This is a genomic window from Curtobacterium sp. 8I-2 (genome assembly GCF_902506155.1).
Lineage (GTDB): Bacteria > Actinomycetota > Actinomycetes > Actinomycetales > Microbacteriaceae > Curtobacterium > Curtobacterium poinsettiae.
Window position 1 is genome coordinate 1,709,943 of the sequence record NZ_LR732827.1, and the last position, 56,307, is coordinate 1,766,249.

Annotated in this window: 49 protein-coding genes and 1 pseudogene (1 of these 50 cut by a window edge); 28 read left to right on the plus strand and 22 right to left on the minus strand. The window is 71.9% G+C overall.

Annotation, left to right across the window (positions count from 1 at the left end; translation table 11 throughout):
- Nucleotides 1-471: the 5' end (the start) of a phosphoribosylamine--glycine ligase gene (purD, locus tag BOSE127_RS11935; RefSeq protein WP_159557340.1), read on the minus strand. 798 nt of this gene lie to the left of the window's left edge; 471 of the gene's 1,269 nt are visible here — the first part of the coding sequence; its start codon is at nt 469-471; its stop codon lies off the left edge, out of view.
- A gap of 57 nt (nt 472-528) precedes the next feature.
- Between purD and BOSE127_RS11940 the strand changes: the two genes are divergently transcribed.
- Entirely contained in the window at nt 529-900 is a 372-nt protein-coding gene (locus BOSE127_RS11940) for a sterol carrier family protein (protein WP_031259311.1), read from the plus strand.
- A 387-nt stretch (nt 901-1,287) separates the two neighbouring features.
- Here the strand turns inward: BOSE127_RS11940 and BOSE127_RS11945 are convergent, their stop codons facing one another.
- The gene (locus BOSE127_RS11945; RefSeq protein WP_140448324.1) at nt 1,288-3,876 is read right to left on the minus strand and encodes a helix-turn-helix transcriptional regulator; all 2,589 of its coding nucleotides are present in this window, start codon (nt 3,874-3,876) and stop codon (nt 1,288-1,290) included.
- Between the two features lie 108 nt (nt 3,877-3,984).
- Here BOSE127_RS11945 and BOSE127_RS11950 point away from each other — a divergent pair, with 108 nt between their 5' ends.
- Nucleotides 3,985-4,386, plus strand: coding sequence for a hypothetical protein (locus BOSE127_RS11950; RefSeq protein ID WP_017886252.1), 402 nt, complete (start codon nt 3,985-3,987; stop codon nt 4,384-4,386).
- 84 nt (nt 4,387-4,470) lie between these two features.
- Here BOSE127_RS11950 and purF read toward each other — a convergent pair whose 3' ends face one another.
- Entirely contained in the window at nt 4,471-5,928 is a 1,458-nt protein-coding gene (gene purF / locus BOSE127_RS11955; RefSeq protein ID WP_159557342.1) for an amidophosphoribosyltransferase, read from the minus strand.
- A gap of 74 nt (nt 5,929-6,002) precedes the next feature.
- Here purF and purM point away from each other — a divergent pair, with 74 nt between their 5' ends.
- Nucleotides 6,003-7,118 carry a phosphoribosylformylglycinamidine cyclo-ligase gene (gene purM, locus BOSE127_RS11960; RefSeq protein WP_056069361.1) on the plus strand — a complete coding sequence of 372 codons (1,116 nt, stop codon included), beginning with the start codon at nt 6,003-6,005 and terminating at the stop codon, nt 7,116-7,118.
- Between the two features lie 304 nt (nt 7,119-7,422).
- Here purM and BOSE127_RS11965 read toward each other — a convergent pair whose 3' ends face one another.
- Entirely contained in the window at nt 7,423-7,641 is a 219-nt protein-coding gene (locus BOSE127_RS11965) for a DUF3073 domain-containing protein (protein ID WP_017886249.1), read from the minus strand.
- Nucleotides 7,642-7,799: 158 nt separating this feature from the next.
- On the opposite strand from BOSE127_RS11965, the gene BOSE127_RS11970 reads away from it, so the two are divergent.
- Nucleotides 7,800-8,927 (plus strand): NAD(P)-binding domain-containing protein, encoded by a 1,128-nt coding sequence (locus BOSE127_RS11970; RefSeq protein ID WP_159557344.1) that lies wholly within the window; start codon nt 7,800-7,802, stop codon nt 8,925-8,927.
- Between the two features lie 22 nt (nt 8,928-8,949).
- On the opposite strand, the gene BOSE127_RS11975 is transcribed toward BOSE127_RS11970, so the two are convergent.
- From BOSE127_RS11975 to BOSE127_RS11990, 4 genes are all read right to left on the minus strand, one after another.
- Nucleotides 8,950-9,390 carry a DoxX family protein gene (locus BOSE127_RS11975; protein ID WP_017886247.1) on the minus strand — a complete coding sequence of 147 codons (441 nt, stop codon included), beginning with the start codon at nt 9,388-9,390 and terminating at the stop codon, nt 8,950-8,952.
- 120 nt (nt 9,391-9,510) lie between these two features.
- Nucleotides 9,511-9,786, minus strand: a complete 276-nt coding sequence (locus BOSE127_RS11980; protein WP_017886246.1) for a DUF3072 domain-containing protein — start codon at nt 9,784-9,786, stop codon at nt 9,511-9,513.
- 61 nt (nt 9,787-9,847) lie between these two features.
- A complete protein-coding gene (locus BOSE127_RS11985; protein WP_017886245.1) occupies nt 9,848-10,603 on the minus strand; it encodes a hypothetical protein in 756 nt (251 codons plus the stop codon).
- Nucleotides 10,604-10,614: 11 nt separating this feature from the next.
- Nucleotides 10,615-12,840 (minus strand): APC family permease, encoded by a 2,226-nt coding sequence (locus tag BOSE127_RS11990; protein WP_159557346.1) that lies wholly within the window; start codon nt 12,838-12,840, stop codon nt 10,615-10,617.
- 130 nt (nt 12,841-12,970) lie between these two features.
- Here BOSE127_RS11990 and BOSE127_RS11995 point away from each other — a divergent pair, with 130 nt between their 5' ends.
- A complete protein-coding gene (locus BOSE127_RS11995; RefSeq protein WP_159557348.1) occupies nt 12,971-13,423 on the plus strand; it encodes a MerR family transcriptional regulator in 453 nt (150 codons plus the stop codon).
- An 83-nt stretch (nt 13,424-13,506) separates the two neighbouring features.
- Here the strand turns inward: BOSE127_RS11995 and BOSE127_RS12000 are convergent, their stop codons facing one another.
- The 3 genes from BOSE127_RS12000 to yczE all read right to left on the minus strand — a co-directional run bounded on the left by BOSE127_RS12000 (nt 13,507) and on the right by yczE (nt 15,766).
- Nucleotides 13,507-14,088 (minus strand): PadR family transcriptional regulator, encoded by a 582-nt coding sequence (locus BOSE127_RS12000; RefSeq protein ID WP_071251512.1) that lies wholly within the window; start codon nt 14,086-14,088, stop codon nt 13,507-13,509.
- Nucleotides 14,085-14,978, minus strand: a complete 894-nt coding sequence (locus BOSE127_RS12005) for a DUF4097 family beta strand repeat-containing protein (protein WP_017886241.1) — start codon at nt 14,976-14,978, stop codon at nt 14,085-14,087. Before BOSE127_RS12005 ends, BOSE127_RS12000 begins: the two co-directional genes overlap by 4 nt.
- Before the next feature lie 134 nt (nt 14,979-15,112).
- Nucleotides 15,113-15,766 (minus strand): membrane protein YczE, encoded by a 654-nt coding sequence (gene yczE, locus BOSE127_RS12010; RefSeq protein WP_071251513.1) that lies wholly within the window; start codon nt 15,764-15,766, stop codon nt 15,113-15,115.
- Nucleotides 15,767-15,827: 61 nt separating this feature from the next.
- Between yczE and yczR the strand changes: the two genes are divergently transcribed.
- The 3 genes from yczR (at nt 15,828) to BOSE127_RS12025 (ending at nt 21,680) form a co-directional block, all read left to right on the plus strand.
- Nucleotides 15,828-17,279 carry a MocR-like transcription factor YczR gene (yczR, locus tag BOSE127_RS12015; protein WP_236559541.1) on the plus strand — a complete coding sequence of 484 codons (1,452 nt, stop codon included), beginning with the start codon at nt 15,828-15,830 and terminating at the stop codon, nt 17,277-17,279.
- A gap of 138 nt (nt 17,280-17,417) precedes the next feature.
- The gene (locus BOSE127_RS12020; RefSeq protein WP_140448330.1) at nt 17,418-18,092 is read left to right on the plus strand and encodes a DUF6518 family protein; all 675 of its coding nucleotides are present in this window, start codon (nt 17,418-17,420) and stop codon (nt 18,090-18,092) included.
- 81 nt (nt 18,093-18,173) lie between these two features.
- Nucleotides 18,174-21,680 carry an efflux RND transporter permease subunit gene (locus BOSE127_RS12025; RefSeq protein WP_159557352.1) on the plus strand — a complete coding sequence of 1,169 codons (3,507 nt, stop codon included), beginning with the start codon at nt 18,174-18,176 and terminating at the stop codon, nt 21,678-21,680.
- Here the strand turns inward: BOSE127_RS12025 and BOSE127_RS12030 are convergent.
- Both BOSE127_RS12030 and BOSE127_RS12035 read right to left on the minus strand, forming a co-directional pair.
- A complete protein-coding gene (locus BOSE127_RS12030; RefSeq protein WP_042539069.1) occupies nt 21,677-21,973 on the minus strand; it encodes a hypothetical protein in 297 nt (98 codons plus the stop codon). The genes BOSE127_RS12025 and BOSE127_RS12030 overlap by 4 nt on opposite strands.
- 84 nt (nt 21,974-22,057) lie before the next feature.
- Entirely contained in the window at nt 22,058-23,068 is a 1,011-nt protein-coding gene (locus BOSE127_RS12035) for an alpha/beta hydrolase (protein WP_082046918.1), read from the minus strand.
- A 196-nt stretch (nt 23,069-23,264) separates the two neighbouring features.
- On the opposite strand from BOSE127_RS12035, the gene BOSE127_RS12040 reads away from it, so the two are divergent.
- Entirely contained in the window at nt 23,265-24,119 is an 855-nt protein-coding gene (locus BOSE127_RS12040) for a PPK2 family polyphosphate kinase (RefSeq protein WP_201300448.1), read from the plus strand.
- A 9-nt stretch (nt 24,120-24,128) separates the two neighbouring features.
- Here the strand turns inward: BOSE127_RS12040 and BOSE127_RS12045 are convergent, their stop codons facing one another.
- The gene (locus BOSE127_RS12045) at nt 24,129-25,289 is read right to left on the minus strand and encodes a mannosyltransferase family protein (protein WP_071251516.1); all 1,161 of its coding nucleotides are present in this window, start codon (nt 25,287-25,289) and stop codon (nt 24,129-24,131) included.
- A gap of 74 nt (nt 25,290-25,363) precedes the next feature.
- Between BOSE127_RS12045 and BOSE127_RS12050 the strand changes: the two genes are divergently transcribed.
- The 4 genes from BOSE127_RS12050 (at nt 25,364) to BOSE127_RS12065 (ending at nt 32,033) form a co-directional block, all read left to right on the plus strand.
- Nucleotides 25,364-26,107 (plus strand): polyprenol monophosphomannose synthase, encoded by a 744-nt coding sequence (locus tag BOSE127_RS12050; protein ID WP_017886232.1) that lies wholly within the window; start codon nt 25,364-25,366, stop codon nt 26,105-26,107.
- Nucleotides 26,108-26,381: 274 nt separating this feature from the next.
- Entirely contained in the window at nt 26,382-28,511 is a 2,130-nt protein-coding gene (locus BOSE127_RS12055; RefSeq protein ID WP_159557354.1) for a DEAD/DEAH box helicase, read from the plus strand.
- Between the two features lie 211 nt (nt 28,512-28,722).
- Nucleotides 28,723-30,756, plus strand: coding sequence for a bifunctional lysylphosphatidylglycerol flippase/synthetase MprF (locus BOSE127_RS12060; RefSeq protein ID WP_159557356.1), 2,034 nt, complete (start codon nt 28,723-28,725; stop codon nt 30,754-30,756).
- Nucleotides 30,753-32,033 carry an alpha/beta hydrolase gene (locus BOSE127_RS12065; RefSeq protein ID WP_159557358.1) on the plus strand — a complete coding sequence of 427 codons (1,281 nt, stop codon included), beginning with the start codon at nt 30,753-30,755 and terminating at the stop codon, nt 32,031-32,033. The genes BOSE127_RS12060 and BOSE127_RS12065 overlap by 4 nt, the downstream gene beginning before the upstream one ends.
- 81 nt (nt 32,034-32,114) lie before the next feature.
- Here BOSE127_RS12065 and BOSE127_RS12070 read toward each other — a convergent pair whose 3' ends face one another.
- The gene (locus tag BOSE127_RS12070; protein WP_159557360.1) at nt 32,115-33,587 is read right to left on the minus strand and encodes a PepSY-associated TM helix domain-containing protein; all 1,473 of its coding nucleotides are present in this window, start codon (nt 33,585-33,587) and stop codon (nt 32,115-32,117) included.
- A 13-nt stretch (nt 33,588-33,600) separates the two neighbouring features.
- Nucleotides 33,601-34,221, minus strand: a complete 621-nt coding sequence (locus BOSE127_RS12075) for a DUF5134 domain-containing protein (RefSeq protein WP_056069318.1) — start codon at nt 34,219-34,221, stop codon at nt 33,601-33,603.
- A gap of 111 nt (nt 34,222-34,332) precedes the next feature.
- Here BOSE127_RS12075 and BOSE127_RS12080 point away from each other — a divergent pair, with 111 nt between their 5' ends.
- The 5 genes from BOSE127_RS12080 to BOSE127_RS12100 are packed head-to-tail and all read left to right on the plus strand — an operon-like array spanning nt 34,333 to nt 40,149.
- Nucleotides 34,333-34,710: a BlaI/MecI/CopY family transcriptional regulator gene (locus BOSE127_RS12080; protein WP_159557362.1), complete on the plus strand. Its 378-nt coding sequence runs from the start codon at nt 34,333-34,335 to the stop codon at nt 34,708-34,710.
- Nucleotides 34,711-34,726: 16 nt separating this feature from the next.
- Nucleotides 34,727-35,539 carry a M56 family metallopeptidase gene (locus BOSE127_RS12085; RefSeq protein ID WP_159557364.1) on the plus strand — a complete coding sequence of 271 codons (813 nt, stop codon included), beginning with the start codon at nt 34,727-34,729 and terminating at the stop codon, nt 35,537-35,539.
- Nucleotides 35,540-35,580: 41 nt separating this feature from the next.
- Complete coding sequence (locus BOSE127_RS12090) at nt 35,581-35,790, plus strand: heavy-metal-associated domain-containing protein (RefSeq protein ID WP_017886224.1); 210 nt, start codon at nt 35,581-35,583, stop codon at nt 35,788-35,790.
- A complete protein-coding gene (locus tag BOSE127_RS12095) occupies nt 35,783-37,897 on the plus strand; it encodes a cytochrome c oxidase assembly protein (RefSeq protein WP_159557366.1) in 2,115 nt (704 codons plus the stop codon). Before BOSE127_RS12090 ends, BOSE127_RS12095 begins: the two co-directional genes overlap by 8 nt.
- Complete coding sequence (locus BOSE127_RS12100) at nt 37,894-40,149, plus strand: heavy metal translocating P-type ATPase (protein ID WP_159557368.1); 2,256 nt, start codon at nt 37,894-37,896, stop codon at nt 40,147-40,149. The genes BOSE127_RS12095 and BOSE127_RS12100 overlap by 4 nt, the downstream gene beginning before the upstream one ends.
- 63 nt (nt 40,150-40,212) lie before the next feature.
- Here BOSE127_RS12100 and BOSE127_RS12105 read toward each other — a convergent pair whose 3' ends face one another.
- Together BOSE127_RS12105 and BOSE127_RS12110 are read right to left on the minus strand one after the other, a co-directional pair.
- On the minus strand, nt 40,213-41,355 hold the full coding sequence (locus tag BOSE127_RS12105; RefSeq protein ID WP_042539057.1) for a sensor histidine kinase: 1,143 nt from the start codon (nt 41,353-41,355) through the stop codon (nt 40,213-40,215).
- Nucleotides 41,352-41,981, minus strand: coding sequence for a response regulator (locus BOSE127_RS12110; RefSeq protein WP_231564072.1), 630 nt, complete (start codon nt 41,979-41,981; stop codon nt 41,352-41,354). The genes BOSE127_RS12105 and BOSE127_RS12110 overlap by 4 nt, the downstream gene beginning before the upstream one ends.
- Nucleotides 41,982-42,192: 211 nt before the next feature.
- Between BOSE127_RS12110 and BOSE127_RS17470 the strand changes: the two are divergent.
- The 5 genes and pseudogenes from BOSE127_RS17470 to BOSE127_RS12135 form a co-directional block, all read left to right on the plus strand.
- Nucleotides 42,193-42,603, plus strand: a pseudogene (locus tag BOSE127_RS17470) (BPL-N domain-containing protein); the annotation flags it as partial.
- Between the two features lie 565 nt (nt 42,604-43,168).
- Nucleotides 43,169-44,413 carry a glycosyltransferase 87 family protein gene (locus BOSE127_RS12120; protein WP_082046917.1) on the plus strand — a complete coding sequence of 415 codons (1,245 nt, stop codon included), beginning with the start codon at nt 43,169-43,171 and terminating at the stop codon, nt 44,411-44,413.
- The gene (locus BOSE127_RS12125) at nt 44,410-45,075 is read left to right on the plus strand and encodes a hypothetical protein (RefSeq protein ID WP_159557370.1); all 666 of its coding nucleotides are present in this window, start codon (nt 44,410-44,412) and stop codon (nt 45,073-45,075) included. Before BOSE127_RS12120 ends, BOSE127_RS12125 begins: the two co-directional genes overlap by 4 nt.
- A complete protein-coding gene (locus BOSE127_RS12130) occupies nt 45,069-46,274 on the plus strand; it encodes a sensor histidine kinase (protein ID WP_159557372.1) in 1,206 nt (401 codons plus the stop codon). Before BOSE127_RS12125 ends, BOSE127_RS12130 begins: the two co-directional genes overlap by 7 nt.
- Nucleotides 46,271-46,987, plus strand: coding sequence for a response regulator (locus BOSE127_RS12135; RefSeq protein WP_042537842.1), 717 nt, complete (start codon nt 46,271-46,273; stop codon nt 46,985-46,987). Before BOSE127_RS12130 ends, BOSE127_RS12135 begins: the two co-directional genes overlap by 4 nt.
- Before the next feature lie 177 nt (nt 46,988-47,164).
- Here the strand turns inward: BOSE127_RS12135 and BOSE127_RS12140 are convergent, their stop codons facing one another.
- Both BOSE127_RS12140 and BOSE127_RS12145 read right to left on the minus strand, forming a co-directional pair.
- Nucleotides 47,165-47,674 carry a mycothiol transferase gene (locus BOSE127_RS12140; protein ID WP_071251564.1) on the minus strand — a complete coding sequence of 170 codons (510 nt, stop codon included), beginning with the start codon at nt 47,672-47,674 and terminating at the stop codon, nt 47,165-47,167.
- 36 nt (nt 47,675-47,710) lie between these two features.
- The gene (locus BOSE127_RS12145; RefSeq protein ID WP_201300449.1) at nt 47,711-48,277 is read right to left on the minus strand and encodes a MarR family winged helix-turn-helix transcriptional regulator; all 567 of its coding nucleotides are present in this window, start codon (nt 48,275-48,277) and stop codon (nt 47,711-47,713) included.
- Between the two features lie 208 nt (nt 48,278-48,485).
- Here BOSE127_RS12145 and BOSE127_RS12150 point away from each other — a divergent pair, with 208 nt between their 5' ends.
- From BOSE127_RS12150 to BOSE127_RS12165, 4 genes are all read left to right on the plus strand, one after another.
- Nucleotides 48,486-49,085: a hypothetical protein gene (locus BOSE127_RS12150; RefSeq protein ID WP_017886212.1), complete on the plus strand. Its 600-nt coding sequence runs from the start codon at nt 48,486-48,488 to the stop codon at nt 49,083-49,085.
- A gap of 68 nt (nt 49,086-49,153) precedes the next feature.
- Nucleotides 49,154-50,356 carry a S24/S26 family peptidase gene (locus tag BOSE127_RS12155; RefSeq protein WP_159557374.1) on the plus strand — a complete coding sequence of 401 codons (1,203 nt, stop codon included), beginning with the start codon at nt 49,154-49,156 and terminating at the stop codon, nt 50,354-50,356.
- Between the two features lie 61 nt (nt 50,357-50,417).
- On the plus strand, nt 50,418-51,581 hold the full coding sequence (locus BOSE127_RS12160; RefSeq protein ID WP_017886210.1) for a metallophosphoesterase family protein: 1,164 nt from the start codon (nt 50,418-50,420) through the stop codon (nt 51,579-51,581).
- Nucleotides 51,581-54,595 (plus strand): AAA family ATPase, encoded by a 3,015-nt coding sequence (locus BOSE127_RS12165; protein ID WP_159557376.1) that lies wholly within the window; start codon nt 51,581-51,583, stop codon nt 54,593-54,595. Before BOSE127_RS12160 ends, BOSE127_RS12165 begins: the two co-directional genes overlap by 1 nt.
- Nucleotides 54,596-54,638: 43 nt before the next feature.
- Here BOSE127_RS12165 and BOSE127_RS12170 read toward each other — a convergent pair whose 3' ends face one another.
- On the minus strand, nt 54,639-54,815 hold the full coding sequence (locus tag BOSE127_RS12170; RefSeq protein ID WP_156463787.1) for a hypothetical protein: 177 nt from the start codon (nt 54,813-54,815) through the stop codon (nt 54,639-54,641).
- Nucleotides 54,812-55,528 carry a class E sortase gene (locus tag BOSE127_RS12175; protein ID WP_017886208.1) on the minus strand — a complete coding sequence of 239 codons (717 nt, stop codon included), beginning with the start codon at nt 55,526-55,528 and terminating at the stop codon, nt 54,812-54,814. Before BOSE127_RS12175 ends, BOSE127_RS12170 begins: the two co-directional genes overlap by 4 nt.
- A gap of 188 nt (nt 55,529-55,716) precedes the next feature.
- Between BOSE127_RS12175 and BOSE127_RS12180 the strand changes: the two genes are divergently transcribed.
- Complete coding sequence (locus BOSE127_RS12180; RefSeq protein WP_159557378.1) at nt 55,717-56,160, plus strand: GNAT family acetyltransferase; 444 nt, start codon at nt 55,717-55,719, stop codon at nt 56,158-56,160.
- Nucleotides 56,161-56,307 lie beyond the last annotated feature (147 nt).

The window sequence follows — 56,307 nt, forward strand, 5'->3', positions numbered from 1 at the left end:
GTCGGTGACGAGCACGCCCTTGCCGGCGGCGAGCCCGTCGGCCTTGACCACGTACGGTGCGCCGAGCTCGTCGATGGCGCCGACGGCTTCGTCCACCGTGCCGGCGTAGACCGGACGCCCGGTGGGCACACCGGCCTCGCCCATGATCCGCTTGGCGAACGCCTTGGAGCCCTCGAGCTGGGCCGCGGCCTTGCCCGGGCCGAACACCGGGATGCCGCGGGTGCGCACCGGGTCGGCCACGCCGGCGATGAGCGGGGCCTCGGGGCCCACGACGACGAGCTCGACGTCGTTCTCGATCGCGTACTCGGCGACGAGCGCACCGTTGGTGGGGTCGAGGGAGACGGTCTCGACGTCGGCCGCGATGCCGGCGTTGCCGGGCGCTGCCGTGATGACGTGACCGGCATGCTCAGCGAGCAGGGCCGTGATGATCGCGTGCTCGCGGGCACCGGAACCGAGGACGAGGATTCGCACCCGATCACCCTACCCAGCCCGACTCGCCGCCCGCGATGCGAGGGCTAGCCTGTGGAGATGCCACCCAGGAGGATCGAGGACGCCGACGGCCGCGCGGCACTGGCTGCGGTGCGCGGTGGGGAGACGGCTCGACCCGCCGTGGCGACCGCGGTGCGGTGGACCTTGCAGTGCTTGGCGGACGAGGTCCCGGGGAACAGCGTCGAGGTGCGGGTACCGCCGTTCGCTGCGATCCAGGCAGTCCCCGGCCCCCGGCACACCCGTGGCACGCCGCCGAACGTGGTCGAGACCGACGCCACCACGTGGCTGGCACTCGCGTCCGGCGAGCTGACCTGGGCCGAGGCGGTCGCGCAGTCACGCGTCAGCGCATCGGGATCACGCGCCGACCTGACGGCGTTCCTGCCGGTCCGGCTGCCCGCTCCCGGCGCCTGACACCGCTCGGACCCGGCATCGGCGGCGACGCCCGATCCGGCATCGGCGACGGACACCCGACCCGGGCGTCCGTGACGCCGCGCGGAGTCCGGCGCGAATTAGGTAGTGCCTACCGATGCGCTCGCATCGATCGCGTTCCTAAGCTTGAAGTCGCCGGGATTCGGACCCGACCCGAACGGGTCCGAACCCGGCGACAGGGACAAAGGTACGCGATGTTCCGCACGTCGTGTCAATCGCGGCGGCGTGTTGTGCTGCAATCCGCAACGTTCTTGCGTGCGCGACACGTGATGTCGAACGCGAAGCAGCCCCTCGCGGGGCGCCGAGCGCCCCCTGCCGGGTGCCGAACAGCCCACGCCGGGCGCCGAGCAGCACCGGCCGGCCGTCCGCTCAGAGCAGCTCGGTGAGTTCCGACCGCGCGTGCAGGTCCCACTTCGCGAAGACCCGGGACAGGTGCGCGTCGATCGTCCGCGTCGAGAGCCCGAGGGACTCCGCAATCCGCCGGTTGCTCAGGCCCTGTGCGGCGAGCTCGGCGACCTCGTACTCGCGCTTCGTCAGCGGTGGCTTGGACCGTCCGGCAGCCACCGACATGCCGTGGACCGCCAGCACGCCCTGCGCCGCGATCACCCGGGTCCGGTCGTCCGCCTGCACCGCGTCCGCGTACTGCACGATCGCGGCGGCGAGCGGCCCGTCGACGCGCGAGGCGGCGTCGCGCATCCGGTCGAGCGTGCCGGGGCTCTCGCGCCCGGTGAGCATGCCGACCGAGTAGTGCAGGGCGTACCCGTACATCACGTGCGTCCAGGACCCGTTCGCGGTGCTGCGTTCGATGATCTCGTCGGCGTGCTGCAGACCGGCGGGGTTGCCGAGCACGGACTCGGTCCAGGCGATGGTCACGGCGACCTGTTCACCGGTGATCCGCATCGCCCGCTGCGGCGTGGTCTTCGCACGTTCGAGCGCCCGGGCCGCGTCCTCAGGGTGCCCGGCATACGCGTGTGACATCGCCAAGCGGGCCCACGGGTACGCGGCGAACCCACCGTGGTCGGCGATGTCGTACCGCTCGCACGCCGCGGTGAAGGCCGCGATCGCGTCGTCCCATCGGCGCTGTCCGATGGCCAGGTTGCCCTGGCCGATGAGCTCGAGGGTGAAGTCGTACTTCAGGTAGGGGCTGGAGCGTCCGGCTGGCACCTCGGTGATCAGGTCGTCGAGGTCGCCGCGCCACATCTGTACCTGGTGCAGGACGGAGGAGTTCTCGCCCACGCTCCACGGGGCCGCCTCGACGTGTGCCGCCGCGGTGGCCAGTGCCCGGCGGCCCAGGGCTGCGGCGTCGTCGAGCCGGCCGGCTGTCGCCAACGCCATCACGGCGCACGGTGCGACGGCCAGGAACGACATCGGCATCGTCGGTGCCTGCACGATGCCGCTGCGCTCGATCTCGGCACGGACCTCGGCGAAGTCGCCGCCCCAGCCCTGGTGCGCCATCCGCAGCAACCGCAGACGCTCGACCGCTTCGTCGGACACCACCAGATGCACGGCGGCGTCGGTGAGTGCGACCGCGGCCGCGACGTCGTCGTCGTGGAACTGGCGGATGTTCGCCAGGATCTCGCACGCTTCGGTGACGGCCTCGTCGGTGACGTCGCCGACGTGCCGCTTCGCGATGCCCCACGCCGCTTCGGCGTCGGCACGGCCGGCTTCGCGGCCGTCCGAGTACGAGTGCGCCAGCGAGCGGAGGCAGTGCGCCGTGACCTGCTCGGTCGGGGTGAGGGTCGTGCGGAGTGCTGCCGAGGCCAGGGCGATCCCGCTCTCGTGCTCCTGCAACCGCACGGCGACCTGTGCCGCGTCGAGCAGCTGGTCGACCGACGGCAGGACCCCGCACTCGAGCGACCACAGTGCGGCGCGCAGCCGTGCGGCGGGCGGAGCGCCCTCGGGCCGGTCGGTGCGGAAGGCGTTGGCACGGGCGAAGAGCGCCGTGCGTCGGGCCACCGGCACCAGGGTCCGGATGACCTCGCCGACGAGCGGGTGCGACGGCCGGACGACCGCGGCACCGTCGTCGAGCGAGTCGATCCGGACGAGGCCGAGCGCGACGACCCGGTCGACGTCTCCGCCGGTGACCAGTCCGAGCAGACGGGCGAGCGGGATCGGGTCGGCGAGGGCCACGATGTCGACGACGTCACGCAGGTCCTCCGGCAGCGTCCCGAGCTCCGTGCGGTACATGTCCGCCAGGCTGTCCGACGCGGTCACCCGCCCACGCCAGTACCAGCCGCTCGCGGTGTGGTCGAGCGCACCGGAGGCCCGTGCTGCGCGCACCACCTCGCGCAGGTACAGCGGGTTGCCGGCGGTGGCCCGGTGCACGCGCTCCGCCGAGGCGTTCTCGAGCGGTGAGCCCAGCGCCTCGGCGACGAGCGCGGCGGTCTCGTGCAACGCCAGCGGCTGCAGGTCGATGCGTTCGAGCAGGTCGTCCTGCCACAGCGCGCGGAGCGGTTCGGGGAGCGCCGTGAAGTCGCGGCAGGTCAGGACGAGTCGCGCGCCCTGCCGACGGACCAGCCAGGCGACGTACCGCGCCGAGATCGCGTCCAGGTGGTCGGCGTCGTCGACACGGAGTAGCACGTCACGGTCGACCAGGTCCTCGATCGCCCGGAAGCGCTGCTCGGCACTCGCGTCGTCGGACAGCTCGGAGATCGAGGCGGGGAGTTCGCCGAAGCGCTCGACGACGGCGCCGAAGGGCATCGACCGACTCGCGGCGACCGCGGTGATCGGCACGACCACGGTGCGGCCGGTGCCGTCACGACCGGCGACCCGGTCGGTCACGCGAGCCGCGGCGGTGCTCTTGCCGAGACCGGGGGCCCCGACGATCGCGACGCTCCAGCGGTGCTCGGCCACGACGGCGACTGCGCGGTCCTCCTCGACGCGCTGCGCGACGGGCCAGGCGACGCGAGCGGGCGAGGTGGGTCGGCGACCGCGGGCGGGTGCCGTTGGTTCACGCACGCGACGCACCTCTTCCGCTTGGGATACCGACCAGTAGCGACCATCCTCTCCCGGATCGGTCGCAGCGCACAGGCCGCGGGACGTCCCACAGTGGGGGACAATGGACGGGTGAGCAACACCGATCAACCCGACGAGCAGCCGCTCCCCGCGCCGGCCCCGGCTCCCAGCGCGGTCGCCAGCCCCGACGAGGTCACCATCCGCCGTGCCCCGAAGTTCGGCGTGTTCATCGTCGGCGGTGCCGTGCTCGGCTTCCTCGCGACCCTCGTCGTGGTCGCCCTCACCATGAACCTCGGTGGACAGCGGGACCAGACCAGCTTCGGCAGCCTGGTCGGCTACTTCAGCCTGTGGGGCGTCACGATCGGCGCCTTCGTCGGCGCGGTCGTCGCCGTCGTGTTCGACCGGGTCTACGCCCGGCGGTCGGCCCGCCTGACTGCGGAGCGCGTCGAGGTCGAACTCCCGCCCGAGACGGTCGACGGCGAGCTCGACGACCACGGTGACCAGCGGCCGTAGCCGCCCCCGATCAACGGACGGGAGGCCCGGTGCCAGCTGGCACCGGGCCTCCCGTCTGTCGTCTGGTCGCGTCTCGGACGCGACCTAGCTGAGCTGGTTGGCCTCGACCCAGGACAGGTACTCCGGGCTCACGGTGCCCGTGACGTACTCGCCCGTGAAGCAGCTCATCTCGAGGTCGGTCACGTCGGAGCCCTCGATGATGGCGTCGCGCATGTCCCCGACCTCCTGGTAGATCAGGTGGTCGCTGCCGAGCACGCGGTTGATGTCCGGGATCTTCCTGTCGTGCGCGATGAGCTCGGCGCGCGTCGGCATGTTGATGCCGTAGACGTGCGGGAACCGGACAGGGGGAGCCGCGCTCGTGAACGTGACCTCGTTCGCGCCGGCGGCCCGGGCCATCTCGACGATCTCGCGGCTCGTCGTGCCACGCACGATCGAGTCGTCGACGATCAGGATGTTCTTGCCCTTGAACTCGGACGACATCGCGTTGAGCTTCTGACGCACCGAACGCTTGCGCTCCGCCTGGCCCGGCATGATGAAGGTGCGGCCGACGTAGCGGTTCTTGTAGAAGCCCTCGCGGTACTCGATGCCGAGCTTCCGAGCGACCTGCATGGCAGCCGGACGGCTGGAGTCCGGGATCGGCATGACGACGTCGATGTCACCGGTCGGCGCGTACTGCTCGATGGTGTCCGCCAGCCGGTTGCCGAGGCGCAGACGTGCGTCGTAGACCGAGATGCCGTTCATCACCGAGTCGGGACGGGCCAGGTAGACGTACTCGAACGAGCACGGCACCAGGCGCGGGTTCTTCGCGCACTGGCGGGCGTGCATCTGACCGTTCATCTCGATGAAGACGGCTTCGCCCGGAGCGATGTCGCGGACGATCTCGTAGCCGCCGGACTCGAGCACGAGCGACTCGCTCGCGACGACCCACTCCGGCTGCCCGGCCTCGTCGAGCTTGTGGCCGAGGATCAGCGGGCGGATGCCGAACGGGTCGCGGAAGGCCAGCAGCCCGTGCCCGGCGATGGTCGCGATCGTGGCGTAGGAGCCCTCGACCCGCTCGTGCACGCGCTCGACGGCGTCGAAGACCTGTCCTGGGTCGAGGTTCGCGCCGCGGACCTGGCCCTGCAGCTCGTGGGCCAGCACGTTGACCAGGAGCTCGGTGTCGCTCGTGGTGTTCAGGTGTCGACGGTCGATGTCGAACAGCTCACGCGTGAGTTCCCGCGTGTTGGTGAGGTTGCCGTTGTGCACGAGGACGATGCCGTACGGCGCGTTCACGTAGAACGGCTGGGCTTCTTCTTCGTTCGTCGCGGCGCCCTTGGTGGCGTACCGGACGTGCCCGAGCCCCATGGTGCCGAGGAGGGCACGCATGTCGCGGGTCCGGAACGCCTCGCGCACGTGCCCGCGGGTCTTGTGCATGTGGTGCACGTGACCCTCGACCGTGGCGATGCCCGTCGAGTCCTGCCCGCGGTGCTGCAGGAGGAGCAGTGCGTCGTAGATGGATTGGTTGGCGGGGCCCTGCGCAACAAGGCCGACGATGCCGCACATTCGCGGGTGTGCTCCAGATCAGTAGAATCGGGGGGTACCGCACAAGTCTGCCATGTCACCGCGAAGGACTCCGCATGCCCAACCCGTACGCCGAAGCCGGAGTGGACACCGCTGCCGGTGACCTGGCCGTCGAACTGATGAAGTCCGCGGTCGCGGCCACCCACAACTCCTCGGTCCTCGGGGGCGTCGGTGGGTTCGCCGGGCTCTACGACGTCTCGTTCCTGAAGGACTTCTCACACCCGTTGCTCGCGACCTCGACCGACGGCGTCGGCACCAAGGTCGCCATCGCGCAGGCGATCGACAAGCACGACACCATCGGGCAGGACCTGGTCGGCATGGTCGTCGACGACATCGTCGTGGTCGGCGCGAAGCCGCTGTTCATGACCGACTACATCGCCTGCGGCCGCGTGGTGCCTGGCCGCATCGCCGACATCGTCGCCGGCATCGCCCGCGGGTGCTCAGAGACCGGCACCGCCCTGGTCGGTGGCGAGACCGCGGAGCACCCCGGTCTGCTCGGCCCGGACGACTACGACGTGGCCGGTGCGGCGACGGGCGTCGTCGAGGCCGATGCCCAGCTCGGCGCGCACCTGGTGCAGGACGGCGACGTGGTCCTGGCGATCGAGTCGTCGGGTCTGCACTCGAACGGCTACTCGCTCGTGCGGCACATCCTGTCGACGCGGGGCGTCGGGTTCACGGACCAGCTGCCCGAGCTGAGCGGCGCCGGGTTCGGGGGCGCCGTCTCCGTCGGTGAAGCCCTGCTCGAGCCCACCCGCCTGTACACCGCACCGCTCCTGGCGCTCCTCGAGCAGCACCCGGGCGCGGTGCACTCGCTCTCGCACGTGACCGGTGGTGGCATCGCCGCGAACCTGGCGCGCGTGCTGCCCGTCGGCTCCTGGGTCGAGGTCGACCGCTCCACCTGGCAGCCGCTCCCCGTCTTCCGGGTCCTTGCGGACATGGCCGGCACCCCGATCGAGGACACCGAGGGCACCTGGAACCTGGGCATCGGCATGTTCGCCGTCGTCTCGGCCGGTGCCGCTGCCGAGGTCATCGCGTCGCTCGGTGCCGCCGGCATGCCGACGTGGCCCGTGGGCACGATCGCCACGTCCGCCCGTGACCTGACCGGCTTCGAGCAGGGCGCCAAGGGCGTCGACGGTGGCGCGGTCCGGCTCGTCGGGAGCTACGCGGGCTGACCTGCCGTGCGGTGCGGTGCGGTGCCGTGCCGGTGGCCGGTTCCGCCGCGCCGTGGTGCGTGCGGCGAGTGGTCACGAGCCGTCGCCTGGCGGGCCTGCAACCGACGGTTCTTGACCGCTCGGCATCGTGTGCGCGGGGAGTCGTGACCACTCGAAGCCGGGGCCCGGGCGCGCCGACCGGTGCACGGGCGGACCCGGTGTCCGGGCGCACAGTGTCCGGCCACGCAGTGTCCGGCCACGCAGTGTCCGGGCACGCAGAAACGCCGCGCTGCCCGAGGGCTGCGCGGCGCGACTACAAGAGATGTCAGGCGGACTTGTTCTGGTCTGCCTGGGTCTCGAACTCGTCTTCGTCTTCCGCCGGTTCCGGACCGTACTGGTCCGCCCAACGGTCGACGTAGTTCTCGTCGGAGTGTTGTCCGGCGGAGAGCTCCTGCTCGAGCGCACCGTAGTTCGTCTGCGGGCTGAAGTACTTCAGCTCACGGGCGACCTTGGTGTGCTTCGCCTTCTGACGGCCGCGCCCCATGCGTGACCCCCTCGTTCGGCTCTGGTCCGGTCCTGGCGAATGACGGAGGATCACTCGGGGAACCAGACGGTTCGTGGTTTGAAATCTGCCGATCACTCTACCATGTACCTCGATCTGGACGTCGCGCGACGGCTGGCCCGCACAGCAGAATCGAAGTGATGACGGAACTCCTCGAGACCCCGGTCGACCAGCACGCCCGCGTGGTGGTGATCGGTGCGGGGCAGGCGGGACTCTCGGTGGGATACCACCTGCGGCGCCTGGGGCTCGTCCCCGGCACCGACCTGGTGATCCTCGACCGCGCGCCGAGCACCGGAGGAGCGTGGCAGTTCCGGTGGGAGGCCCTACGGCTCGGGGCGGCGCACCGGGTGCACGACCTGCCCGGGATGCGCGCGATGGGCCTGGAGTTCGACGACGCCGACCGGTCACGACCCGCGCGGGACGTCGTCGGCGAGTACTACCGCCGGTTCGAACAGCACTACGACCTGCGGGTGCGGCGGCCCGTGTCGGTGACGTCCGTCTCGCGCATCGGCGCAGTCGGCGAGGTGGACGCTGGGCTGTGCGTCACGACCCGGGGCGCCGACGGTACCGTCACGCGCATCGGCGCCGACGTGGTGGTGAACGCCTCGGGCACGTGGGGCACGCCCTTCGTGCCGTGGTACCCGGGGCGCGACGTGTTCCGCGGCCGCCAGGTGGACACGACCGAGTACCGCAGCGCCACCGACTTCGCCCGGCAGGACGTCGTGGTGGTGGGCGGTGGGACGAGCGCGATCGGGTTCCTGCTCGAGCTCGACGGCGTCGCCCGTTCGACGCGGTGGTTCACGCGGCGCCCGATGGTCTGGGCCGGGACCGCCTCGCTCGACGTCGAGTCCGCGGTGGCCGCCGTCGACGAACAGGACCGCGCCGCCCGCGCCGGCGAGGTCCTGCCGAGCATCGTCAGTGGTACCGGGGTCCCCGTGTCGCGACGGATCCGGGCCGGGATCGACCGTGGCGTGCTGCGCGACGAGCCGATGTTCGCGCGGATGGACGAGAGCGGCGTGGTGACCAGTGACGGTACCCACGTGCACGCCGACGCGGTGATCTGGGCGACGGGGTTCCGGGCTGACCTGCGGCACCTCGCGCCCTTGCACCTGCGGACCACGGCGGGCGGTGTGGTGGTCGAGGACGGTCGGTCGGCGGAGGAGCCGCGGCTGTTCCTGGCCGGGTACGGCCCACAGGCGTCGACCATCGGGGCGAACCGGGCCGGACGCCTGATCGCCCGCCAGGTCATGGACACGCTGGCGGCCTGAAGACGCAACCGGGACGCGCGGCTCAGGCGGGGAGGGGCTCCTCGACGCCACGACGACGTCGCGACGACTTGAGCACCAGGGCGTCGAGCGAGAACCGCCCGGGCCCGGTCAGCGCCACGGCGAGCGAGGCTACCGCGAGCACGAGCACGTACTCGAACCCGCCGTCCTGCGAGTAGAAGCCGGCCGAGCCGTGGGCCAGGACGCCGGCCACCACCATGTCGACGGCCAGCAGCACGCCGACGACGCGGGTCGCGACACCGAGCACGAGCAGGACGCCGCCGACGAGCTCGAGGCCGGCGACGAGGGGTGCCGCGACCTCGGCCAGGGGGACACCCATGCCCGAGAAGCCCTGCACCACGTTCGGGATGCCCTGGGCGAACTTCTGGGCACCGTGGGCGATGAACACCACCCCGAGGACGATGCGGAGCGCGGTCAGGCCGATGGAGGTCGATGTCGTTCGCATGGCCACGAAGGTAGCCGTTGACGCGTCATCGATCATCCTCGGACAGGGCACTGACCGCGCTTCGCCAGAACATGCCCAGAGCATGCACAGACAGCGGTCCGCCGAAGGGCGGACTGCTTCTCAGGAATCGGCGCCGCGGCCCGTCTGCTGCTGGAGGCGGTCGATGTGCTCCGACGCCTGGGCCTTGGTGAGGTCGGCGGGGAGTTCCTCGCCGGCTTCACGGGCCAGGGTGTCGAGGTAGCTGCGCTGCGGTCCGGTCATCGGCTCGTCGCCGGTGACCCACTGCTCGGGGTCCTTGCTCGCGTCGGTGGAGGGGTCGGGTCGGGGGCCACCGAGGGTCTCGCCCTGGATCGGTGCGTCCGGGGTCTGCTGCTGGTCGCGGTCTGCGTCACTCATGTCCGCGAACGTACGCCGCACCCCCGGCACGACACGCAGCAGCGGCGTCCCCCGATCGGCCTCAGACCGCGGTGGCCGCGTACCGCACCAGGTCGGGCCCGACGGCACTCGTGGCGATCGGCACGACGCGGTCGTCGCGCCGGATCCAGATCGTCGCGGCACGTTCGTCGATCCGGTCGACCTCGTGCAGCTCGCCGTCGAGCAGCACCGACGCCGTGACCCGGACCAGGCCGCTCGCCGGACGTGGCGGCAACCCGACCACGTCGTCGCCGTACGCCGGGTGCTCACCGGGCTGCAGGAACGGTGACACCGGCGCGGTGACGACCTCGAGCCCCTCGGCGACGTCGGTCACCGCCACCAGGCGGACGGCCTGGTCGGTCGGTAGCGGCACGTCGACGACGGGCTCGGCGGTGGGCCCGGCCAGCGCGCGGAAGGCGGGCCGACCGTCGGGGGCGAGGTGGGCCTCCAGGCCGTCGATCCGGACGCGACCGCGCCCACGGGAGTCGGCGTAGACGCCGGGCTCGATGCCGGACCGCCGCGCCTCGAGCCGGGTCAGGACCACGCGGTCGGGGCGGTACCAGTCGCGGAGCGCGGCGGGGTCGACCCACCCGACGCTCGGGACCCCGCGGGAGAGCGCGGCGGACTCGTCGGCGGCGCGCTCGTCGACCGCACCGAGCGGGTGCTCGCCGCGCACGGCGACGAGTCCTTCGAGCGGGCTGCCGGCCGGCGGTTCGTGGTCGAGCACCTCGACGCGCTTCGAGACCTTGCCGCCGTGTCCGTCGAACGTGGCGAACGTCCGCAGGTCACTGATGGTCATGGGGCCACATGCTACGACTCGTCGGCTCCCCGTCGCGGCGGCGAGGGGACGAGGGCGTGGATCTCGCCCGTGCAGAGCGCGGGGTCGACGCCCTCGGCGGGGCCGGCCGGACGGGTCGCGCGGCGCGGCTGGATGCTGTTGCGCTCGGCGGACCGGAGCAGGCGGTCCTCGGCTGCGCCCTCGGCCGACGACCCGGGCTGCGCTGGCCGGCGGAGCGGGGGCCGGACGGGTTCACCGCGGCGCTCCTGGCCGGGCAGCGGGCGGGAGCGGCGGCCGTACAGCAGCTCGGACGAGTCGAGCAGCCACGGCACCAGGGCCACGGTGACGCCGTGCACGAGCAGCAGCTTCTTGCGGATGCGGCGGCCGCGGTGGTTGTGGAGCAGCCCCTCCCACCAGTGGCCGACGATGAAGATCGGCGTGTAGACGGTGACGACCTCGGAGCCGTGCTCGGCCCGGTGCGCCTTGATGTACTTGATCAGGGGCATCGAGATGTCGCGGTACGGGCTCGGCACGATCGTCAGCGGCACCTGGATGCCGTACTCCGCCCACTGGTCGCGCAGACGCTGTGACTCGGCGTCGTCGATGGCGACGTGCACGGCTTCGATGCTCGCGTGCTCGGCGGCGACCGCGTAGTCGAGCGCCTTGAGCACGGGCTTCTGCAGCTTGTTCACCAGGACGATGGCGTGGTCGCCGGTGGCGCCGAACTTCGTCTCGACGTCGGCCTCGATCTCGTGCGAGACGTCGCGGTAGTAGCGGTTCACGCCGAGCATGAGCACGTACAGCACCGGCATGATCAGGAACACGAGCCAGGCACCGTGGGTGAACTTCGTGATCGTGACGATGACGAGCACCACGAAGGTGAAGGTGGCACCGATCGCGTTGATGGTGCGGGACCGGACGACCTGCCCTCGGTTCACGGCAGGGTCGCCGTCGGGCACCGTTCCGTCGCGGTCCGCCCGCAGCAGCCGCGTCCAGTGCACGACCATGCCCGTCTGCCCGAGCGTGAACGACACGAAGACACCGATGATGTAGAGCTGGATCAGGCTGGTGACGTTCGCCCGGTAGACCACGAGCAGGGCCGCGGCGACCAGGGCCAGGACGATGACGCCGTTCGAGTAGATGAGGCGGTCGCCGCGGGTCGACAGCGCCTTCGGGGCGTACGAGTCGCGCGCCAGGATCGAGCCGAGCAGCGGGAACCCGTTGAAGGCCGTGTTCGCGGCGAGGAGCAGGACCGCCGCGGTCGTCGCCTGGATCACGAAGAACAGCACCGAGTTGTTGCCGAACGTCGCCGCCGCGATCTGCGCGATCAGGGAGCGCTGCGGCGTGGTCGCGCAGTTCGCGAATCCCTGCAGGTCGCAGGCGCGCTCGGCGTAGTGCACGTGCGACACGAGTGCCAGGGTGATGAGGCCGATGAACAGGACGATCGCGATGCCGCCCATCGCGACCAGGGTGGCCTGCGCGTTCTTGATCTTCGGGCGACGGAACGCCTGCACGCCGTTCGCGATGGCCTCGACGCCGGTCAGGGCCGAGCAGCCCGAGGCGAAGGCACGCAGGAGCAGCAGGATGAACGCCGCCTGCGTCGTGTGCTCCACGTTCTGCACGGTGTACGCCGCGGACTCGGCGACCGGGGCGTTGCCGGCTGCGACCCGGACGAGCCCGGTGATGACCATCACGAACACGCTCGCCACGAACAGGTAGGTCGGGATCGCGAAGGCCTTGCTCGACTCGCGCACGCCGCGCAGGTTGGCGGCGGCGAGCAGCACGACGAACAGCAGGGCGAGCTCGACGCGGAAGTGGTCGAGCATCGGGAGCGCCGAGATGATGTTGTCGACGCCGGAAGCGACCGACACCGCCACCGTCATCACGTAGTCGACGAGCAGTGCGCTGGCGACGACCAGCCCGGCCTTCTCGCCCAGGTTCCGGTGCGCCACCTCGTAGTCGCCACCACCGGACGGGTAGGCCTTGATGAGCTGCCGGTACGAGGCGACGACCACGACGAGCAGCAGCACGACGAGCGCGGCGACCCACGGCGCGAACGTCAGGAAGGCCATGCCACCGAGCAGCAGGATCATCAGGAGTTCCTGCGGCGCGTACGCGACAGAGGACAGCGGGTCACTCGCGAAGATCGGCAGGGCCAGGTGCTTCGGGAGGAGCTGTCCTTCGAGCTTCTCGGAGGGGAGGGGATCCCCGATCAGTCGCGCTTTCAACGACCGGATCTCGTTCGTCACGAGCGGCAAACCTACTCAGTTCCGGGCGCGAGTCAACACGGTTCCCCCGCCGCACATTCCCGGTCGGCCGCGGGCGCTCGGCGGCGGCTGCTCGGTGCCCACTGCGGTTGACGCAGCGTCAAGCAGTACAGTCGCGAGCATGAGCGCATCGACAGGCACCGACGACGCAGCTGCGAAAGCACCCCACGCCATCGCCGAGGTGGCGCGTTCCGCCGGTGTCTCGAGCCGGACCCTGCGGCACTACGAGGCGGTCGGACTGCTGCCGGCCACCGCCGTCGGAGCGGGTGGACTCCGGCGCTACGACGACCACGCACTGGTCCGGCTGCAGCGGATCCTGCTGCTGCGCGGGCTCGGCTTCGCCCTGCCCGACATCGCGCGACGACTCGACGACGAGGGCGACGACGTCGCGGCACTCACGGTGCACCTGAGATGGCTGGAGCACGAGCGGGACCGGCTGGCCCGGCAGCTCGCGGCGGTGCGCACCACCGTCGCGCGCGTCTCGCACGGGGAACCCCTGACGGCGTCCGACGCGTTCGCCGGCTTCGCGCCGACGCGGCCGTCGGCAGACGACCCACCGGTTGCGGGGCGGTGAGCTTCCGTGGATGCGTCGGTCGCGACCGCGGGCGGACGACGGCCGGGAGGCCCTGGTCGCCACCGCCTGTCGGCCGCGGGCCGTCAGAGCGACTTGCGCAGGGCCTCCAGGCCGTCACGCAGACGCGTCACGGTGTCCGAACCGAGCGTGCCGCGGGTCGCGCGACGACGCAGGTCCGCGCGCACCTGCTGCCGGAACGACGACAGTGCCATCTCGAGCTCGCGCATGGCGCGGGCGCTGTCCGACGGGACGGACACGGGCTCCTCGGTGGAACCGGTCGCCGGGCTCTCGGCCGCGGCGGCCAGGTCGGCACGGAGCGAGCGCATGGCCTCGCCCACCGAGGCGCGCACGCCGTCGGCCAACGACTTCACCGAGTCGCTCAGGCCGGACTCGACCGCGGCGATCTCGTCGGCACGCGCCGCGAGTTCGGCGCGACCGGCGTCCGTGATCGCGTAGACGGTCTTGCGGCCGTCGGCGGTCTTGGTGACCAGGCCGTCGTCCTCGAGCTTCGCGAGCCGGGGGTAGACGGTGCCGGCGCTCGGCACGTAGGTGCCGCCGAAGCGGTCGCCGAGTGCCTGGATGAGCTCGTAGCCGTGCATGGGGTGGTCTGCGAGCAGGACGAGCAGGTAGAGACGCAGGTGGCCGTGGGCGAAGACGGGACTCATTCGGGCACCTCGCTGTCGTTCGTCGGGGTGGTCGGAGCCGTCGGCGTGCTCGGCGCAGTCGTCGGCGGCGTCGGTGCGGCCGGCGCCTCGGCGACCGGCGGGGCGTGCAGCACCGCGATGTCGCCGGACACGGAGTTCACCCGCAGGTCGAGCCACTGGCCGGACAGCTCGCCGCCCTGCTTGACGTACGAGCCGCGCACGCCGCGGATCTCGGCGTCGTCGAACTGCAGCTTGCCGGTCGCGGTGTTGACCGTGCAGTTGTAGGCGACGCCGTCCTCGAGCCGGACGCTCACCGCGCCGGACACCGTGTTGATGCGGGCGGACTCGGGGATCCCGTGCAGGTCCAGCACGACGTCGGCGGAGACGCCATCGGCCTGGAACCGGGGGATCTCACCGGTGGCCACGACGTCGCCGGAGACGGTGTGCACCGTGAGGGCGCCGTCGAGGTCGCGGATCGTGGTGGCGCCCGAGACGGCGTTGACCGTGACGTCACCCGCGACGCCGTCGACCACCAGGTCGCCGGACACCGTGTTGAGGGTCGCGCCGCGGTTCGTGCCGGAGAGCAGCGCACCGGCCGAGACGACACCGAGCGTGATGCCGGCGTCGCGGGGGACCAGGATGCTGACGTCGGCGTGGGCCTTGCCGCGGAAGGACTTCAGGAACCCGATGGGGTCGTCCCACCGGACCTGGGGGTGGTCGACGGTGAGCGTGTCGCCGTCGACCTCGACGAGCATCTGCTTGCCGGACACGCTGTGGATCTCGACCCGTGCGGTCGGCTCGTCGTGCGCGACGACGTCCACCTGTCCGCCGACGAGACCGACGCGCACGGTGCGCACGATGCCGGTGTCGATGACCTTGGGCTCGTCAACGAGCCACTTCTCCTGCGCCATGGTGCCTCCTGGAACTCGCGATGTATCGCGTCTGTCGAGGTCACGTTATATCGCGACTCGGCGCTCCGCAAGGGTGCCGGGCGGATGGTGAGCAGAAGTGGTCGGGTGGGGCCGTGCGACCCGACCGTTCCTGCTCACGAAGCGTGCGTGACGGGGGTGGGGCGCGCCTCCTGGACGATCCGGCGCTCCGGGCTCCACGGGAACCGGCGGAAGTGCGGCATGAGCGGCTGGACCATCGGCCCGATCGCGAACGCCGCGATGACGGTGCCGGCGCCGACGTCCCCGCCGAGCACCCACCCGACGATCACCACGGTGACCTCGACCAGGGTCCGGGCGAGCCAGATCGGCCAGCCGAGCCGCTGGTGCAGGCCGACCATCAGGCCGTCCCGTGCCCCGGTGCCGAACCCCGCACCGATGTAGAACGCCGTCGCGACCGCGAGCAGCACGAGCCCCGCCGCGAACAGCCCGATCCGGGCGACGATCCCCGACGGCTCCGGCACGAGCCAGAGCACCAGGTCGGCACTCGGTCCGATCGCCAGGGCGTTCAGCAGCGTCCCGATGCCCGGCTTCTGGCGGAGCGGGATCCAGAGCAGGAGGATGACCCCGCTCGACACGACCGTGATGACGCCGAACGACCACGGGACGACGTTCTCGAGCCCCTGGGTCAGCACGGTCCACGAGCTCACACCGACCACCGCGCGGACCTGCAGTGCGGTCGAGGCGCCGTAGAGGAACAGCCCGACGAAGAGCTGGACGAAGCGCAGGGTGAGGGCGGTGCGGCGGGGCATGGTCCCATCGTCGCGATGGATTGGCCTGCTGGTCGAGAGCCAATCGCGCTACCGTGGACCCGTGCCCCCGGTTCTCATCAGTGCTCGCGCCGCCGCCCACCTGCTGACCGACTGGCGCGCCGGCACCACCGCCCCCGCCTACGAGGCGCTCGCCGACGCCCTCCGGGTCCTGGTCATCGACGGTCGCGTCGCCCAGGGGGTCCGGCTGCCGGCCGAGCGCGGACTGGCCGCAGCCCTCGGCGTCTCGCGCACCACCGTGGCGAACGCCTACGCCCGACTGCGCTCGGACGGGTTCCTGGTGTCCGTCCGTGGCTCCGGCAGCGTGGTCCACCTGCCCCGGGACCTGGTCGGCCGGCCCGACCCCGAACGCCTCGGCGGGGTCGTCGAGGGGGACGTGCTCGACCTCCGCAAGGCTGCCCTGCACGCGGCCCCCGGCATCGACGAGGCCGTCGAGCGAGCGGTCCGACACGTGCCGGCGGCGCTCGCCGGCATCGGCTACGACACCGTCGGCGACCCCGGCCTGCGGGCCGCGATCGCCGCCCGCTACACCGAGCGCGGGCTGCCCACCGATCCCGCCCAGGTCATCGTGACGATCGGCGCGCAGCACGCCATCGCGCTGCTCGCACGCGTGCTCGTCCGCCGCGGCGACGCCGTGCTCGTCGAGTCGCCGACCTACCCGCACGCGCACGAGGCCTTCCGCGAGGCCGGCGGCCGCCTGGTCGGCGTCCCCGTCGACGCGCGGACCGGGTGGGACGCCGCCGCGCTCGAGACGACGCTCCGCCGGACCGCGCCCTCGGTCGCGTACGTCATGCCCGAGCTCCACAACCCGACCGGTGCGACCATGTCCGCATCGACCCGCCAGCTCCTGCTGTCGACCGCGGCCTCGGTCGGCACGACCGTCATCGCCGACGAGACGATGGGGGAGCTCCGGATCGACGGTTCGCCGTCGCCGCCGTTGGCAGCGGCGGACCCGACGGGGGCGTCGGTCGTGATGATCGGTTCCGCCGCCAAGGTCTTCTGGGGTGGGCTGCGGATCGGCTGGATCCGCGCCGACCCGGCGCTGCTGCAGCGGCTGCTGCTCGCCCGCCCGACCGGCGACCTCGGTACCCCCGTGCTCGACCAGCTGGTCGTGCGCGAGCTGGTCCCGCGCACGGCTGCCGTCCTGGAGGCGCGGCGTGCGTCCCTGCGCGAAGGTCGCGACGCCGTCGTGGGCGCGCTCCGGGCGCGGCTGCCGGAGTGGGACGTCCCGGCACCGGCGGGCGGGTTGACGACGTGGGTGGGGCTCGGCAGACCCGTGTCGAGCGCGCTCGTGCTCGCCGCGCGGACCGAGGGTGTGGTGCTCGCCTCCGGCGGGGTGTTCGGGCCGGACGGCGGGTTCGAGCGGTTCCTGCGGGTGCCGTTCACGATGGCCCCGGCGGATCGGGGGCGGTTGGTGGAAGTGCTGTCGCGGTCGTGGGAACGGGTGGGCGGCGAGTCGACCGGGGTGCGGGGGTCGTTGGCGGCGGTGGTCTGAGACTGGGGCTCGGGGTCGTCCGCCGGGGCTCGGCGTCATCCGCCGGGGCTCGGCGTCATCCTCTGGGGTGAGGTCGGGTCGGGGGTTCTCGCTCCCCGGGGTGATGCGGCTTCAGCGGGGTCCGGCGAGGCTGGTGCCATGAACGCGACCCTGTCCGCCGGAACCCGCTCCGCTGTGCCGACGTCGGTCGAGCCGCCCGCGGCGGTCCCCGCCGTGGTGCGGGTCACCATCGCGCTGAGCGGGGCGTTCCTGGCGGGGGTCCTGACCGCGTTCGGGCAGGCCGTGCCCGCGCTCGCCTCCGTGTCGAACTCGGCCGGGCCGTGGTTCGTGGTTGCCGCGCTGCTGTGCCTGGTGGCCGGAGCCCGAGCGGGCCGGATCGCCCTGCCGCTGGCGACGGTGCTCGGCGTCGTGCTCCTCGAACTCATGCACGTCGGGTACTGGGCCACGACGGTCCTGCGCGGGTTCCCGGACGTGTTGTCGATCACGAACCCGTGGGTGCTGCTCGGGGTCCCGGCCGGACTGCTGGCCGGAGCGGTCGCCGTGGCCGTGCGCTCCGATGACGCCCGGTGGCGGGCGGCGGCGTTCGGTGTGACCGCCGCGGTGCTCCTCGGCGAGGGCGTCCGCGGACTCCTGCAGGTCGCGGCGACGACCGGCCACGGCACGTGGATCGTCGAGATCGTGGTCGGGGTGGTGCTCCTCGGCATCGGGGTCGTCGGCGCGCGGTCGCCGGTCGGGCGCGTGGTGGCGCTGGGGGCCGGGGTGGTCGGCACCGTCGCGGTGCTCGGGGCGTACCTGTTGCTCGGCGGGTCCTGATCGTCCGGCGGGTCCCGATCCGTCGGCGGGTCCTGGCCCGGAACTGAACGTTCGTCGGTCGCTCCTGCGAGGATCGATGTCGTGCACCTCCTCTCGGTCTTCAGCCTGCGCAACCGGGCCCTCATCGCGCTCGTCACGATCGTCGTCGCGGTCTTCGGCGGCATCGCGCTCTCCAGCCTCAAGCAGGAGCTGATCCCGAGCGTCGAGTTCCCGCAGGTCGCGATCGTCAGCGCCTACCCCGGCGCCACGCCAGAGGTCGTGTCGAACGACGTCTCGACCAAGATCGAACAGGCGATCCAGGTCGTCCCGGACCTCGAGTCCACCAGTGCGACCTCGTCCACGGGGCAGAGCGTGGTGTCGGCGTCGTTCCAGTACGGCTCGAACCTGGCCAGCGCCGAGGACAAGATCCAGACCGCGGTGAACGCCCTGTCGCTGCCGGACTCGGTGCAGACGCAGATCGTCACGGGGTCCTTCGACGACCTGCCGGTGCTGCAGGTCGCGGTCTCGGCGTCCGGCAACCAGGAGCAGCTCGTCGACCGGCTGCAGGCCTCGGCGATCCCCGACCTCGAGAAGCTCGACGGTGTGCGACAGGCGGACGTCTTCGGCAACCCCGGCCGTCGTGTCGTCATCACGCCCGACCAGGACGAGCTCGCCGCGCGCGGCCTCAGCCAGACGGCCATCTCGGACGCGCTCGACGACAACGGCACCCTGATCCCCGGCGGAACCATCACCGAGGACGGCTCGACGCTGTCGGTGCAGACGGGTGAGCGGATCGCTTCGCTCAAGGACATCCGGGCCCTGCCACTGACCAGCTCGTCGAGCTCGTCGGGTTCTTCCGGTTCTTCCGGTTCGGGCGCGGCCGGGGCAGGGGCCGCAGGTGCCGACGGCGCGGCGTCGTCCGGTGACGGCACGGCCGCGGGCGCGACCGGCACGGGGACGACGGGGACCGGCACGGATGCGACCGGTGCTGCGCCGACGGGATCCGCGGCGACGGACACGTCGACGACCGCGGCCACCCCGACCGACACCACGTTGGGCGACGTCGCGAAGGTCGCCATCACGCAGTCCCCGCGCACCTCGATCAGTCGTGTGGACGGACAGCAGGCCCTGACGATCTCGATCACGAAGACGCAGGAAGCCAACACCGTCGACGTCTCGAACACCGTGCGTGCGGCCCTGCCCGGCATCGAGGACAAGATCGAGGGCGACCCCCGCTTCACCGTCGTCTTCGACCAGGCGCCCTACATCCAACAGTCCATCGACTCCCTGGCCGAGGAAGGCCTGCTCGGCCTGGCCTTCGCGGTGCTCGTCATCCTGGTGTTCCTGCTGTCCTGGCGCTCCACGCTCGTCACCGCGATCTCGATCCCGACGTCGGTGCTCCTCGCCGCGATCGGCATGCGCGCGGCCGGGTACACGCTCAACATCATCACGCTCGCCGCGCTCACGATCGCGATCGGCCGCGTGGTCGACGACTCCATCGTCGTCATCGAGAACATCAAGCGGCACTTGCTCCCCGGCGTCGACCGCGGCCAGGCCGTGCGCGACGCCGTGCGCGAGGTCGCCGGTGCGGTCACCGCCTCGACCCTGACGACCGTCGCGGTGTTCCTGCCGGTGGCCTTCGTCGCCGAACTCGTCGGGGAGCTGTTCCGGCCGTTCGCCGTGACGGTCACCCTGGCGCTCGTCGCCTCGCTGTTCGTCTCGCTCACGATCGTCCCGGTGCTCGCGTACTGGTGGCTCCGCCCGCCGAAGGCGAAGCCGGGCGACGCGCCGACGGCCGCGGACGCGGACGCGGACGCAGACGCAGGCGAAGGCGCAGACACAGCAGCGGCAGCAGCACCGTCGGCGGTTGATGCCGATCGTGACCGTGACCGTGACCGCGACCGCGACCGTTCGGAAGGCGCGCTCGCCTCCGCCGCGGACCTGCACGACGCCGGCCGGGTCGACCGCCCGCGCCGCGTCTACCTGCCGGTGCTCCGGTGGGTCGTCCGGAAGCCGGTCGTCGTCATCCTGCTCGCCGTGATCGTCCTCGGTGGCACGGCCGCCACGCTGCCGTTCGTCACCACGAACTACCTCGGCGACTCGGGCCAGAACACGTTCACGGTCACGCAGGACCTGAAGGCCGGTTCCAGCCTCGCCGTCCAGTCCGAGTCCGCGCGCAAGGTCGAGCGGGCGCTGCAGGACGTCGACGGCGTCGAGACCGTGCAGACCACCATCGGCACGAGCGGCCAGTCGATCCAGGCCGCGTTCGGCGGTGGCGGCAGCGCCTCGGTGCAGTACGCCGTGACGACCGACGCCGAGGCCGACCAGCCGACGATCCAGGCTGACGCCCGCAAGGCGATCGGGTCGATCAAGGACGTCGGCGAGGTCACCATCGCGTCCTCCGGCGGCGGGTTCGGCGGCAGCAGCGACATCGAGGTCGACGTCACCGCGCCGACCCAGTCGCAGCTCGAGACGGCATCGCGCCAGGTGCTGAAGACCATGCAGTCGGTGCCGGACACCACGGCCGCCACCAGCAACCTTTCCGCCGCGGAACCGTTCCTCGCCGTCCGGGTCGACCGTGCCAAGGCCGCGTCGCTCGGTGTCACCGAGACCCAGGTGGGCGGCCTCGTCGCCGCCGCGGTCTCACCGCGGGACACCGGCAGCATCGAGATCGACGACGCGACGCTCGACGTCTACATCGCCGACCCGGAGCCGCCGACCACCATCGCCGCGCTCCGTGCCCTCGACGTCCCGACGAGCACCGGCACCGTCCCGCTGTCCGACGTCGCCACGGTCGAGGAGTCCGAGGGCCCCACCACCGTCACCACGACGAACGCCGCCCGCACCGCCACGATCACCGTGACGCCGGACGCCACCAACCTGGGTGCGGCCGTGCAGTCCGTCACGACCGCGGTCGACGAACTCGACCTGCCGAAGGGTGCGACCGCCTCCATCGGTGGCGTCGCCGCCAGCCAGTCGTCGGCGTTCTCGCAGCTCGGGCTCGCGGTCCTGGTCGCCGTGCTGATCGTCTACGTGATCATGGTCGCGACGTTCCGGAGCCTGCTCCAGCCGCTGCTGCTGCTCGTGTCGGTGCCGTTCGCTGCGACGGGCGCGATCCTGCTGCAGATCGCATCCGGTGTCCCGATCGGCGTCGCGTCGCTCATCGGTCTGCTCATGCTCGTCGGCATCGTCGTGACGAACGCCATCGTGCTCATCGACCTCGTCAACCAGTACCGACGACGCGGGCTGCGGGTGCGTGAGGCCCTGATCGAGGGCGCGACACGACGCCTCCGTCCGATCCTCATGACGGCGATGGCGACGATCTTCGCGCTGCTGCCGATGGCGATCGGACTGACCGGCAAGTCCGGCTTCATCTCGCAGCCGCTGGCGCTGGTCGTGATCGGTGGTCTGGTGTCCTCGACACTGCTGACGCTCGTGGTGCTGCCGGCGCTGTACTTCGTGGTCGAGCGGGCCCGCGAACGCAACACGGACCGGATCGCCGCGGGAAAGACCCGGAAGCAGGCGCGTGCCGAGCGACGGCAGGAACGTGCGGAGCGTCGGGCGGAACGACAGCGGCGGCGAGCGGAGCGTTCCGGCAGCGCTGCCTAGCGGCGGTACTCGGCGTCGACCGCGGCGAGGGGCGAGACGACGACCGGCTCGGCTCGTTCCTCGCGCTCGACGCCCCGGAACCACGACACCAGCACCAGGGTCAGCGTCACGAGGAACACCACGGCGGCGCCCTGCGACACGACGGCCAGCTGCCCGGTGACCGAGGCGTAGCCGCCGAAGGCCACCGCGGTGACGAACGACAGCCCGAGCAGCAGCTCCGCGAACGTCTGCAGCGCAGGGCGGTCCCAGCGCGTCGCAGCGGCGCGGGCAGGGCGGGTCGAGGTGTCGGTCACCACCGAAGTCTGCGGCCACGGGCTCCGCAGCGGCAGTCCCGACTCCGGGTGCCACCCACCCGGGGCACGCGGTCGGTCGTCCGGTCAGCCGAGCTGGGTCCGCAGGAAGGTGACCACCCGGCGGCTCATCGCCTCGTCGAGCTGCGCGATCGAGTGCGCCGTGCCCTCGACCGCCACGAACGTCACCGGGACGTCGTGGGATCGGAGTGTCGCGGCGAACTCCTGCGACTCCCACAACGGGATGAACTCGTCGGTGGAGTGCCCGATGAAGAACGGCGCCGTGTCCGAGGTGACGTGGAACTCCGGCGACGCCCGGGTGGCCGCCGGGCACCTGGCGTAGGACCGGCACCCCAGGTAGAGCAGCTGCTTGCGCTGGAAGGCCGCGGACACCCCGTCGGGCTCGGTGGACCGGGTGGTCAGGTTCGTCGGCCCGCTCAGGTCGACCACGGCGCGGATCCGGTCGCCGTCGGCGTACGCGGCGGAGTCGTGGTCGGTGACGGCGAGCATCGCGGCGAGGTTGCCGCCGGCGCTCCCACCGAACACGCCCACGCGCTGGGAGTCGACGTCGTAGGTCTCGAGCGTCGCCGGGCGGAACACGTAGTCGAGCGCACGTCGGACGTCGTCGAGCCCGGCAGGGAACGGATCCGTCGGCGCCAGCCGGTAGTCGACGTTGAACGTCACGAAGCCCTCGGACGCCAGGTACTTGCACACGGACCGGTACGCGGCCGTCGCCTTGTCGCCGTGCGACCAGCTGCCGCCGTGGATCATCAGGACCGCGGGGCGTCCGGTCGTGGCCTCGACCGCCTCCGGGTCGGCGGTGGCCGACGCGGACGGTGTCGCGGTGGGGGTCGCCGTCGTCGCGGGCTCGCTGTCGGCCGGCAGACACACGTCGAGGCGCTGCAGCGGGTCAGTGCCGTAGGGCACGTCGGCCACCACATCGATGCCGTGGTACCGGAGCGACAGCGGGTAGATGACGCTGTCCGCGGTGACGGTGGCGTTCTCGTCGCCGACCGGATCCGTGCTGCAGGACGCCATCGCGCCGAGCGCCACCACCGCGGCGACGAGCGCGAGCACTGAGCGGCGGCCGGACTTCATCACGTCCACGCTAGCCGCACCGGCGACCGCCCACGTCACCCCAACGGAGGAACCCGAGCGGACGACCCCCGAGCGGGCGACCCCCGAGCGGGCGACCCCCGGACTGCGCTCCCGGTGCAGACCGGCCGCACCGACGTCACCCGGCAGTGCGAGGATGAGCACGGCAGTCGCCGACCGGAGCACCGCAGGAGGACCCGTGAGCAGTCGCAAGGCCTGGAACGCCGATCCCGAACCGCTGCTGCGTGTCGAACCCGGGTTCCGCCTCGACCAGGTCGACCCCAACGGCACGCCGGGCTTCCCCGGTCGCAAGATCGACGGCCTCGAAGCGCTCGCCGCGGGCGCCTCGCGGCTCGCTGCCCTGCAGGAGCGCCTGTACGCGGCGTCGACCGCGGGGGACGAGCGCCGGGTGCTGCTCGTGTTGCAGGCGATGGACACCGCGGGCAAGGGCGGCATCGTCTCGCACGTCGTCGGCGCGGTCGACCCGAACGGCGTGCACTACGCCGGCTTCAAGGCCCCGACGGCCGAGGAACGCGAGCACGACTTCCTGTGGCGCATCGAGAAGCAGCTGCCGGCAGCCGGACAGCTCGGCGTGTTCGACCGCTCCCACTACGAGGACGTGCTCGCCCAGCGCGTCCGCGGCATCGCCGCTCCGGACGAGATCGAGCGGCGGTACGGCGCGATCACCGCCTTCGAGGACGGCCTCGCCGCCGATGGCACGACCATCGTCAAGGTGATGCTGCACATCTCGAAGGACGAGCAGCGCGAGCGTCTCGGTGACCGGCTCGACCGTCCGGACAAGCACTGGAAGTTCAACCCGAGCGACATCGACGACCGTCTGCTCTGGGACCGCTACCAGCAGGCGTACCAGATCGCCCTCGATCGCACGTCGACCCCGCAGGCGCCCTGGTACGTCGTGCCGGCGAACCGCAAGTGGTACGCACGCCTCGCCGTGCAGCAGCTCCTGCTTCGGGCGCTGGAGGACATGCACCTGTCGTGGCCGAAGGCCGACTTCGACGTCGCCGAGCAGCGTCGTCGGCTCGCCGAGTCCTGACCCACCGGCTCAGGGATTGTGGGTGAGGAACAGCACCCACACCGCTGCGGGCTGCGCGAGCACGCAGCCACCGAGCACGATGCCCCGTCGCAGCGCGGTGCGGTGCAGGAGCGGCGCACCGAGCAGCGGGGCCGCCGGCAGCAGCAGCCGCGGCAAGCTCTGTTGGGGCAAGAACGTCGCGAACAGGGAGAGCAGGTACGAGGCCGAGCCGAGCAGCGGCACCGAGCCGATCCGGCGCGTCGAGCGCGACGACAGCCACCATCCCGTCGCGCCGACCGCGACGAGCACAGCGACCACACCGAGCGTGCCCGCGAACCGGTCGGCCTGCAGGAACCACGGTGTCAGCGGCGCGAAGTGGTGCACGTCGAGGTGGAGCCGCCACCACGCGAGTTCGGTCTGCAAGTAGGCGTCGGGAACCCCGGTGACGAGCGCCGCCACGACCGGCCACGCCAGGCCCGCCGCTGCCGTGACCAGGCCGGTGACGACGATCGCGACACGCTCCCGCACGGGCACGGCGTCGCGCTGCACGAGCCGGAGCACGGCGTGCAGCGCGAGCGCCAACGGGATCGCGAGCGCCCCGGGCCGGGTGAACGCGAGAACCGTGACGATCGGCAGGACCGTCCAGTAGTGCCGGCGCTGCATCGAGACGAGTGCGGCGAACGTGAGCAGCAGGCCGAGCGACTCGGCGTAGGCGATCTGCAAGACGAACGACACCGGCCCGAACGCGAAGAACACGCCCGACCACAGCGCGGTGGTCCGGCCGACGTGGGGACGCAGCAGGGACACGAGTGCGACGGACGCCGCGCCGCCGAACACCGTCGCCAGCAGCACCGCGACGACCGCGGGGTCGGCGCCGGTCGTGCTGACCGCCCGCACGAGCGCCGGGAACACCGGGAGGAACGCCCAGGCGTTCTGCTGGACGGCGCCGGTGTCGTCGACGGGCAGTGTGCTCGGGTAGCCCTGCCGCGCGATCTCGAGGAAGTACTGGCCGTCCCAGGCGGTCGAGCGTTCGAAGAACCCCTTCGGGTCGGCCGTGTCGCCGAACCCGACCGGATCGGTGAACGCGAAGCCGACGGTGAGCGTGGCGGTCGTCACCACCCGCGCGAGTGCGTAGAGCGCGAGGGTGATGAGGCAGTCGGGCAGTGTGCGGGTCACCGTGCGCGCTCGCATGCTGGCCTCCGTCGTGGTGTTGCGTATACGTTGTGCTGATATCCAAGCCAACTCAGACACCAACGGGGTAATCCTTGACATTTCGCAGTGCCCGTGGAGGGACGCTCGTCGTCATCCCCACGTACGACGAGCGCGAGAACATCGAGTCGGTCGTCGCCCGCGTCCTCGCGGCACGTCCCGAGGTCGCCGTCCTGGTCGTCGACGACGGCAGCCCCGACGGCACCGGCGCGATCGCGGACGCCCTCGCCCGGGACGACGAGCGTGTGCACGTCCTGCACCGCACCGAGAAGGCCGGCCTCGGTGCCGCCTACCTGGCGGGGTTCGCCTGGGGGCTCGAGCGCCACCACGACGTCCTGGTCGAGATGGACGCCGACGGCTCGCACCGGCCCGAAGAACTCGGCAGGCTGCTCGAACGCTGTGCGGCGGGTGCCGACCTGGTCATCGGCTCGCGCTGGGTGCGCGGTGGCTCGGTCGTGAACTGGCCGTGGCACCGGATCGCCCTGTCGCGCGGCGGCTCCTTCTACAGTCGGATCGCGCTCGGTGTCCGGGTCCGCGACCTCACCGGGGGCTACCGCGCGATCCGCGCGGACCTCCTCCGTTCGCTCGTCGCCGAGGACATCGCCTCGGCCGGCTACTGCTTCCAGGTCGACCTCGCCCGACGTGCGGTCCGGGCCGGTGCCGTCGTCGCCGAGGTCCCCATCACCTTCGTGGAGCGCGAGCGGGGCGAGTCGAAGATGAGCGGTGGGATCGTGGTCGAGGCGCTCGTCCGCGTCACCGGGTGGGGGCTGCAGCGGCTGTTCCGGCTGGGCTCGCCGTGACGCGTCGTGTCCGGTGCGGCCAGGAGGCACGGATCACCCCGCCCGACCGGCCTGCGTTCGCATCGGGGCTGGCGTCAGGGCAGCGGCTCGCGTAGACTCGATCGGTCGGCCTTCGACGTCGTGACATTGTGATCACGGAAATTCTGCTGGGTGTGTGTTGCTCGAGGGCTGGAATCACGTCGACTCGCGACGGGATGAACCCCCTCTCCGCAAGCAGCCCCCGCCGATGTCGCTGTCGGGCGCTGCGGTACGTTGCGCACCCGAGAAAGTAGCCATGGCCCCGTACAACAAGGGCGGCGCGGACAACCGCGCCTCCGACCGCGTCCGCCACCCGAACGGCACCCCCGCCGCCCGCAGCAGCAAGCACCGGGGGTTCCGCGCCGCCGACTCGTCGCAGCCGCGTCAGAAGCAGCGCTGGGACGCCGAGGAGCGTCGCGGTCGCGCGTCGCAGGGCGAGCGTCCGGCCCGTCCGAACTGGGAGCCGCGAGACAGCGGCGGCCAGCGGCGCCCCGATCGCGACGACCGTGGTGGTCGCGGCTACAACCGTGATGCTCCCTACTCGCACGGCCGTCCCGACGCTCCGCAAGCTCCGCGTCGCGCCGGAACCGGCTCGCAGGGGCCCAGTGCCCCGCGGCGCTTCGATCGTGACGACCGTGCGCCGCGTCGTGACAACGACGACCGCCCGCGTCGTTCGTTCGACCGTGACGAGCGTGCCCCGCGCAGCTTCAACCGTGACGACCGCGCGCCCCGTCGCGACAACGACGACCGCCCGCGTCGCTCGTTCCACCGTGACGACCGTGCACCGCGCAGCTTCAACCGTGACGACCGCGCGCCGCGTCGTGACAACGACGACCGTCCCCGTCGCTTCGACCGTGACGAGCGTGCCCCGCGTCGTTTCGACCGTGACGATCGCGCCCCGCGTCGTGACAACGACGACCGCCCGCGTCGCTCGTTCGACCGCGATGACCGCGCCCCGCGCAGCTTCAACCGGGACGACCGCACGCCGCGTCGTGACAATGACGACCGTCCGCGTCGTTCGTTCGACCGGGACGACCGTGCGCCCCGTCGTGACAACGACGACCGTCCGCGTCGTTCGTTCGACCGCGACGACCGCACCCCGCGCCGCTCGTTCGACGAGCCCGAGCGTGGCAAGTTCGTGCCGGCCGACGACGTCAAGCTCGAGAAGCTCCAGGCCGAGGCCACCATCGCGTCCGACGTCGAGGGCGTGACCTTCGGCGACCTCGGCATCGGCGGCAACATCTCCCGGGCCCTGCAGGAGCTCGGCGCCTCGAGCCCGTTCCCGATCCAGGCGGCGACGATCCCCGACGTGCTCGCCGGCAAGGACGTCCTCGGCCGAGGCCGGACCGGTTCCGGCAAGACCATCGCCTTCGGTGCGCCCCTGGTCGAGAAGCTCATGGAGCACGGCGGCGGCACGAAGCGCAAGATGGGCCGCGCCCCGCGTGCGCTCATCCTCGCGCCGACCCGTGAGCTCGCCCTGCAGATCGACCGCACGGTGCAGCCGATCGCCCGCTCGGTCGGCCTGTTCACGACGCAGATCTACGGCGGCGTCCCCTACGGCCGCCAGGAGGGCGCGCTCGAGCGCGGCGTCGACATCATCGTCGGCACCCCCGGCCGTGTGCAGGACCTCATGAACAAGGGGAAGCTCGACCTCAGCGAGGTCATCATCTCCGTGCTCGACGAGGCCGACCACATGTGCGACCTCGGGTTCCTCGAGCCGGTGCAGGAGATCCTCGCCGCCACGGCCGAGGTCACCCCGCAGGGCAACCGCGCGCAGAAGCTGCTGTTCAGCGCGACGCTCGACACCCAGGTCGCGGCGCTCGTCGAGCAGTTCCTGCACGAGCCGAGCGTGCACGAGGTCGCGGGTGAGGACCAGGCGTCCTCGACCATCGACCACCGTGTCCTCGTGGTCGAGCAGCGCGAGAAGGACCGTCTGCTCGAGGAGCTGGTCGCCGGCGACGGCAAGACCATCGTCTTCGCCCGGACGCGTGCCTACGCCGAGCGTCTGGCCGACCAGTTCGAGGACGCCGGCATCCGCGCGACCTCGCTCCACGGTGACCTGAACCAGTCGCGCCGCACGCGCAACCTGCAGCTGCTCACCAGCGGCCGCGTCAACGTGCTCGTCGCCACCGACGTCGCCGCCCGCGGCATCCACGTCGACGACGTCTCGCTCGTCGTGCAGGCGGACGCCCCGGACGACTACAAGGCGTACATGCACCGTTCCGGCCGCACGGGTCGTGCCGGCAAGGAGGGCACGGTCGTCACGATCGTCCCGCGTGGCCGCATCCGCAAGATCGAGGGCATCCTCGAGCGCGCCGAGATCGAGGCGGACCTGGTGCAGGCCGCACCCGGTGACGGCATCGTGTCGGAGCTCGCCGCGCGCTAGTCGCGACCACACGACGGACGGGAGGCCCGGTACCAGCTGGTACCGGGCCTCCCGTCCGTTACGCGGTGCGACCGACGACCCCGCCGGGTCCGGTCCGCGGCTCGGCCGCGACGTCAGCTGGCGCACGGGTCATCCTCTCGGAGGACAGGGAGCCGCCGCGCTCATGCCGCCGACTGATGACACGGGCGAGCAGGACCGATGCAATGATCACGTGACACCCGCAGCGCTCGTCGGACGACTCCGCCGGTTCCCCGTCTCCGTCTCCGTGGCCGCAGCGACGGCCGTGCTCCTGGTGAGCGCGCGGATCGCTCACGCCGAACCCGACTTCCCGCACCACCCGCCCGTGGCGTGCCTCGCTGTGGTCCTCGTGGTGTTGACGACGGTGCTCGCCGAACGGTCCCTCGGATCCATCCGCACGGTGGTGATCGGCGTGGTGGCGCCGGCGCTCGGCGTCCTCGGAACCCTGCTCACCGTCAGCATCGGGTCAGCGCTCGGCGAGGCGCACGCCGAACTCGCGGTCGGACAGCCGCTCTTCGCCCCGTCGATCGTCGCCGCCGCGTTGCTCGGTGCCGCGTCGGCAGCGATGCCCGCGCAGCACCGGTGGCGCACGCGAGCCGCGCTCTGGACGGTCGTCCTCACGCTCGTGCTCTTCGCTGGCCACGGGTCGGACCTCGCCCGTGCCCTGGCGACCCTGCTCGGCACCGCAGCCGGTTCGTTCGTGGTGCGCCGGGCCTCCGGTCCGGACGCGCCGACCGCGCGTGACACGGTCAGCGCACGCACCTGCGTGGTCGCGACGCTCATCGCGCTCGGCGCGGGCACCCTGGTGACCCCTGTCGTGCCGGACCCGGACGGTGTGCTCTCGGTGTTCGCCGACGCCATGAGCGACCGTGCGGTCGTCATCGTCGGGCTGCTCCTGCTGGTGTCCGCCTGGCTCGTGCAGCGTGGCCGGCGCACGGGCATCGTGCTCGCCGTCGGCGTGCTCGTGACGCTGACCGCCGTCCTCGCCGACGTGTTCCTCATCGAACCGATGACCGACGACGCCGTGCAGTGGCGCGGACTCGGGCTGGACGCGATCGAGTGGCAGGTCACGCTGCTCGGCGCGTGGCTCGTGCCGGCGATGGTGCTGCTGACGGTCCTGGCGCTCCGCGGCCGTCTCGTCCGCTCGCGGTTCCGTGCCGCCACCAACGGCCGCGGTGCCCTGGTCGACATGCTGCGCGTCGGCGATGCCGGATCCCTCGGCCACATGGGCACCTGGCGCGGCAACGCCACCTGGACGCACCCGGACGGGCGCGGAGCCGTGGCGTACCGGGTCCGTGGGGACGTGGCACTCACCGTGTCGGACCCGGCGTGCAGCGCGGCGGACCGCGCTGAGGTCGTGTCCGCGTTCACGGCCTTCTGCGACCGGAACGGCTGGGTGCCCGCGTTCACGAGCGTGCACGAACCGGTGCGGCAGATCCTCGCCGCCGAGGGGTGGACCGCGCTGCCCGTGGGGGTCGAGTCGGTGCTCGACGTCGCCACGTTCGACCTGCGCGGCAAGAAGCGGCAGGACCTCCGGACGGCCTCGAACCGGGCCGACCGTGAGGGGGTCCGCGACGAGTGGACGACCTTCGACGCGCTCGCCGACGCACAACGTGCCGAGGTCGAGGCGATCTGCACGCGGTGGGCGACCGACCGGAGGCTGCCGGAGATGGGGTTCACCCTCGGCGGCTTCCACGAGCTCGACGACCCCGACGTCCGACTCATGCTGGCTGTGACGGCCGACGGACACGTCACCGCGGTTACGAGCTGGCTGCCCGTGTACGAGCACGGCGGACTGGCCGGCTACACGCTCGACGTCATGCGCCGTGGCGAGGACGGCATGCCGGGGGTCATGGAGTTCCTCATCGCCCGGACCGCGATCCGGGCACGCGACGCGGGCCTGCGGATGATCAGCCTCTCCGGCACCCCGCTCGCACCCCAGGACGGCGCACGGTCACTCGTGTCCCTCGGATCGGTCCTCGTCGCCCGACTCCTCGAGCCGGTGTACGGGTTCCGGTCGCTCCAGCGCTTCAAGGAGAAGTTCGGCGCTCGGCACGAGGCGCTCTGGATCGTGGTCCCGACGCCGCTGCACGTGCCGCGGGTCGCACGTGCCCTGGCCGGCGCCTACGTCCCAGGCCTCCGGCCGAAGCACCTCTGGGCACTGCGCCAGGCACACCGCTCGACCGTCCGCGAGCCCGCTCCCGCGCGGGCGGTGTCGAAGCGGTGAGCCCAGCCGACCGGTTGCTCGCCACCCAGCTGCAGGCTCCGACGCTGCTCGTCCCGCTGGACGTGGCGTTCGCACTGCTCGGCGTCGTCGTCCTGCTCCCCGCGGTCGGCGGCTGGCGATCCCGTGTCGCGTGGCGTCGGGCCGGAGTCCGGGCGGGCGTCGCCGCGGCCGCGGCCGTCGTGGTGCTCATCGTCTGCTGGGTCCTCAGCGACCTGGTGAACCTGTTCGGGGTCGCGATGAGTCCCGTGACGCGGCTGTGGTTCGTCGTGGCCGCCGCTGCGCTGGCCTCGGTCGTCGTCGGCCTGGTGCAGGGCGGCCGCTGGCGTCGGGCCCTCGCCGTCCTGCTGCTCCCGACCGCACTGCTGTCGTCCGCCCTCGGCGTGAACGTCGAGTTCGCGATGTACCCGACGCTCCGCACCGTCGTGCAGACGGACCCCTTCCCGGAGCTCGACCTCGCCGCTGCCCCAGCCGCCACGATGCCCACGACCGGCGAGGTCCGCACCGTCGAGATCCCCGGGGAGCGATCGGGGTTCCCCGCTCGACCCGCCGTCGTCTACCTCCCGCCCGCCGCCCTGGTCAGGGATCCGGCGCCCCTGCCCGTCGTCCTCGCCTTCTCCGGCCAACCGGGCGCTCCGAGCGACCTGTTCACCGCAGGCCGGATGGGCAGCGCACTCGACGGCTACGCCGCAGCGCACCACGGCCGCGCGCCGATCGTCGTCTCCGTCGACCAGCTCTCCTCGCCCGGCCTGAACACGATGTGCGTCGACTCGGACCTCGGGAACGCAGCGACCTACGTCACCGAGGACGTGCCGCGCTGGCTGACGGCGCACCTCCCGGTGACCCCGGACCGCCGTGCGTGGGGCCTCACCGGCTTCTCGCAGGGGGCGACGTGCGCGATGCAGTTCGCCACCGCGCACCCCGACCGGTTCGGGGCCGTGCTCGCGGTCTCCAGCGAGTTGCAGCCCATCGACCGGAACCCGCAGCACAGCGCCGACCGGGCGTTCGGCGGGTCGGTCAGCGCGTGGAAGGCCGCCGGTCCGATCGCGCAGATGCGGGCGGACGACCTGCACGGGCGCGCGTTCTGGTTCACCGCGGGGTCGGCGGACGGGGCGTTCAGCCGCAACGCCCGCGTCCTCGCCGACGCTGCACGGGCAGCGGGCGCGGACACCAGCGTCGCGTTCGCCCCGGGGAGCGGACACGACTGGAACACCGTGCAGTGGTCGTTCCGGACGGACCTGCCCCACCTGGCAGACGTGCTCTCCACAGCGCTCCACTGACGTCGGCACGGGATCCGTGCCGGGTGACGGTCGTGCCCGGACCCGGTACCGGGCAGGTGCGACCGCTCTGCACGAGCGGTCCTACTCGCCGGGTGCCGCAGGGGTGGGCGGGACCGAGCGGTTGGTGATGAGGACGTCGATGACGACGAACGCGAGCAGGGTGACACCGAGCGCGGGCAGGAACGCGCCGATGACGATCGCGCCGACCGCGACGAGCCCGGACCCCCACCACGGCGCCCGGTTCAGGGCACCCGCGGCCGGGGCGTTCCCGACGCGCTTCCCGATGGGGCGGCGCTGCCACCACATCACGTAGCCGAAGACGACCATCGCGGCGATCCCGAGCGCCGTGACGAACAGCAGGATCTGGTTCGGCAACCCCCACATCGTGCCCATGTGCGTGTCGATGCCCCACCGGGTGAGTTTGGCGGGGAGGGAGAAGGTGTCGAAGTTCGTCTCGGACACCACGCGCATGTCCCGCGGGTCGATCGCGACGGAGTTCACCGCGGTGGGGTAGGACCGCTTGATCTCCGCGACCGTCCACGCCTGATCCGCCGTCGCCGGCGGGGTGATCTGCAGTTCGGACGCGTGGATGTTCGCAGCCTTCGCAGCGGCCAGGACTCGATCGAACAGCACCGGGGTGACGGCTGCCGGTCCCGCATCGGTCGATGCGGCGGAGCCGCCGTGGTGGGCGGCGTCCTCACCGCCACCAGCTGCCGTGCCGGTGTCGGAGAGGGAGGTGGTCAGTGCGGGTGTGCCCCAGCTGAGAGCGGAGCGGAGCTGGTCGACGTTGCCACCGCCGTACTGGGACCAGGTGATGCCCGTCGCCGACAGGAACAACGCGCCCAGGAGCAGCCACACCCCGGTGGAGGCATGCCAGGAGAAGACCCGCCGGTAGCCGCGGACACCACGTGCGGGGCGGACCAGGTCGCGCTTGGCGCGCGTCTTCCGGATCCGGATCACCCACAGGCCGAGACCGGCGAGGGCGACGACGCCGAGCCACGACGCCGCGGTCTCGCTGTAGAGGCGGCCGACGTCGCCGAGGAACAGCGACCGGTGGAACGTGTCCACCCAGGTGCGGAACGGCAACGCCCCGGAGGTGCCGTACACCAGGAGGTCACCGCGGACCTCGGCGGTGCCGGGATCGACGAACACCGCACGGTTCTGCGAGTCCATCAGCCCAGCCTCGGCGTACATCACCCGCGTCGTGGCACCCGGCGCAGGTGCCGGGCGGACGGCGGCGAGGGTGTCTTCGGGGTGGTGCCGTTGGATGTAGGCCTGCGCGGCGTCGATCTGGTCTGCCAGCGGCTTCGCGGCAGCGGTCGAGGGTGCGGTGAGCTCGTGTCGGTAGATGCCCTGCTCGATCGTCGGACCGAGCGCGTACACGGCGCCGGAGAGCGCGGCGATGAGGATGAACGGTCCGACGAACAGCCCGGCAGAGAAGTGCAGGCGCAGCAACAACGGTCCGAACCAGCCCCGCTGTGGGTTCCGGCGCGGCTGCGCCGTCGACGGCGCGGACGCGGGCGCAGTGGTGTCCCGATCGGCGGTTGCGGTCATGGTGCGGTGTTCCTCAGCTCGTGGGGATGGACGCGAGTGCCATCCCGGCACTCATCAGCAGCAAGAGCACGCCGTCGAGGCGTGCGAGGGGGTGTTGGCGGACACGCGCTGACGCGATCAGCCGCACCAGCATCCAGACGGTCGCGATCGCGAACACGACGACGAGGACCCACGAGACCGGTGTCCATCCCGACCAGGAGGTGTGCATGCTGTGGCCGCTGCCGGTCATGTCCATCTCCGGCATCGACATCGAAGCCCCGCCGGCCATGGGCAGCATCATCACGCCCATGAGGGTCATCGCCGCCATCATCACCACGTGGTAGCCCAGCACCAGTCGCCCGGAGCCGCCGGGTCCGTGGTGCTCGTGGCTGCCGTACCGGCTGCTGCCGAGCGTGAGGACGAGGTAGAACGACGTCGCGAGGCCGAACACGAGGATCTGCAGCGTCGGCGGCGCGAGGGTCATCCCCCAGGCCCACGGCATCGCCAGCATCGCGACGCTCATCAGCACGTGGAAGACGTCACTGACCCGTGCGACACCGCTGCTGCCGGGGCGGAAGGCGAAGCCGAGGTACCCGACTGCCGTCACGGCGAACAGCACCGTGAGGAGGACGGACAGCGGCAGGCTGTGTGACACGAGGGGTGGACCTTTCATCGCGGCGGGTGGCGGCGCCACTCTACAAGTTGTAGAAGCCAGTTTCTACTGTATGTAGAATCGGCGCATGGTCGATGAGTTCGGGGCGCGCGGATGAGTCCGCGTCGTGCGCACGGGTCCCTCGAGTCGGGTGTGCTGCAGCTGCTCTGGGCGCAGGATGCGGCGCACACCGGCCGGCAGGTGCACGATGCGCTCGCAGCAGAGGTCGGCCCGCTGGCCTCCACGACGGTGTTGACCGTCCTCGCCAGGCTGGAGCGGAAGGGGCTCGTCGAGCGGGACCCGGCATCGAAGGCCTACCGGGCGACGAAGGCGGACCCTGCCGAGACCGCTGATTCGATGACGGAGGTGCTCGGTCGATCGAGTGATCGCACCGCGGTCCTGCAGCGCTTCACCGGTTCGCTCGGTGCGGATGACCTGGACGTGCTGCGTGCTGCCCTCGGCGGAGCCGGCATCGACCGCACGGGCGCGTGACGGGAGGATCGGTGCCGTGATCGCCGTCCTCGGCCTCGTGGCCCTCGCGGTTGTCGTCACCGTGCTGGCTCCGAGCATCCTCACTCGTGGCACCTGGTGGCTGCACCGTCCGCAGGTCGCGCTCCACCTCTGGCTCGGAGCGTTGACGGTCGCCGCGAGCTCGCTGCTGCTGAGCGTGGGGATCGCGGCGGTCATCGTCGCAACGAATGCGCACGCGCACGGGATCGGCGCTCCCGCCGCCGGCCTCTTCGCCTGGTGCGGGCTCGGCGTCGCCGGTGGTGTCGCCGCGCTCCTCGCCGCGAACGCAGAACCGATCTCGGCCGCGAAGCGCCGCACCGACGTCGCGGTGACGCTGCTCGTCGCCCGATCCACCGTGCGGACCGAGCACATCGGCGGGCACGAGATCGCGTACCTGCACACGTCGGATCCGATCGCCTGCTCCACCGCTGACGGGCGCGTGCTGATCTCGACCGGAGTCGAGAACGCGATGCCCCCTGCCTGTGTCCGCGCCGTGGTCGAGCACGAACGTGCGCACGTGCTCGGACGGCATGACCTCATCGGCCGCGTCGCTGCGCTGAACGCTGCCGCGTTCCCACGACTCCGGACTGCCCGGGAGTTCCGTCGAACGGTCGCGCTGCTGATCGAACTCGTCGCAGACGACACCGCCGCCCGCATCTGCGGACCTGCGACCGTCTGCAATGCACTGACGCTGATGAACCGGATCGACCCGAGCCCGGGCCTCGAGCTCCGCGCCGCACGTCTCGCCGCTTCGCCGGTGAAGAGCTGGCCGCACCGCCGCCACCCGGCCCCGGTCCTGCAATCCCGCTGACCTCGACTCGCATCCCGTTCTACGTTTTGTAGAATGGGCGCATGGAGCGTTTCGAGTACCACGTCGTCGGGATGACCTGCGAGCACTGCGAACGCCGCGTCACCGGCGAACTCGAAGCGATCGCCGGCGTCGAGCTCGTCACTGCGGACGCCGCGACCGGTCTCGTCGTCGTCACCGCACCGGCCCGGCCGGATGCGGCAGCGATCGCCGAAGCCGTCGACGAGGCAGGCTACGAGCTCGCCGGTGCCTGACACCCAGGCCGCTGCCACCCCGGCCACGCGCAACCGGCCGACGACCGTGCCCGCCGTGGGGCGGTCGGGTGTGCTCAGGCGCGCATCGCCGTGGGTGGGCGCCGTCATCGCGGTCGTCATCGTCGTGGTCGCGGTCGCGATGCTCGGTCCTTCCTCGTACGACCGGCTGAGCCGCGGCTACCCGGGCATGCTCACCTCGATGCTCAGCGCCGTGCTCCGCCTCACCGCCGACGTCACCGGCGGCCTCACGACCGGCGGCCTTGCCGCTGCCGTGTTCCTCACGCCGCGCCGGTCACGCACGGTCATCGACAACCACCGCGACCTCGCGATCGTCCGCACCGCCGCCACCGTCTGGCTGGTCGCCGCGGTGCTGCTGGTCCCCGTCGACGCCGCAGACGCGAGCGGGCAGCCGGTGACGAAGCTCCTGACACCGGGCGCGATCGGCTACCTCGTGCAGGCCAGCTACCTCCCCGGCGCGTGGATCGTCGTCGCCTGCATCGCGGTCGCGATCCTCGTCGCTGCGTACCTCGTCCGCAGCTGGGTCAGCACCCTGCTCCTGACCGGCATCGGCGTCATCGGGCTCCTCGCCCCCGTGCTGGTGACGCAGGTGCTCGTCGGCCCAAACCACGACTTCGGCGGGGACGCCGCCATGTTCGCCGCCCCCGCGCTCGGCATCTGGACCGGCGCCACGGCTGCCGGTGCCCGCCGGTGGCGAGTGAGCCGTCCCGGCACCGCCACCATCCGCAGACACCGCATCCTCGCCCTCACCGGCTGGATCACCTGGACGGTCGGGTCGATCATCATCGCCGCCGTCGAACTCGCCGGCACGCCGCCGTGGGAAGCGCCCACCGGCGTGCTCTTCGCCGCTCAGCTGCTCCTCGTCGCCGCGGTGGCCGGACCGATCCTCCTCCGCAGGAGCTGGTTCGCCACCCCGACCGCCCCGGCCGTGCTCCTGGCGGTGCTCCTGGTCGCGGCCGCGATCGGCGTCGTCATGACGCGGATCCCACCGCCGGTGTACTTCGTCCCCACCGACGGACAGCAGCTCTTCCTCGGGTACCAGGTCCACACACCCCTCACCCCGATCACCCTGTGGACCGCCGGCCGGGTGAACATCCTCTTCCTCGTCATCGCGATCGCCGGGATCGCCACGTACGCGGCCGCCGTCATCCGACTCCGGAAGCGCGGAGACCACTGGTCGAACAGCCGAACCAGCGCCTGGATGCTCGGCTGGGCATCCGTCATCATCACCACCTCGTCCGGGGTCGGCCCGTACTCGTCGGCGTCCTTCGCCGTGCACATGGGCCTGCACATGAGCTTGAACATGCTCGGCCCGCTGCTGCTCGTCCTCGGCGGACCCATCACCCTGTTCCTCCGCGCCACGACCGCGCACCGTCGCGATGCCTTCGCCGGCCCCCACGAGTGGCTCGTCGCGGTGACCCACTCGAAGCTGCTGCGGGTCACGTACAACCCCGTGTACGTCCTGGCGGTGTTCGTGGGCTCGTACTACTGCATCTACCTCACCCCGTTCTTCGACTGGGCGATGCGGTACCACTGGGCGCACCAGGCGATGACCCTGCACTACCTCGCCATTGGGTACGTCTTCTACGCCCTCATCATCGGCGTGGACGCACCACCCCGTCCGTTGCCGCACATCGGCAAGCTCGGCCTCGTCCTCGCAGCGATGCCCTTCCACGCGTTCTTCGGCGTCGTCGTGATGACCAGCGACACCCTGCTCGCAGGCACGTACTTCCAGTACCTCGACATCCCGTGGATCGGCAGTCTCGCCCACGACCAGTACGTCGCCGGTGGCGTCGCCTGGGCCGCCGGTGAGCTGCCGCTGATCGTCGTGGTGATCGCCCTCGTCACCCAGTGGGCCAAGCAGGACGCTCGACAGGCCAAGCGCATCGACCGGCACGCCGACCGGGGCCTCGACGACGACCACGAGCAGTACAACGCCATGCTCAGCAAGCTCACCACCCGCGACACCACCGCACCTGCACAGCGGGCCGATCCGACACGGTCCACCGGGCCCGGCTCGACGAACGAGCACGAGCGCGCCGACGACCGTCCGGCGCTGACCGTCACCGACCACCGGGAGCAGCCGTGACCACCACCACCCCGTCCCGAACCGACCAGCGAGCCGAGCAGCGGCTCGAACTCGACATCGGCGGGATGACCTGCTCCGCCTGCGCCAACGCGGTCGAACGCAAGCTCGGCAAGCTCGACGGCGTCACTGCGTCCGTGAACTTCGCCACCGAACGCGCCACGGTCGCCGGTCTGGGGATCGCCGATGCCGCGACCGCGATCGCGCAGGTCGAGCGCGCCGGCTACACCGCCGCCGTCCACACCCCGGGCGATGACGCCTGGTCCGCCCGCGCCGCGGAGACCCGCACCACGACGCTCCGCCGCCGCCTCGCCGTCGCGGCACTGCTGGCGATCCCGCTGTGCGACATCACGATCATCCTGGCGCTCGTCCCTGCGTGGCGGTTCCCCGGCTGGCAGGCGCTCTGCGTCCTCCTCGCCGTCCCGATCGTCACCTGGGCTGCGTGGCCGTTCCACAGGGCCACCCTCCGGGGACTGCGGCACCGCAGCACCAGCATGGACACCCTCGTCTCGCTCGGCGTCGTCGTGTCCTTCGGATGGGCGCTCTGGACGCTCCTCGTCGACCCCGCCACCACTCCCGGGTACTGGCTCGGATTCGGGAGGACCCCCGCCGGCGCGGACTCGATCTACCTCGACGTCGCCGCCGGCATGGTCACGTTCCAGCTCGCCGGCCGCTACTTCGAGAGCCGCAGCCGCCGACGCGCCGCCGATGTCCTCGAAGCCATCGGTGACCTCGGCGTCACCGAGGCGCAGGTCGTCACCGACGGCACCGAGCGCACTGTTCCGCTGAGTGCCGTGCGGGTCGGGAACCTCGTCGTCGTCCGCCCCGGCGGCCGCATCCCCGTCGACGGCACCGTCACCGACGGCGCCGCGACGCTCGAAGTGTCCGCGATGACCGGCGAGTCCGTCCCGGTCGAGGCAACGGCCGGGAGCACGGTCATCGGCGGCACCCTCGTCCAGGGTGGTCGGCTCGTCATCCGCGCCGACGCCGTCGGCACCCGCACCCGCCTGGCCCAGATGGCCGCCGTCGCCGACGACGCCCAACGCCGCAAGGCCGCGGTGCAGCGCACCGTCGACCGGGTCACCAGCGTGTTCGTACCCGTCGTGATCGGCATCGCGATCCTCGTCGCCGCCGGCTGGCTCGTCAGCGGCGCGGCTCCTGGCACCGCGATCGCGAACGGTGTCGCCGTCCTCATCATCGCCTGCCCCTGCGCGCTCGGCCTGGCGACGCCGACCGCGCTCATGGTCGGCGTCGGACGCGGGGGCCAGCTCGGCATCCTCATCAAGGGCCCCAGTGCCCTCGAGGCGAGCGGTCGCATCGACACCGTCGTCTTCGACAAGACCGGCACCCTCACCACCGGCCGGATGACCCTCACCGCCGTCGACACCTTCACCACCGACGCCGACACGGCCCTCGCCCTCGCCGGCGCCCTCGAAGCAGCGTCAGAGCACCCCATCGGGGCGGCGATCACCGCCGCAGCCAGCAGTCGGTTCGGCACCCTGGAGCCGGTCGCGGACTTCACCGCACACGCCGGACTGGGAGCAGCTGGGACCGTCGGTGACCGCGCCTGCGTCATCGGCCGGTCCGAGCTGCTCGAAGCCGCGGGGGTGCGGGTCGGCGACCGCGTCGCCGCGGTCGTCGCGGACCGCGAAGCGTCCGGCGCCACCGTGGTGCTCGTCGCCGTCGACGGCGACGTGGCCGCAGTGCTCACCGTCCGGGACGCGCTCCGTCCCGGCGCGATCGAGGCCGTCGCGCAGCTGCGCGCCCTCGGCCTCCGCACCGTCCTCCTGTCCGGGGACTCCGAGACGACGGCGTCCGCTGTCGGCGGTGAGGTCGGCATCGACGAGGTCATCGCCCGCGTCCTGCCCGACGAGAAAGCCGAACGCATCGCCCAGCTGCAGGCGGCCGGGCACCACGTCGCCATGGTGGGCGACGGTGTCAACGACTCCGCCGCCCTCGCCACCGCAACCCTCGGCGTCGCCGTCGTCGAGGGCACGGACATCGCCCTGAAGGCCGCCGACGTCATCATCGTCCGCGAGGATCTCCGCGCCGTCGTCGACGCAGTGCAGCTCTCCCGCGCGACCCTCCGGACCATCCGCATCAACCTCGTGTGGGCGTTCGGTTACAACATCGCCGCGATCCCGCTCGCCGCGGCTGGCCTGCTCAACCCGCTCATCGCCGCCGCCGCGATGGCGCTGTCCTCGACGCTCGTCGTCTCGAACAGTCTCCGGCTGCGCTCGTACGGGAGGTCGTAGTCCGCCCTCGGCGGGAGTGGTGGGGCCGGGGCAGAACCGGCGTGCCAGCGACGGTGTCGACCGTCAGGTCCGGACTCGGGGAAGCACCATCCGGACCTCGAAGTCGCCGCTCTCGGTCAGGCCGCTGGTGCAGAAGCCGCCGAGGAGCTCGGCGCGTTCGGCGAGTCCGAGGAGCCCGTACTGTCCGCTGGGCAGCGGGCCGGCGGGTTGCGCTCCGTGCGCCGCCACCGCATTGCGGACCACGAGGACCACGGCGTCCTTCAGGGTGTCGACGGAGATGTCGACCGGTCCGGGGGCGGCGTGTTTCCGGACGTTCGTGAGGCTCTCCTGCAGTCCTCGGTAGAGCGCGCGGCGAACAGCTGGGGGCGTCTCCAGGGGGAGGTCGAGCCTGGTCGTCGCCGTGATCCCGCTGGCGCTGACGAGCGCGGCGAAGTCGTCGGCGGTCGCGGCAGTGCGTGGCGCGCCGAGATCGGGCCGCCCGGTCGCCGTGGAGGAGCGGAGCACGCCGAGCATGGTACGGAGCTCGTCGAGCGTGCTGGCGCTGAGCTGCCGGATCGTGCGCGCGATCTCGCGGGCCGCTGCGTCCGGCGACGCCACCTGGAGTGCGCCCGCCTGCACGGCGATGAGGCTGACGTGGTTCGACACGACGTCGTGCATCTCCCGAGCGAGTGCGGCGCGTTCGAGCTCGAGCGCTTCCTGGACGCGCTGGTGTTGCTCGTTGTCGTGCGCTCTGCGGAGTTCGTGCATCTGTGCTCGGAGCGCACGGCGGGCGGTGACGAGCATGCCGAGTGCTGCGGGACCGACGGCGAACAGGACGCCGTAGACGACCGTGATGAGGGTGTCTCTCGACAGCGGTGTGATCGACGAGATGGGTTGGAAACCCGCGAAGACGAACACCACACACGCGGCGACGACCCAGGACCGGCGACCGGCGGCGGCCACGGCGTAGAGGACGACGATGGCGGCGATGCCGCTCTCGGCGAAGTACAGGCCCGGGAGCACGAGGGCGAAGGCGACGAGTGGCCAGCGGTGGCGCAGCGGCATCGCGAGGATCGCCACCACGGAGACACCGACCTCGAGACCGTTCAGCTGCCCGGAACCGCTGGCGGCGTCCACGATCGCGGCGAGCGTCACCGCCACTTCGGATCCCCAGCGCAACCAGCTCGGCAGGCGAGTGCCGTTGCGGTCGACCTCGCGGTGGCTCATCGTTCGGCCGGCCGGTCGAGCAGACCGCCACGTTCCGCGAGGAGCGCCGCATGGACACGCGTGGCGACCCCGAGCTTGCGCAGGATGACGCTGACGTGGTCCTTGACCGTCCCGACTGCCAGGTGCAGCTCCTTGGCGATCTCGATGTTCGTCTGACCCTCGGCCAGGCATCGGAGGACGTCGGTCTCGCGCTGTGAGAGCTCCGACAACAGGGCCCGTGTCCGCCGTTCGCGTCTCGGGCCGGCGAGTGCACGGCCAGCCGACGGAGCGAGCAGGATCCCACCCGCCACGAGGCTGCGCACGAAGGTCGCCAACGCGTCCGGGTCGGTGTCCTTCACCAGGTACCCGCGCGCCCCCAGCTGCAGTGCCTGGTCGACGTAGGGCGCGGTGTCGAAGGTGGTCAGGATCGCCACGATCGCCCTGGAACGGCGTCGTTGCAGGGCACGGAGGACCGAGAACCCGTCGATCTGCGGCATCTCGATGTCGAGCAGGACCACGTCCGGGTCGGTCCGATCGATCAGTGCCACTGCCGCGACACCGTCCGCGGTCCCGACCACGTCGATGTCCTCTGCAGCGGAGAGGATCATCGCGAGGCCCCGCTGCACCAGGATCTCGTCGTCGATCACCACAACCGTCGTCACACTCGTCCACCCCGCACCGGCCCCGGCGCACGCGCTCCGAGGATCGATCGTGAGAGTAACAGGGCGCCTGCCAGTGGCGGTCGTCGCACAGCGACAACCCGCCACATGGCGGGGTGGTTGCCGCCGAAGTGGGGGAGCAGGCGAAGTCGGCGGACGGCAGCGTGGTCGGGAGACGGAGCAGAACGGTAGGCATCTCATGAACACTCCACGTCCCTCGCACTCCTCGGCGCTCTCCCGTCGTGGCTTCGCTGCGGCAGCGATCGTCTCTGCGGCCACGTTCCTGTCCGCGTGCGCGGTACCGAGGCCTCCGTCGGACGCCCTGCCGTTGGCGCTGGTGTACGGCGGCCCGCAGGGGTGCGCCGACTGCGCGCCGACGATCGCCACCGTCCTGCGATCGGGTCCGAGGCCGTTCCGCGTCCGGTTCGTCGGCCCAGGGACGCCGCACCCGATCTCCAGGTCAGCGCTCGATACAGCCGCACTGTACGTGCAGCCAGGAGGGGGAGCGGACCTCGACGCGACATGGCGAGACCTGCAACCGTCCGCTGACGCCATCCGATCCTGGGTGCACGACGGCGGATCCTTCCTCGGGCTGTGCTTCGGTGCGTACCTCGCGGGTTCGAACCCGGGGCTCGACCTGCTCCCCGGCGACACGTTCGGGTGGGCCGGATCGGCTGGCGCATCGGTCCCCGACGACCGGGACACGGTCGTACCCGTCACCTGGCGCGGCAGGAGACGGCACATGTACTTCCAGGACGGCCCGGGTTTCGCCCTGGACCGGAACGCCCGAGCCGAGGTGCTCGGTCAGTACCCCGACGGGGTGCCCGCAGCGTTGGTCGCTTCCTTCGGGGCCGGTCGCGTCGGCGTCAGCGGACCGCACCCCGAAGCGGACAGGTCCTGGTTCGAAGCGGCCGGGTTGCGCAACCCGGACGGGTACCGGCTCGACCTCGCTCGCGACCTCATCACCACGAGCTGCGGGTGTTCGAAGGGGGCGCCAGCCCCGCGTCGGCCACCGCCGACCCCGCGTCGGCCACCGCCGACCCCGCGTCGGCCACCGCTCGCCGTGTCGTCCGCGCCGCGCATCCTCCTCGGGGATGAAAGTCGGGCGCAGCGCGCCACCGGAGTTCAGCGCAGCGCCGATTCGGGGCCCCTCGTCCGGCTCGTAGCGTCGCAGCATGGCCTCCGAAACCACAGTTGCAAGCCCGATCGTGCTGCCGGCACACCGATGGTGGACCGGGCGCGCGGCGGTCGCGTTCGGTGGTGTCGCGGCCGTGGTGACGGTGGTGTTCTCGGTGCTTTCGCTCGTCCCGCACCTGTTGCCGGTCGACTTCCTGGTGTACCGATCGAGCGTCCCGGTGCTCCTGCACGGAGGCGACCTCTACGACGGCAACCTGACGGACCCGAAGCTGGGTCCGGGCGGGATGCCCTTCACCTACACGCCCTTCGCCGCGATCGCACTCACACCGACCGGCTTGCTCGGCTGGCACGCGGCCTTCGTCTGCTGGACCGTGCTGAGCGTCACGGTGATCGCGACGGTCGTGCTCGTCTTCGGACGAACGGCTCCGGGTGCAGCGGTCCGTCCTCGGCAGGTCGTGCTCCTCGTCCTGGCGTGCGGCACGACGATCGCCGTCCAGCACCTCGTCTACGGCCAGATCAACCTGCTGCTCATGGCGCTCGTGCTGGTCGATGTCCTCGGTCCGCGGCGTCTCTTCGGTCGGCAGCGTCCGGTCGGCGTCCTGATCGGTGTCGCGGCTGCGATCAAACTGACACCGGCACTGTTCATCGTCTTCTTCGCCGTCACCGGACAGTGGCGGCGGTGCGTGTGGTCGACCGTCGGGTTCGTCGCCGCGACGGCGCTGGGCTTCGTCGTCCTGCCGGGCATGAGCGTGCACTTCTGGACCGACACCGTGTTCCACCTGTCCGACCGTGTCGACCTCACCGGTGATGCGATCGCGTCGTCGGGGAACAACTCGATCACCGGTGCCGTCGCCGGGCTCGCTCCGAGCGCTGTCGCCTGGACTCCCGTGCTGGTCGGCGGAGCGGCGGTCATCGGCCTCGCCGCGGCACGGATCCTGCACCGTCGCGGCCGACGGATCGAGGCGATCGTCGCGATCGGACTGGTCGCGCCGATGCTCTCGCCGATCAGCTGGATCCACCACTGGGTGTGGATCCTCCCCGGTGCGATCCTCGTGTTCCAGCGGCTCGGCCGCAGGTCCCACCGCGTCGGGTTCGCGGTCGTGGTGCTGGGCTTGACCATCCCGGGTCCCAGCTTCGCGGACTTCATCGCGAGCAACGCTCCAGCGCTGCTCGCCGTGGCACCGCTGTGGCGTGAGTCCTTGCTGCTGTCCGCAGCCGCGATCATCGCGGCGATGCTCACGCTCCCGTCCGCCGGAGTAGGAGAACGGCCGCTTCCCGCATGAACGACTCAGCCCAGGGGCTCCGCCGGACCGCGTGGTCCGTCGTCGCCGTGGTCCTTGCCGTCGCCGCCCCCGCCGCGGTCGCCGCAGCCGTCCTGCTGCCGTCGGCACCGACGTCCGGGGGAATGACGGTGGACCGAGACGGTCCGGTCATCGTCGGGTCGCCGACGCAGCGAGACCTGGCCGGTTGGACAGCGACACCGATCCCCGGCGCCGCGAGCACTGCGTCGTTGCGTCGCTGCGCAGCCGGCAGCAACGACGAGCCAGCGGCCGCACCGGCGCCCGATCCGGCGGCGCTGTCGGAGACCCGCGGCAGCATCACGGCGATCATCATGCGGACACGGTCGGGTCCCCGTCTCTGCTTGCTGGTTCGGGATCGCCTCCTGCTGTTCCGCGGGTTGGCCGACGCTGACGGATCAGGTCGAGGCGTGACGCGGAGCGCCGTCGGCGGCGGACTCGTCGACCACGTCGACCACGTGTCACTCGGCTTCGTCGCGGGCCGCACATCGCCGGCGACGGTCGCCCTGACCGCCGAGGTCCCCGATCTGCCGACCGTGGACGCGTCCGTCGGGTCCGGATGGTTCGTCCTCTGGTGGCCGCGCAGCACCCCCGCCGACCTCGTGCGCCTCCACTGCCGACCGGCGCGTAGCCTACGCAGATGCTGATCCGCGGGGCGAAGAGCCGGAGGGCGCTGTCCGCTCGGGCGTCGAGGGGACGGCTGCTGCTGCAGGACGCCCTGCTCGCCGGTGTGGTCGTCGCCGGAGCGCTCGCACAGCTCCTGGTCCCGGTGCACCTCTTCGTGGTCCCGGGCGCCGCAGCGCTGGCCGCCGCCTTCGTCGCGATGACGCTGCGACGTGTCTGGGTCCCCGGCGCCCTCGGAGCGCTGCTCGTGCTCGCCGTTGTCGAGTCGTACGTGTACGGGGACCGGTTGAGTCCCCTCGCCCTGGCGTACATGATCGTCCTCGGCACGGCCGCGGCCTACGGCTCCCGTGTGCTGATCGGTGTCGCCGGCTTCGGTGCCGCGTTCGGTGGGTTCTACGCCGCGTGGGCGCTCTCCTTCGGAGGAGGGCGGTACGGGGACCTCCTCTCCGAGCCCACGGAGGTCCAGGCGGTGGCGCTCTTCGCGCCGGCGGTGGTCCTCGTCTCGGCCTGGCTCGTCGGCGTCCTCGTCCGGTTGCGTCGGACGAACCGGGTCGAGACGGCACTCCGGGAACGCGCGCAGGTGCACGCGGACCGTGCCGAGGAGGCGGCGCGCTTCGAGCGGCTCCGCGCCGACATCGCCCGTGACGTCCACGACGTCGTCGGGCATGCCCTGACGGTCGTGATCGCCCAGTCGGACCTCGCTTCGTTCGTCGACGACGTCGATCGGCTGCACGACATCACGGCGACCATCGGCACCACCGCCCGGTCATCGATGCGGGAGATCCGTGACGTCCTCGACGACACCGAGGAAGTCGCCCGCCCCGGCTCCCGCCAGGAGACGGTCGCGGCACTCGTCGGCGAGCTCCGCGGAGCGGGTGTCGACGTGCGGCGGACCGTCGACGGCGTGCCGACGTCGGTGTCGGACCGGAGCGGGATCGTGATCCGGCGGATCGTCCAGGAGATGCTCACGAACGCCGTCCGGCACGGAGTCCCGGCCACCCCCGTCCTGCTGCGAGAACGATGGAGTCCCGAGATGCTCGTGATCGAGGCCCAGAACCAGATCGCCGACGAACCGGACAGCGGCGGAGGGCGCGGCATCCCCGGTATCCGGACGCGGCTCGCGGCGATCAGCGGAGACGTCGAGATCGAGCGCGCCGACGGCGTCTTCCGGATCCGCGTGCACGTCCCACTGACCGCGTCGACGTCGGGGCGTGCCGAGTGATCCGGGTCGTCCTGGTCGACGATCAGGAACTGTTCCGTTCCGGACTGCGCGGTGTGCTCGACGCGCAGGACGACATGGTCGTCGTCGGCGAGGCGGGGAACGGCGTCGACGGCCTCGCGGTCATCCGCACGACCCGTCCGGACGTCGTGCTGCTCGACATGCGGATGCCGGTGATGAGCGGGCTCGAGACGATGCGCACCCTGGCTGCTGCGCAGACGTCCGATGCCGGTGGAGTCGTGCCCCGGGTGATCGTGCTCACGACCTTCGCGCTCGACCGTGCGGCGATGGACGCGATCCGGAGTGGCGCCCAGGGCTTCCTGCTGAAGGACACGACCCCGGCGTTCCTGACCGCGGCGATCCGCACCGTGTTCGAGGGGAACGCGGTGCTCGCCCCTGGGCAGCTCTCGGCCCTGCTCGACAACGACGACAACGACAACGACAACGACGAGGGCGGCGGCCGGCAGAAACCCTCCTCGCAGCCGCCACCGCCGGAGTTCGAGCTGCTGTCCCGTCGCGAGGCCGTCATCTTCCGCCGGGTCGCACGCGGTGAGACGAACACCGAGATCGCGACCGCCGAGTTCGTCAGCGAGTCGACCGTCAAGACGCAGGTGAGCAGCATCCTGCTGAAGCTCGGACTGCGCGACCGCGTGCACCTCGTCGTCTGGGCGCACGACCACGGCCTCCGTGACGCACCGGGCACCGTCGGGATCTGAGACACGACCACCTGACGGACTGGAGGCCCGTCACCGGCTGGTGAAGGGCCTCCAGTCCGTCTTCGAGCGAGCACAGGACGTCGGGTCGCCGCGGCAGACTCGTCGTCTTCTGCGCACTGGATGCGCGCGACCGAGCACTGGACGCGCGCGAACGCGCTGAGCGCGCGCCCCGCGCGCTCAGCGGTTGAAGAACAGCAGCCCGCGCACGAAGCCGGCCTGGCCGGCGTGCTGCGTGCAGTCGTCGAGGATGCTCACGAGCCGAGCGCCGGCCGTCACGGGCGGGTCCCACGCGTCGTCGACGACCGGGTCGAGGTCGTCCGGGCCGAGCGTGCCGAGGTACGCGACGGTGCGCTCGTGCACCGCTCGCAGGTACCCGGTGAGCAATGCGGCAGAGGCTCGCACCCGGCCGACGTCGTCGCGGGACATGCCGTACCCGAGCGCCTCGGCCGGGAACGGCAGGCCGAACCGGTCGTACCAGCCGTCCGCCGTCCAGACCTGCTCGGAGGCGGCGAGGTCGGCGATCTGCGCGTCCTGGCCGCGGGCGATGTGCCACACGAGCCAGGCCAGGGTGTTCGCCCCGGCTGCCGGTCGTGCTGCGAGCTGGTCTTCGGAGAGCCCGTCGACGGCCCGCTCGACGGTCTCGGGGATGCGGGAGAACGCTTCGGTGAGGAGTTCGGAGGGGGTCATGGCGCTCACGCTACGCGCGGGCCGTGACACCCGCGCTCACACGGTGGACGACCGGTGGTGGCGTTCCAGGGCCGCGGCGAACCCCTCGAAGGCAGCGGCGACGACGGCGCGGTCGGACGGTGCGACGACCTGCTGGAACGCCTGCGAGTAGACGGCGCCGACCTCGCGGGCGACCGCGGTGCCCGACGGCGTGAGGTGCAGGAGCACACTCCGGCGGTCCTCCGGGTTCGGGCGGCGCTCGAGGTGCCCGTGCTTCTCGAGCCGGTCGATGAGCGACGTCATCGCCCCGGTGGTGAGCTCGAGGTACTCGCCGGCCTGCTTCGGGGTCACGCCGTGGCCGCCCGCTGCGTTGAGGAAGAACACGAAGCGGGTGTCCGTGGCGTTCAGTCCGCGGCTCGTGCTCTCGTGGTGCAGAACGCGCGCGTGCTGCATCTGGAGCACGCGGAACGCGGTGAGCAGTCGTGGGAGGTCGGCGTCGGTGCCTGCCGGGTCGGCCGCGGTGACGTCGGGCGACACCGGTGCCGGGGGCGTGCGCGGCGCGATCCTGGCCGCGGGGACGGCGGGTGCGCGCTGGGGGAGGACGACCTGGTCGGTGTCCGTCATGGGGGCTCTTCTCGGGTGCAGGGGTGGAACTTCAGTCAACAAGTAACTCACTCGTCAAGATACCCCCATCAATGGGGGCATCCCGGGTATTGAGGGCTGCTCGACGGCGAAGTAGCTTGATCGTCGTACCACCTCGGCACGTAGCGCGACCAACCACCGCGGGCCCGTCCGAACCACCGATCAGACCTCATCCTCACGGAGTCCAACCATGTCTCGTGTCACGCCTCGTGCTGCCCGCCTCGCCGCCTGGATCGCCATCCCCGCCGCGCTCGTCGCCTCGGGGGTCGTCGTCTCGACGGCCTCGTACGCGGCCTTCTCCTCGACCACCGTCAACCCGACGAACAACTGGACGGCGGGCAGTGTCGCCCTGTCCGACGACGACAACAACACCGCGCTGTTCACGGCGAGCAACCTGAAGCCCGGCTCGACCGGTGCGAACTGCATCACGGTGACCTCGACCGGTTCGCTGCCCTCGGCCGTGAAGCTGTACGGCACGAACGTCACGACCACGAAGGACCTGGCGGCGAACGTCAACCTGACCGTCGAGCAGGGCACCGGCGGTGGCTTCGGCTCCTGCTCCGGCTTCACCCCGGCCGCCACCGGCAGCTCGCTCTACAGCGGCACCGTCGCGGGCTTCGGCGCCGCCTCGACCAACTACGCGACCGGCGTCGGCAGCTGGACCCCGACCGGCACCGCGTCCGAGACGCGCGTCTACCGCGTCACCTACACGGTCTCGAGCACCGCGCCGAACACCGTGCAGGGCGGCACCGCAGCCCTCGGCTTCACCTGGGAGGCCCAGAACAGCTGAGCCGGGGCCGGGGCCGAACCCGCCCCGTCCGTTCCCTCCCCGCAACGCGCCCCCGGTCGAAGGCAGTCATGAGCAGCATCGCAGTGCACGGTGGTCCCGCACCGCACGCAGCGGTCCGTGACGCCGTCGAGTGGGGGCGCGTCGTCGTCGCCTCCCTTGCCCGCGGCGTCGTCGCGACGCTGCTCGGCCTCGCGCTCTGGGCGGCTGCGCCGGCGCTCATCGGCTGGCAGCCCACCACCGTGATGACCGGCTCGATGGAGCCGCGGATCGTCCCCGGTGACGTGGTCGTCTCACGGCCGGTCGGCTCGGGCGAGATCGCCATGGGCAAGGTCCTGCTCGCCGACGACCCGGACCAGGCGGACCACATGCGCATGCACCGGTACGTGCAGGACGGCTCCCGCGGCACCATGGTCACGAAGGGTGACGCCAACCCGCAGCAGGACTCGACGCCGATCGAGCGCTCCGCGGTGCACGGCATCGCCTTCCTGCGCATCCCGTTCATCGGCGCACCGATCCGGTGGATCAGCGCCGGCGAGTGGGGCCTGGTCGCGATGCTCGCACTCGGCCTGACCGCGGTGCTCGCGCTCTGCACCATCGACGGGTCGCTCCGGCGGCTCGTCGACGCAGACGACGCCGACGCCGACGACGCGGCCGACGGCCCCGACGACGCGGCCGGTCCGGACGGCGCGGCCGGGCCGGCAGACGGTACCGACGGCGGCCTGGAGGCGCCCGACGGCGCCGCCACGGGCCTCCCGTCCGCCGCGTCCACCGTCCTCACCCGTCGCGCCCTGCGTCGACGGGTCCGTCGCAGGCGGCGGCTGCGCCGCCTCGGCGGGGGCGCAGCGGTGCTCGTGCTCGCCGCGGCGGCCGGCGTGCTGCTGCCCGGGACGGCGGACGCGGCCCCGTGGTCGCGGACCACCGTCGCACCGACCGCGAACTTCACGGCGGGCACGGCGACCGGTGTCCCCACCCTGACCTGCGTGCCGGCCGGGTCGAACACGGTGACGATCGCCTGGACCTACGACAACGGTGCGACCGTGCCGGTGTCGTTCGACCTGATGAACGGCACGACGCAGGTGGCCAGCACGACGCTCGCCGGGGCCCGTTCGATGGTCTACGGGGGCGCCGGACTCCTGAACCTCGGCACGACGTACACGCTCAACCTCCGCACGAACCTCGGCAACAACTGGACGGCGACGAGCACGCCGACCGTCAAGGTGAAGGTCGTCGCGGTCCTGGGCATGGCATCCGCGAGCTGTGTGACCACCTGAGCCGTCCACAGGGCACCGCGGGGTGCCCCTGGATGTCCCCGGACGGCGTTACCGTGGCCGCATGCGCATCCTGCACACCGGCGACTGGCACCTCGGCCGCACACTGCTGGGTGCGGACCTGCTCGAGCACCAGGCCGCGTTCACCGACTGGCTCGTCGACCTCGCCCGCGAGCGCGCCGTCGACCTCGTCGTCATCGCCGGTGACGTCTACGACCGTGCGATCCCGCCCGTCGACGCCGTCCGCATGCTCTCGCGCGTGCTCGAGCGGCTCGCCGAGACCACCACGGTGGTGCTCACCCCGGGCAACCACGACTCCGCTGCTCGGCTCGGCTTCGGCGCCGGGGTGATGGGGCAGCGCGTCCGCATCCTCGCCGAGCCCGCGCACGTGGCCGACCCCGTGCTCGTGGCCGACGACGACGGCCCGGTGGCCGTGTACGGCATCCCGTACCTGCACCCCGACCTCACCCGGTACGCCCTGGCCGCGGTCCCCGACGAACCCCTCGCCCGCTCGCACCACGCCGTCGTCCACGCCGCCACCGAACGGATCCGCACCGACCTCGCGACCCGTGCCGGTACCCGCAGCGTGGTCGTCGCCCACGCGTTCGTCGGGGGTGCCGACCCGAGCGACAGCGAGCAGGACATCCGCGTCGGCGGGGTCGACCGCGTGGCCGAGTCCGTGTTCGACGGCTTCGACTACGTCGCCCTCGGGCACCTGCACGGCCCGCAGCGCGTCGGCGACGACGGCCGGATCCGGTACGCCGGGTCGCCGCTGGCGTTCTCGTTCGGCGAGCGGCACCAGCGGAAGTCCGTGACCATCGCCGAGCTCGACGGGGCCGGTGCCGTCACCGTCGAACTCGTCCCGACACCGGTCCCGCGGCGACTGGTCGACGTCCGGGGCAGCATCGACGCCATCGAGTCCGGGGCCTTCCGGGCCGACGCCGACGCCTGGGTCCGCGTCGCGGTGACCGACACCGTGCACCCCGAGCGCATGTACGCCCGGGTGAAGGACCACTTCCCGCACGCCCTGGCGATCACCCACGAACCGGCGGACCGACCGGCCGCCACCGCCGCACGGGCCGTGACCGCGACGTCCGACCCGGTCGAGGTCGCCGGCGACTTCGTGGCCTTCGCCACCGGCGGGGCACCCGACGACGACGAACGGGCCGTGCTGACCGAGGCGTACGAGGCCGCGGCGCTCGCCCTGCAGCGCGAGGGGGACCGCTGATGTACCTGCACCGACTCGAACTCCGCGCCATCGGCCCGTACCCCGACCTCGTGACCATCGACTTCGCGGCGCTCGCCGCCTCCGGTGTGTTCCTGCTCGAAGGGCCGACCGGCTCCGGCAAGTCGACGATCATCGACGCGGTCGTGTTCGCCCTGTACGGCGGCCTCGCCGGGTCCGACGCCAGCTCCGACCGGCTGCACAGCCAGCACGCCGACCCCGCGGTCGAGCCGTTCGTCGAGCTCGTGTTCGAGAACGGCGCCGGCACCTACCGGGTGCGACGCACGCCGCAGTACGACCGTCCGAAGCAGCGGGGGACCGGCACGGTGAAGCAGCAGGCGTCCGTGCAGCTGTTCCGGCTCGCAGCGCCGGACGACGTCGTCGGTGAACCGATGTCGTCCCGCATCCCCGAAGCCGCGGTCGAGATCGCCCGGATCGTCGGGCTCGACCGCGCGCAGTTCCTGCAGACCGTGGTGCTGCCGCAGGGCGAGTTCGCCCGGTTCCTCCGATCCCCGGGGGAAGACCGCCGGAAGCTCCTGCAGTCACTGTTCGGCACCCAGGTCTACGACCGCACCGCCGACGAACTCGCCGCCCGCCGCCGGGCCGTGCAGGCCGAGGTCGACGGGGCCGACGACCGTGTCCGCGACGCCCTGGCCCGGTTCGCTCAGGCGGCCGGTCTCGACGACGCCGACGAGTCCGTCGTCCCCGGCACGGTTGTGTCCCTTCGCGCCACGGCCGACGCAGCCGGGGCAGCACGGACGGCTGCCGCTGCCGCTGCGACGGCGGCGACCGAGCACGAACGGTCGGTGACGGCGCGTGCGGCCGCCCTCGAGCGCCGATCGGCACTGCTGCGGCGACAGACGCTCCTGGACGACGACGCTCCCGCGATCCAACGCGCACGGACCGCGGTGGCGACGGCGGAGCGCGCCGCCCGGGTCGCGGCGGTGGCCGACGGTCTCGACGCCGCGATCGCGCGTGCCGACGACACCGCAGCGGCAGCCTCCCGTCTGCGTGACGAGCACGAGCTCGACACCGTCGACGCTGAGCAGATCGTCCGGCGCCGCGACACGCTGACCGACGCGCTGTCCGGTGTCCGGCACCTCGTCGCGGTCGAGGCCGAGGCGGACGCCCGGCGCACCGCGATCGCCGATGCCACCGCGACCGCATCACGGCTCACCGACGACCTCGCCGCCCTCGACACCGCGCTCGAAGCCCGGCCGGCGGAACGCGCACGGATCGTCGAGGCCGCCCGGTCCGCGTCGACGACCGCTGCCGACGCGGACGCCGCGGCGCACGAGGTCGCTCGTGTGCAGTCGCTCCGCGCCGACCTGGCCGCCCGCGACCGCGCCGAGCACCGCGTGGCCCAGGCCGAGCGGGTCGTGGCCGGTGCCCGACGCCGCGCGACCGATGCGCTCGACACTGAACGCACCCTGCGCGAGCGCCGGATCGCGGGGCTCGCCGGTGAGCTCGGCGCCGCACTCACCCCCGGTGACCCGTGTCCGGTCTGCGGATCGACCGCGCACCCGTCGGTGGCCGCGCCGCAGGACGACCACCCGACCATCGGCGCCGTGGAGTCCGCGGGCGACGCCACACGGCTGGCCGACCAGCAGCTCGCCGACGCCGCAGCCGAGCTGGCGGTCGAGCGCGCGGAGCACCTGCGGCTGACCGAGGTGGTCGGCGCCGTCGACACCGTCACCCTCGACGCCATGTCGGTCGCCGCCGACGAGCGGGTCCGTGCGGCGCACGACGCAGCGGCACTCGTGCTCGAGCACGAGCGCGAGCGGACGGCGCACGACTCCGCGACCCGGGCGCTCGAGCGTGAGCGGAACGACCTCGACGCCCGGCGCACCGTGCTCGCATCGACCACGGCGTCGGACGCCGAGCGGCTCGAGGCCGACCTGCGATCGGTGCAGGAAGCGATCGAGCGGCTCGGTGCACTGCTCGACGGTGACGGTGACGGTGACGGTGACGGTGACAGCGCTGGCTCGTCGGGCTCGCTCCGCGTCGTCGTCGACGAGCTCGACGCTCGGCTGACGGTGCTCCGCGCCCTCGCCGATGCCGACGACCGCGCAGCGGCTGCCGCCCGTGCCCGTGACGAGCGGAACACCGAGGTCGCCCGGGTCCTGGACGAGCAGGAGTTCCCCGACGTCGCTGCAGCACGAGCGGGCCGGCTCGACCCCGACACCGTGGCACGCTTCCGCAGCAGCATCAGTGCCGCCGACGCCGAACGCGCCGTCGTCCGTGCGGGGCTCGAGGACCCCGCGGTGGTCGCGGCCGCCGACGACGACCCGGAGCACCTCGACCTGCAGGCGGCGCAGGCCGAGCGGGTCCGGGTGACGGCCGACCTCGACGAGGCCACCCGGCTCGCGGTCACCGCGGCCCACCGTGCCGAGGCCGTCGAGCAGTGTGCGTCCGAGGTCGACCGGACCGTCCGGGCACGACAGGAGACCTCGGCCCGCAGCCGCGCGGTCGTCCGGCTCGCCGACGTCGCCAACGGTGTGGCATCGGTGAACCCGACCGGCATCACGCTCGGCACCTACGTGCTCATGCGTCGCTTCGAGGACGTCGTGGCCGCGGCGAACGACCGGTTGCGCGGCATGCTCGCCGGACGCTTCACGCTCGAGACCTCCGACGAGCGGGAGTCCGGGTCCCGCGCGCGACGGACGGGGCTCGCCCTCGCCGTGCACGACCACACGACCGACACCGTCCGTGATCCCCGCAGCCTGTCCGGCGGCGAGACGTTCACCGTGTCACTGTGCCTGGCGCTCGGGCTCGCCGACGTCGTGCAGGCCGAGGCCGGCGGGGTCTCGCTCGGCACCCTGTTCGTCGACGAGGGGTTCGGCACGCTCGACCCGGAGACCCTCGACGACGTCATCGGGCAGTTGTCCCGGTTGACCGCTGGCGGGCGACAGGTCGGGATCGTCAGCCACGTCGAGGAGCTCAAGCAGCGGATCCCCGAGCGGATCGCCGTGCGACGCACCCCGACCGGTGGGTCGAGGGTGACGACCACCGTCTGACAGATCGCGGCCCGGGGCCGGGTCCCGTCTGGTCCGACGCGGTCTACGGGGTCGGCGTCGACTCCACCGTGCCGTCCGGCGGCGGCAGGATGTCGGCCGCGATCCAGGGGAACACCCACTGGAACAGCACGAAGACGATGGCGACGAGGAGCACGAGCAGCTCGAGCACCTTCAGGGCGGTGGGGCCGGGCAGCAGCCGCCAGACCAGGGGGAAGATCACTTGACGGTCTCCGAGAGTTCCTTCGGGGTGCCCTCGGAAGCGGGCATCCAGTAGTCGAGCTTCGCGTGCGTCACGAACCGTTCGGCCGCGGACCACATCGGGTGGCAGGCGGTCAGCGTGAGCCAGCGGTCCTGGGCGGTCGGTTCCACACCCGGCTTGTTCGGCACCGGCGCGATCGTCTCGATCTTGTCGGGCGTGACGATCTGGCTGTCGGTGACCTTGTAGACGTACCAGACGTCGAACTTCTTCTTCGCGTCGGTGACCCGGACCACGACCGAGTCGCCCTTCTTGAGCTCCGCGATCTGGTTCAGGGGCTTGCCGTAGGTGACACGGTGTCCGGCGACGGCGAAGTTGCCGGGAGCGCCGGGCATCGCGGTGTCCTGGTAGTGCCCGAGTCCGATGGTGTTGAGGACCTTCTCACGATCGGTGCCCTCGCCGATCGGCCGGTTGTAGTCCTTGCCGAACCGGGGGATCTGCATCGTCCCGAACACGTCCGACAACGCCGGGGGTTCGGCGAGCACGGGAGCGGTGCCGCGGTGCTCGGTGCCCTCGACCTTGGGGGTCTTGACCTGGTCGAGGCCCTGCACGAGCTTCGTCTGCTCGTTCACGGCGACCACGTCGGTCCACCAGGCCGTCCACACGACGTACAGGCCGGTTCCGGCGCCCGCGATGATGAGCAACTCGGCGATGAGCGACACGATCGCGCCGCCCACCGTCTGCCGTCTGCGGGGGGATCGCCGGGACCGCGAACCGGCTGCGTCGTCCCGTGCGCTGCGGCGCGTCGGGAGGGTGTCGTTTGCGGTCACGGGGCTCCTGATCGGCTGGGTGGTCGGACAGGTCTATCAGATCACGGCGACAGGTCGGTGACGACCTTCTCCCCACCCCCGTTAACGTGGGGCCCATGGAGTACCGGATCCGCCCCTTCAGCACCGAGGACACCGACGCGGTCGTCGCCCTGTGGGAATCGTGCGGGCTCGTCCGACCCTGGAACGACCCACGCCGCGACATCGCCCGCAAGCTGACCGTCCAGCCCGAACTCTTCCTGGTCGCCGAGCCCGAGCCCGAGCCCCGCACCGTCGCCGGCGTCGTCGCTGCGGGCATGGCGGGCTTCGACGGGCACCGCGGCTGGGTGAACTACCTCGCCGTGCGCCCGGACCTGCAGGGCTCCGGCCTCGGTCGCACCCTGATGGCCGAGTTCGAGCGGCTCCTGACCGACCTCGGCTGCCCGAAGCTGAACCTGCAGGTGCGTGCCGGCAATGAGCAGGTGCTCGGGTTCTACGCGTCCCTCGGCTACACGGACGACCGCACGGTCTCGCTCGGCAAGCGCCTGATCCCCGACGTCTGACCGCTCACGCCCGTCGCACCGTGCGGGTTCGCCCATCCGGTGCGGCGTTGGCGGCTCGGTGCGGTGCTGCAAGTCCGCACCGGGCGGTCAACCTCGCACGGTTCGAACGACTCGGCACCGTGCCCGGCCTGCCCGGCCCGCCCGGCC

Coding starts and splice junctions, on each gene's coding strand:
- BOSE127_RS11940 (WP_031259311.1), top strand. CDS start 529: ATGCCACCCAGGAGGATCGAGGACGCCGACGGCCGCGCGGCACTGGCT.
- purF (WP_159557342.1), bottom strand. CDS start 5,928: ATGTGCGGCATCGTCGGCCTTGTTGCGCAGGGCCCCGCCAACCAATCC.
- purM (WP_056069361.1), top strand. CDS start 6,003: ATGCCCAACCCGTACGCCGAAGCCGGAGTGGACACCGCTGCCGGTGAC.
- BOSE127_RS11965 (WP_017886249.1), bottom strand. CDS start 7,641: ATGGGGCGCGGCCGTCAGAAGGCGAAGCACACCAAGGTCGCCCGTGAG.
- BOSE127_RS11970 (WP_159557344.1), top strand. CDS start 7,800: ATGACGGAACTCCTCGAGACCCCGGTCGACCAGCACGCCCGCGTGGTG.
- BOSE127_RS11975 (WP_017886247.1), bottom strand. CDS start 9,390: ATGCGAACGACATCGACCTCCATCGGCCTGACCGCGCTCCGCATCGTC.
- BOSE127_RS11980 (WP_017886246.1), bottom strand. CDS start 9,786: ATGAGTGACGCAGACCGCGACCAGCAGCAGACCCCGGACGCACCGATC.
- BOSE127_RS11985 (WP_017886245.1), bottom strand. CDS start 10,603: ATGACCATCAGTGACCTGCGGACGTTCGCCACGTTCGACGGACACGGC.
- BOSE127_RS11995 (WP_159557348.1), top strand. CDS start 12,971: ATGAGCGCATCGACAGGCACCGACGACGCAGCTGCGAAAGCACCCCAC.
- BOSE127_RS12000 (WP_071251512.1), bottom strand. CDS start 14,088: ATGAGTCCCGTCTTCGCCCACGGCCACCTGCGTCTCTACCTGCTCGTC.
- BOSE127_RS12005 (WP_017886241.1), bottom strand. CDS start 14,978: ATGGCGCAGGAGAAGTGGCTCGTTGACGAGCCCAAGGTCATCGACACC.
- yczE (WP_071251513.1), bottom strand. CDS start 15,766: ATGCCCCGCCGCACCGCCCTCACCCTGCGCTTCGTCCAGCTCTTCGTC.
- BOSE127_RS12020 (WP_140448330.1), top strand. CDS start 17,418: ATGAACGCGACCCTGTCCGCCGGAACCCGCTCCGCTGTGCCGACGTCG.
- BOSE127_RS12035 (WP_082046918.1), bottom strand. CDS start 23,068: ATGAAGTCCGGCCGCCGCTCAGTGCTCGCGCTCGTCGCCGCGGTGGTG.
- BOSE127_RS12045 (WP_071251516.1), bottom strand. CDS start 25,289: ATGCGAGCGCGCACGGTGACCCGCACACTGCCCGACTGCCTCATCACC.
- BOSE127_RS12055 (WP_159557354.1), top strand. CDS start 26,382: ATGGCCCCGTACAACAAGGGCGGCGCGGACAACCGCGCCTCCGACCGC.
- BOSE127_RS12070 (WP_159557360.1), bottom strand. CDS start 33,587: ATGACCGCAACCGCCGATCGGGACACCACTGCGCCCGCGTCCGCGCCG.
- BOSE127_RS12080 (WP_159557362.1), top strand. CDS start 34,333: ATGAGTCCGCGTCGTGCGCACGGGTCCCTCGAGTCGGGTGTGCTGCAG.
- BOSE127_RS12090 (WP_017886224.1), top strand. CDS start 35,581: ATGGAGCGTTTCGAGTACCACGTCGTCGGGATGACCTGCGAGCACTGC.
- BOSE127_RS12105 (WP_042539057.1), bottom strand. CDS start 41,355: ATGAGCCACCGCGAGGTCGACCGCAACGGCACTCGCCTGCCGAGCTGG.
- BOSE127_RS12120 (WP_082046917.1), top strand. CDS start 43,169: ATGGCCTCCGAAACCACAGTTGCAAGCCCGATCGTGCTGCCGGCACAC.
- BOSE127_RS12125 (WP_159557370.1), top strand. CDS start 44,410: ATGAACGACTCAGCCCAGGGGCTCCGCCGGACCGCGTGGTCCGTCGTC.
- BOSE127_RS12130 (WP_159557372.1), top strand. CDS start 45,069: ATGCTGATCCGCGGGGCGAAGAGCCGGAGGGCGCTGTCCGCTCGGGCG.
- BOSE127_RS12140 (WP_071251564.1), bottom strand. CDS start 47,674: ATGACCCCCTCCGAACTCCTCACCGAAGCGTTCTCCCGCATCCCCGAG.
- BOSE127_RS12145 (WP_201300449.1), bottom strand. CDS start 48,277: ATGACGGACACCGACCAGGTCGTCCTCCCCCAGCGCGCACCCGCCGTC.
- BOSE127_RS12150 (WP_017886212.1), top strand. CDS start 48,486: ATGTCTCGTGTCACGCCTCGTGCTGCCCGCCTCGCCGCCTGGATCGCC.
- BOSE127_RS12155 (WP_159557374.1), top strand. CDS start 49,154: ATGAGCAGCATCGCAGTGCACGGTGGTCCCGCACCGCACGCAGCGGTC.
- BOSE127_RS12160 (WP_017886210.1), top strand. CDS start 50,418: ATGCGCATCCTGCACACCGGCGACTGGCACCTCGGCCGCACACTGCTG.
- BOSE127_RS12165 (WP_159557376.1), top strand. CDS start 51,581: ATGTACCTGCACCGACTCGAACTCCGCGCCATCGGCCCGTACCCCGAC.
- BOSE127_RS12180 (WP_159557378.1), top strand. CDS start 55,717: ATGGAGTACCGGATCCGCCCCTTCAGCACCGAGGACACCGACGCGGTC.